The organism is Arthrobacter alpinus, assembly GCF_001445575.1.
Taxonomy (GTDB): Bacteria; Actinomycetota; Actinomycetes; order Actinomycetales; family Micrococcaceae; genus Specibacter; species Specibacter alpinus_C.
The window spans coordinates 2,938,042-2,992,939 of sequence record NZ_CP013200.1 but is presented as its reverse complement, the minus strand read 5'-3'; the positions used below and the strand labels follow the sequence as shown (position 1 = coordinate 2,992,939).

Here is a 54,898-nt window from a genome sequence, read left to right as displayed (position 1 = left end):
CACCGGGCACCTTGAGCATCTTCGGCATGGCCGCCCGAAAGCAACAAATCTTCGAGGGACTCATCAAGGCGCCAGGGGCAGTCGTCTTCCCCGATGCGCTGGCGCTGTTGCGTCGGCTCCTCGGTGCCATGGTGCCAACTGCCCTGGTCACGGCCAGCCGGAACTGCCGGGCGATATTGGCTGCAGCGGGCATCACTGAACTGTTCACTGTTCTCGTGGATGGAACCGATGCGGCAAACCTTGAACTGCCAGGGAAACCGGACCCGGCAATGTTCCTTGAGGCAGCCCGGCGTCTCCATGTCCGGCCGGCGGACGCCGTCGTCCTGGAAGACGCCTCGGCGGGTGTCCAAGCAGGGGTTTCCGGCGGCTTTGCGTTGGTCGTTGGTGTTGACAGGGGCACGGGGAACGGAAGCCTGCTGGAGTCAGGGGCGAACGTCGTCGTCAAAGACCTCAGCGCCCTGTCACTGGTGCGGCCGCCGGCAAGTGCCACCAATTGGGCACCGCCAGTCCAAACCGAAGATGAACCATGGACCAAAGATGGGGTCGTTGACGAATGGCTGCTGGTCTTCGATGGCTTCGATCCAGCCCACGAAGGCCAGCGAGAAACGCTGTGCGCACTCGGAAACGGGTACTGGGCCACCCGGGGATCCGTTCCCGGCACGCAGGCCGACGAAACCCACTATCCGGGAACGTACTTCGCAGGTGTCTACAACCGCGCAGTGACACAGCTGGCCGGACGGATTGACGAAGCCGAGCACATGGTCAATGCCCCTGATTGGACGTTTCTTTCCATCCAGCCTGTTGCAGGACCGCTGCTGCAACCGGGGCAGCCGGAGATGATCAGCCACCACCAGGCCCTTGACCTACGGCACGGGATATTGACGCGGACCAACCGCTATCGCGACTCGGCCGGCAGGACCACGCGTGTGGTGTCCCGGCAGTTCCAGTCAATGGCTGACCCGCATCTGGCTGTCATTGAAACAACCGTCGAAGCCGAAAACTGGGCGGGGGACATGGAGGTTGTTTCTGCCATCAACGCAGCTGTGGGCAACCGGAACTCCGAGGCCGACAGCCACCTTTCCGGAGACCACCTCATGGCCATTGGCGGCAGCCGGCTCGATGAGGAAACCGTCCTGTGGGAATCCCGAACCAGGCAGTCGGGCATCGCCATCGCCATGGCCCTTCGCACGAGCCTGAGAAATGCTGTGGGGGAGCCGGTCACCGTCAGGCGCCAGCCGCTCCTGGAAGCTGTCAGGGCCGGGCTCTCCATCCACTTCGCAGTGGAGCCGGGACGGCCAGTAACCATAGAAAGGACTGTGGCTGCGGCGACCTCGCGCGACCGGGCGTTGTCAACTGCCCCGTTGTCCGCGAGCGCGCGGATTGCGCGGGCGCCGGGGCCGGAGATTCTCCTGCAGGCCCACATGAGCGCCTGGGACGATCTCTGGGGCATTTTTGGGGTGGCGATGGGAACCGGACCAGGCCACTGCCAGGCACTGAACCTCAACACCTTTCATGTGCTGCAAACCGTCGCCTCGGCCGGACCCGATCTGGACGCCGGTGTCTCTGCGAGGGGATTGCATGGTGAAGGCTACAGGGGACATATTTTTTGGGACGAGCTGTTCGTATTTCCGATGCTCACCCTCAGGCGCCCGGACCTTACCAGGTCGCTCCTGCTGTACAGGTACCGGCGCCTAGGCGAGGCCAGGGCGGCGGCCCGGGCTGCGGGTTTCGATGGGGCCATGTTCCCCTGGCAGAGCGGCAGTGACGGCCGCGAAGAGACGCCATCCGCGCTGTTCAATGTTCGGGACCAGCAGTGGATGCCAGACAACTCCCGGCTGCAACGGCATAGTGGGCTGGCCATTGCCTACAACGTCTGGATGTACTTTCAGGCCACCGGTGACGCTGCATTCCTGACCCGGTACGGTGCCGAACTTCTGGTGGAGGTTTCTCGATTCTTCGCCTCCCTGGCCACGCCTTCTTCATTGGATGACAGATACGACATCGCGGCGGTCATGGGTCCCGACGAATTCCATGATGGTTGCCCAGGCCACCCTGGCGAGGGACTGCGCAACAACTCCTACACAAACGTGCTTGCATCATGGGTTCTGGTGAAAGCCAGTGAGGCAGTGGACATTGTCTCAGCGTTCGACGGCGGATCCCTTCAGTTGCGCCTGTCCTTGGGGCCGGAGGAACTTGCCGCATGGGACAGGATCAGCCGCCGGTTGCGGGTGCCGTTTCACGCCGATGGCGTCATCAGTCAATTTGAAGGGTATGAGGTCCTGAAGGAATTTGACTGGGCCAGCTATCGTGACCGATACGGTGACATTGCCCGCCTGGATCTCATACTTCAGGCGGAAGGGGACTCGACCAACAACTACAAGCTGTCCAAACAGGCCGATGTCCTCATGCTGTTTTACTTGCTTTCTGCCGAGGAACTCAGGGAGGTGTTTGACCGGCTTGGCTACCCGTTTCCGCCCGATATGGTTCCTCGGACTATCAGCTACTATTTGGCCCGTACAAGCCATGGCTCCACCTTGAGCCGGCTGGCGCACAGCTGGGTTTTGGCACGCAGCGACCGGGAACAATCCTGGGCGCTGTTCACCCAGGCCCTCGAATGCGACAGAGGTGACACCCTGAGCGGGGCTACAAGGGAAGGCGTGCACCTTGGGGCTATGGCTGGAACTTCGGACATGGTGCTGCGCTGCTATGGTGGTGTGGAAACGCGCGCGGACACCTTGTGGCTGCACCCCCTGCTGCCGCATGAGCTCTCACGCGCTTCCTTTCAGCTTTCTTTCCATGGCCTGGCCATCGCCGTCACCCTTACACCGGAGCACGTTGCGCTGCAACTGGCCGCCGGCCACGCGGCACCCATCCGCATCAACGTTGAAGGCCAGGAGCACTCACTCGGTCCGGGGGACAGCCTGAACATGGTGCTGGAAACCCGGGAATCCACCGTCCTCCACCGTTGAGGCCGTCCTCACCCGGTCTCGCCCCGTCCCCGTCGAAGGGGCCCAGACGAAGAGACAGGTAGGCCAGCGCGCCAAGGGGGAGCGGCAGCCAGAACTGGTACAGCCTCCAGCCGATGACACCCAGGACTGCAATCTCGGCAGGTATGCCAAAGCCGACCAATGCCGGGGCCATGACGCCTTCCACGATCCCCAGACCACCCGGGGTCAGTGGCAGCGTGGCAAGAATGTTCCCCAGAGCATAGACGGTGAGCAGGGGCCAAGCCCGATCGGGTGTCCCAAGGCAGCCAACAACACCCACAATGCAGCAGCGTCCAACAACCAATTGAAGGCGGCGAACAATATGTCAACGCCCATCCTCCGAGGGCTCCTGCCCAGCATTCCAACCTGCAACGCCATCATGCGAAGAAACGCTTCGGCGGAGTCCGCGTTTAGAAAGGGAATACGGCCGGCCGCGGAACGGACAATCTGCACTGTCCAGTCCGTTCGCTGAGTCAGGAACCAGCCGGCAAACCCTGTGGCCAGTAACGCCGCAAGTGCGGCAATGGTGGCGGTTCGATAGTAGCCATTGGCCGCAACAGTCGTTATTGACAGCAAAAGGCCCAAGGCAAAAGGCCCCCAAGGACCAGATTGGACACAGTCACTTCGATGGCGGCGGCAGAAAGGGCGTTTGCAGGGCCGACACCGGCGCGCTGTAGCAGGTGGAAACGGGCTGCAGCTGCAGTGGCTCCGCCTCCCGGCACAACGTGGTTGACCGCGAGGCCCGAGAGGTCGACGCGCAGAATGGTGAAATAGTGCGGCCGTCCAGATCCCAGTATCGAGGCCGTCAGCACGGAATAGGAGGCCAAGGAAGCGAGTTCCAGTGCGCCCGCCACAAGGACCAGCGTGAAGGAGATTTGCTCCAACGACTGGAGCGTGTCCATGGCGCCGCCAAATTGGGGTAAAACGACCCACCAGAGGGCGGCCGCCAGCAGCAGGGTTGAACCGGTCCCAAGCAGCCAGCGCGGAATCCGACGGGTTCCACCGCCGGTTGGCTCGGCACTTCCCTGAAGCACCACATTCGGCGTTGCGGCAGCACGGTCGGATGCCACGGGCATGCCGCCGGTAAGTGGCGGGGAAGTCTCGGATTCACCGTCACCTCCAATATTGTCCCGGGCGTCCATCGTCCTCCTGGTCCTATTCTTGGGCAACTGGCACACTCTGGCATGGCCAAGTGTCCGCTTGCGATGCTAGCCGGGTAATCTTCGTTTCGACAGGGCAATAGGTCCTTCGCCCCAAACCTCGGGGCCGGGCATGACCTTTGGCCCTCCACGGCCGTGTCGCGCCGGAACATGATGGAAAAAGGAGGCCGGAACATGCCAGAGAGATCGGGCGTTGCAGCAGCGGCGTTGCGCCAGGCAGGGCTGCCTCCGCTATGGGGGCGGATGGCCGTTGCCGCCGCCGTCATTGCGGGCACAGGAAATCTAGTCGGGTTGTTGCTGCCCTATGAAATCTACGGACGGGAGACCCCCGCACTGGCAGATGCCGCCATGGCCCAGGACGTGGCGAATCTCATTCTCGTGGCGCCTGCCACCGTGGCTCTCGTTCTTCGCGCCTGCCGCGGCCACATGCTCGCTTGGCTTTGGCGTGTTGGCGTTCACGGCATACAGCTATTCAATCTACCTTTTCTCGGTCCATTTCGGGCCGCTGTTCCTGCTGTGGGTGGCTGTCCTCGGCCTCTCTGTGTTCACTCTTGTCGGCTCCCTTTCTGCCCTGGGCGCGGTACTCGCTGGACCTGGCCGACTGGGCCGACTGGGCCGGGCCCTGCGGCTGCCGGGATGGTTTCTGGTTGGTGCGGCGCTGTTGTTTGCCACCATGTGGCTGGGTGAAATCCTGCCGGACCTGCTTGCCGGCACCGGGTCCGCCAGCGCCGCAGCATGGCGGGTTCCGAGCAACCCGGTCCACGTCCTGGATCTGGCAATTTTTCTGCCTGCGGTTGCTGCCAGCGGTGTCTTGCTGCTGCGTCGGAGCCGTCTGGGCGCCGTGATTGCGCCGGGCGCCCTGGTCTTTCTGGCCCTGACGTGTGTGCCCATTCTTGTCACGCCCTTTGTCGCGCAGGCGCGTGGGGCTGCGCCGGGGTGGGCGGTCATTCCACCCATCGGGCTCGTCTCGTCTTTCACAAGTGCCACCGGCTCGAACCCCGGCTGAACCAAATGCCAGCCCGGCAGGGGTGACCTAGGCATTCAATCCACCGGGAACCGCAGGGGCTTTCGCCTCTAGGAGACAGCCAGCGAGTGGGTCACCATAAGAGACATGACTGAAGAAGCAGCCCGCCCGTCCCCGCCATGGCAGGGGAAGGCGCGAAGGGATGCCGCCGGACGAAGGGGAGGGTACATCTCCGCGGTTCTCGCCGCCGTCGTATTCTTCTGGCTCACAAACATCTGGCCGGGGTGGCAGTCGCTGCCGTTTCTTGATAGTGCAACACCCAAGGTCTTGGGCATTTTCAATGCGTCGCTGCTGGTCTCGGCAGTCGTGAACCTGGCCAATGCGGCCGTCGACCGGACGTGGTTCCGAGCGTTGGGTGAGATTGCCACCTCGAGCATTGGGATCGCCGTGTTTGCGCGAATCTGGACGGTCTTCCCTTTCGACTTCGGTGGTTCCAGTTTTGATTGGGAGCTCGTGGTGCGGATTGCGTTGATCCTCGCGTCCGTCGGATGCGCCATCAGCATACTGGTCAAAGTCGTCACGCTCTTTCGGTTGGCGCTGGGAACGGCGCCGGCCAACGGCCGGGGGCGTACTCGGAACCGGTCCGGCCACTACGGTGGCAGTGAACCTTGAGAAGGGAAGTGGAATGATGCATGCAATCGTGGTTTATGAGTCAATGTATGGCAATACCCGCCATGTTGCGGAGGCTGTGGCCCGTGGTTTGGGGGCTTTCGACGACGTCAAGGTTGTGCCTGTCTCCGCTGCCGCGGCAGTGGACCCGGGGGACTATGGCCTAGTGGTGGTGGGTGGCCCGACACACGTGCACGGCATGAGCCGCGAATCCACGCGGCACGGCGCAGAAGCCGCTGCGGAGTCGTCCGCAGGCCACCTGGTCATGGAGTCGGACGCCGCGAGCGAAGGCGTGCGTGAATGGCTGCAGAGGCTGTCGGGGATGCCAGGCCGCGCGGCCGCCTTCGACACCAGGTTCGACGGCGTACCACTCTTGACCGGGCGTGCATCCAAGGGCATCGACAGGCACCTGCGCCGGGCCGGCTTCACGATGATTGCACCACCGGAGAGTTTCCTTGTCACAGGCAAGGACACGATCCTGCTGCCGGGGGAAGAGAACCGGGCCCAGACCTGGGGTGAGAACCTTGCCGCACGGGCATTGATAGCCCCTCCCGAAGCCCCAGAGCCATGAAATTAGCCCGGCCAGCGCTGGTCACTCTCCTGATTTTCGGGGCAATTTCTGCGTTTGCCGGTGCCGGGATGGCGTTGGCCTTCAACGGTGCCGGAATGTCCCTGACCTTATTGGCGGGCAGTCCCTTTCATTCGTTCGTGGTTCCGGGCCTGATCCTCGGCCTGGTGGTTGGCGGCACCCAATTGTTGGCGGCAATTGCTCTGCTCGCAAACCGCCAGTGGTCCCTGCTGGCAGCTGCCATGGCAGGATTTGGCATGTTGATCTGGATTTTCGTCGAGTTGGCCGTCATCCAAGGCTACTCATTCCTGCAGGCAATCTATTTTGGGCTGGGGATTGCGGAACTAACTTTGATCCTCACCCTGCTGGGAATCGCCGCGGGTACCCTTGCCATTGGACACGCCGGGGCCGGTCACGGCTCTCGGCCCGGCCTCTCGAGATAGTCCTTCAGTCCCACCCAGTTGATCTGCTCCTGGCGCTTGCCCATGGCCCTGATGGCGGGGGCAATGCAGCGCAGGAAACCGCGGGGATGAAGCGTCCAAGACCACGCGAGCCGGGTTTGGCCGCCTTCGGTGGAAAAATCCGGCGTGCCCTCAATGTCCATTCCCCGCATCCGGCTCACCGAGGCCAGGGACAGGGGCTGTGAGAACTTGGTGGAGGTCATTGTGACCCTTGCTGGGTGGCGTGCACCGCGCATGGTGGCCTGGAATTCGGTGCCGACCCCGATCGCTCCGGGCATTGTCTTCTCTGCCCGGGCCATACGCGGATTGTAGCGAGGTTAATTGTATTCGTGGCGACAACGTCGAACACCCTACCAGGCGGGGTACTGAGCAGGACATGCCTTTTGATTGGCCTCGTCGAACGTCACCGCCGGTAGTGATGTCAATCGATGCGGCACTGTGCGTTTTTCTGGTGCTCCATGGTGAAAGTGAGTTCCCAGCCAGGAATCCGGCCGCGATCAGCACAAGGTAGGTCAGCAGAATCGCCAGGACATCAAAACGGACGTCCACGTCGGGCTGGTAAAACGCAGCGAAACCTGCAAGCAGGAGCAGGGTGATCCCGTCCCCGAGGATGAATATCCAAGCGGCAGCCCGGGTTTGCCTCATCGGGGTCTTGGTGAGCGCAATGCCGAGGGGCAAAAAGGCCAGGGCCAACAAGCCGTATCCGATGTATTGAAGGTCTATGAGGACCCCATGTGGGTTGTACTGGGAGAGCTAGAGACAACCCCTATGACTCACCCGCGAGCAGACTTGGCTGCATGACCGACAGCTGCAGACCTTAGTCGACAACGAGGATGCCTGCCGCGACCATTGCAAAGCATGTCCCGGTGAGGCTGAGTTGCCGCCACCGGGCGGGTGCCGCGCCGTGCCGGGACACGGCCAAGACTACGAATACGAGCGGGGCCAGCAGTGCCGGATACATCCAAAAGTAGTCGCGTGGGACGTAGCCGGCCACGTGCGTCTACGGGTATTGGATGCAGTCACCGGGATAGTACGCGCCTGAGCGGGGCGGAGCGGTGAAGGCCGCGGCGAGGACCAAGACAGCCAGAAGGGCGGTCATCAAGCCGCCCCAGAAGCCAACATGTGTCCCTGACACATGCCCGCCCGAGCCGCTGCTTCCGCCGGGCCCAGCCACAGGCTTAGCTGAGCCCGGGGCCAGGCTGTCGGTGCTTTCCGTTGAAGACTTCATTTTCTCCGCCCTCCTGGATCAGTGACTTGTACTGGGCCCCTTCACGGCCATGCGGTCGCGGGCGCCTCTGGGAGAAGGCCAATTTCAGGTGCCGGGCATATGCGGCGAGGCTGGTTGCTTCCATCAGCAGGTGTGCGGTGATCACCGGGACATCAGTTTGGAACTTCAACGAGCGGTTCCCGAAGGTATATGTGGTACGGAGAACCCATGCCCGGCGCCGGGAGCAGCCGTGAAGCGAGTGCGACGGCGTGGCCCAAGGGGAACCGCGCCCGGAGCAGATATCCGCCAACAAGCAGGACGGGGCCCACTCCAGCCAATTGGATCCAGAGTGGCACAAACTCTCGTCAGGTACCTCGCGTGAGGTCCACCGATTCACGTTGGGCGCTTTGGCGGCACAGCGTCCGCAGCAATCATTGCGTAACCACTCCTTCCGCCGTGTTCGTATCGACCAGGGGCTCACGGAGTCCCCCTTCCGGACAGGCAAAGAAGGATTCCCGTGGGGCTGCAGAGGCTGCCTACTCGAGGCCCGCCCGAACTGCATCATTCAGGGGGAGGTTCCACGTCATGGAAGCATCCAAGGTGAAGCGCCTCCCGGTGACGGTAACCGGCACAATGCGAATAAGGTGGCTCTTTCCCACCCCTTGCCATGGAAACAAGCCATGAATTGCCGTGTTAAGCTCATGGCTTTCCGCCGGAATGCGTTCGGCGCTGCCTTTGACGACCACGCTCCACGCAAGCCCAAATTCCACACTGACAGCATCTGCTTCCAATGCGACGCTGGCGTCGTCATTGATGGCGTTAAGCTTGGTGCCGGGACCCGTGCGGAACAGGAGTGATTCGCCGTCGATCTTGTAGTTAACGGGGAACACGTCAGGTTTCCCGTCAACGGTCACTGCAAGCCTTCCGACTGAAGTGTCGGAAAGGAGCTTCCAGCATTGCTGGGTCGTCAGGGTTTCTGCTTTGGGTGCCACTTTGTCATCTCTCATGTGATGATGCTACGGAACGCAGGCACCGTCAGGCTAGGGCCCAAAGTCCCAGTCTTTAGAACCCCTTTGACGGCGCATCGTCGCATTCTGCAGCAGGAGACGACCACTTTTTCTGCCGCCTCTTTCTGGGCATTCATAGGCGCTGGACTGCGCGATTTTCAATGCACACGAGGCACAGCAAAGTGGGCACAAAGCCCCTTGGACGCGCACTTCATTGCTGAAACGATGAACGTGGGCAGCAGAATGGAGCCCCGAAATGACAGCGTGTGCGTGCCGGGAAGGAAGTTGTAGCGAATGCCCTGAAGATCCAGAACGGAGCCTGTGGGCCACCATCGCCAGCGTGGTGCCGGAGCTGCAGCACGGATTAGTTTTTGATGGTTGAGTCATTGGGACCCTGCTACTGTGGTTCTCCTGGGACGGTGGCAGCAATTGGCTACAGTTGCATGGAATGTGGGGCGTTCAGTGCCCATTGCGTGAGACTCTGCGACCCTCCGGCGGGACTGGGCAGGATGGTTGCAGTGACGGATGGCCGAGAGATGCGGCGAGGCCGATAGGAACCAGAGTCATGCGCCAGGTTAATTGCTGCACCCTATACTTCACATCATGGCGGAAAAATGCGTGCTTGTGGTGGAGGACGATGCAGCACTGTCCCTCATGCTTCAGGAACTCCCGGAAGGCGAGGGCTATCCCGTGGTGACCGCCCAGGATGGCCGGCACGCACTCCATGACGGCCTGAGTCGAGGTTTCGACGTCATCGTGACGGTGGTGTATTTGGTGCTGGTGGAGTTCGCCAAGCAATGGTTCTTTTCGCGTCCGGAGCCGCAGCCAACACCCGGGCGCCAGCGCGGCCACAGTCACAGAATCCACCGGCGCGCATCTCGATTTAGCGTCCCGTTGGCGCTTGGCAGGCACAGTTGACTGTGGCAGGAAGCCAACCATTGGTTGGCCCTTTATCTCTGGGAGAGGAACTCGGATGGGCAGCACGATAGCCGTAGGCGTGGACAATTCCCGGCAGCAAGGACTGCTGCCGACTGGGCAGCATTGCGAGCCCAGCGACTGGGCGTTGACGTGTTGCTGGTGCGCGTGCAGCCGGACGCCGGTGAGCGACGGGGACAACACTCGTCATCTGCAGCTTTTGATATGGCTGCCCGCGCCTTGGAAGACGAACGGGAACGAATCTCCACCGTGGTTCCCCGTTCAACCATTCACACGACGATCAGGCGAGGTGAAATAGCCCAGGTGCTTGCTGAGCTTTCATCGGAGACAAGCATGGTCGTTGTGGGCATGGACAAGACGGGCAGTGGTCATGGTGAGGGATTTGGTGTGGCCGCACTGGAGCTTGCGGCACAAAGCGCCTGCACTGTGGCCATAATCCCCGGTACCTTGCCCAAGGGTGCAGGGGTGGTTGTGGGGGTGGACGGTACACCGGAAGCTGAGTGGGCCCTGCGAGTGGCTGCCGGTGAAGCAGTAATGGCAGGGGAGCCCCTGACTATTGTTCACGCGGCGCAGGTGGCCAATGACGGTGAGCAGGTGATCGGGCGAGCAGAGGACTCCGTGCGTGCCCGCCACCCCAGACTGGAAATACTCACGGTCCTGGACATTCGGCACGGAGCCGCCCTTGCCCTGGCCGAAGCCTCCGGCAACGCCCGGCTGCTTGTAGTGGGCAGCAGGGGCCGTGGCCACGCTAAAGCCATGCGCCCCGACGCCATTTCCGCGGTCGTGCTGGCCCGCATTCCCGTTCCGATGATGGTGACCAAGGGGAAGCCGGGAACCCGTTTGGTGTCGGGTGCAGGACGTTGAGGTTGGTGCGTGCTAATTGTCATTGACAATCAGCACCGGGCAGCGGGCACGTGCAACACAGCTTGCAGTAACTGAACCGATCCGCAGCCCGAGAAGCCCCCGCTGCCTCGCCGGCCCACGGCCAGCAGCCGGCCGTGGCACTCTCTCCTTCCAGGATTCGGGCCGGATGGCCATATCTAGTGTGGAAAGTCATCCCGGCGGGCGCTTCTGTGCCAAAGGCCAGATCGATGACGTGTTCCGCCATGTTGGCGGTCTCGGTTTGAAACGGGTCGCCCTCCGGCAATCCTGGATTGGGAATTTGTGAGGCGGCGTAGATGTCGGTGTGGTGCCAGCAGGCAACAACGTCCATTCTAAGCTTCAGCACGTCGGCCAGGGCAGCGGCAAGCATGAGAATTGGCGGGGAATGCACTGAGCCATCAATGCCCACGACTATGCGTTCCGCACGAACAGGTGGCAGGGCCGTCCTGATGCTTCCAGAGGTTTGGGGCCCGGAAGAGGCATGTATTCCGTTCATTCGGGCGAAGCCTGCGGCATGTTTGCCTGCGCCGTCCACCATTCGGCTGGCTGTGTAACACGGAATCGGCGCCCGGTGACAGAAGTTGGCACGATGCGGACAAAATTGTCCTTGTGGCTGCATGCCAAGGGAATAGCCGCAGGGCGAAGCTGTCGAGGATGTCGTCTGTGGAAGTTAACAGCTTGCCGTTCCCCTTGGCAACCACGCTCCATGCAAAACCTGTATCGGGATTGACACCATCGACTTCCAAGGCGACGGGCTCGTCGCGCTGCAGGGCTTTGAGCTTGGTCCCTTGGCCTGTACGAAAGACCAAACTCCCATGGTCAACCGTGTAGTTGATGGGGAAAATATCGGGATGGTCCACATCCCACACGGCGAGTCGCCCAACGGAGACACTTCGGAGCTGGGACCAACATGAGTGGACCGGCAGGACTTCTGTTCGTGTTGCGGCTGGGTTGTGGTTCATGCCCTGAGCATAGATTCCGTATGAGGGCGCCGCTAGGGGATAAGGTCCCGTTGCGCCGGCCCATGGCTGTGGGGCGGGTGCCGGCGTAGCATGGGGATCGGGTGCCAGCCACAGGCCGGCCGGGCTTGGGACATGTGGAGGAGACGCACTATGAATCACCCGCAGCACGGCGACGGGTCGTCATCGGCTTCGTCGACAGAGCAGCCGAGGCCGCCCTCCGGTGACAGGATGCAAGGTTTGCTCGCCGCAGTCGCGGTCATTGCTGAAGACCCTAGCCTGGAGGCAGTCCTCCGCCATGTTGTTCAGGCCGCCTGCACATTGGTTGATGCCGGGTATGGGGCGTTGGGTGTCATCGGCGAGAACGGCGGACTCAGCCATTTCATCACCGAAGGCCTTGAACCGGATGCTGCAAAGCTGATCGGCCACCTGCCCACTGGACATGGCGTGCTGGGGCTTCTGATCAGCGATCCGCGGCCACTGCGTCTGCCCAACATTCGCGACCATCCGGCGTCGTATGGGTTCCCCAAAAACCACCCGGCCATGCGCACTTTTCTGGGGTGCCCATTCGCATCCGTGATTCGGTCTTCGGGAACCTGTACCTAACCGAAAGACATGGCGGCGGCTTGTTCACGCTCGACGACGAGGAGCTCGCCATTGCGTTGGCGGTTGCGGCAGGGTTTGCGATAGAAAACGCCAAGCTATTTGATGATGCCCAACTGCGAAGTCGCTGGCTGGAGGCGGGAAGAACTATTGCCGTCCGCATGATGGGCCCCAAATCTGATGACGAGGAGGACAACCGAAACTGGGTTGCCCAAACCGCTCTCAAGGCCTCCGAATCAGCTGTGGCCCTGATCGTCGGCCAGCCAAATGAAGCGGGCCAGGTTGAAGTGTTGGCTGCCGCCGGGACGGACGCGTCGACGTGGGTGAGGCAGCTCCTGGATTTGAACGGAGAGGGCATCAGCGGTGTCCTCAAGTCAGGCAGGCCCTTGGCTTATGAGGAGGCGTCCCTGCTGCTGGGGCCGGCAACCCGGGGACTGTCAGGACCAGCCCTGCTGGCCCGGCTTGGCACTCATGCGGCCGGACAAGGCATGATCGTGCTGATCAGGGCGAATGGGGAGCCGGTATTTTCCGCATTGGCAACTGACATGGTGGCGGTTTACTGCACCCAGTCGGCACTGGCGCTGGAGCTGGCCAAGACCCATCGCATCCGTGAACAACTCGTGTTGTTTGCAGACCGTGACCGGATTGCCCAGGATCTTCACGATGTGGTCATACAGAGGCTTTTTGCCGCAGGATTGAACATTCAGGGGCTGGCCCGGTTCGTTGACGAATCGGCGGGCCTCGCGCGGATCCGTGCAATTACTGATGAACTCGACACAACCATCAAGGAACTTCGTGACACTATCTACTCCCTGAGGGCCTCTGCCACCGATGCCGATCTTTTGAGCAGCCGGATACTGAACACCATCAGCAAGATCTCCAGATCCCTGCCCTATGCACCACGGATCATCCTGTCAGGCCCCATTGACTCCAAGGTGACGGTAGAACTGGGGGAGCAGGTGTTGGCGGTTGTGACGGAGGGTGTCAGCAATGCCGTCAGGCACGCGCAGGCGGATGAAATTGATGTTGCGGTCTCCGTTGATGGGCAATCGGTCAACGTTTCCGTCAGCGACGACGGGTGCGGAGTTGGTGTTCTTCAGGGCACCAGCGGATTGGCCAACATGGAAGTCCGGGCGCTGACTTTCAACGGCACTTTTCAGCTGGACAGTAATGGGGCTCGGGGGACCAGGTTCCTGTGGTCGGTGCCGATGGACGGCAAACAGCCCGCCGACGGGCAGGACGGCAAATTGGCACCGATGCCAGCCAATGCCACAGTTGACCCTACTTCCGGGTGATGTACACGGCGGCTTGAGTGCGCCTTTCAAAACCCAATTTGGCGAGCAATGAGGACACATAGTTCTTGACCGTCTTCTCGGCCAGGAACAGTTCCTGGCCGATCTGCCGGTTGGTCATGCCCTGTCCAATGAGAGCAAGAACCTTGCGTTCCTGTGCAGTCAGGATCGCCACGCGAGGATCCAGAGGGGCCGGTTCACTCAGGCCATCAATGATCCTCTGTTTGAGGGCCGCGTCAAAAGCGACTCGCCTGCCGCGGTGCGTTTGATGGTGTTGAGGAGGTCGGTGCCGCCGACCTGCTTCAAGACGTACGCTGCAGCACCGGCCAGCACTGCCCCGCGGAGGGCCTGCTCGTCGTCGTAGCTTGTCAGGATCAGGCATTTCAAGGATGGGTCCACAGCCCGGACATCCCGGCAAACTTCAATTCCGGTCCCGTCAGGAAGGCGCCCGTCAAGTATGGAAACATCCGGATGAAGCGCCGGTATCAGACGCACGGCTTCCGCTGCGGAACCGGAGGTGCCAACCACGGCTAATCCTTGACCCTCCAGTAACTCCTTCAGGCCCAACCTGACCAGCTCGTGGTCGTCCAAATGAAGACGCGGATGGCAGGTTCTGGGCCGGGCCTTGCAGTTGTTTGCGTTCCATTCATTTCTTGTGCCACCTTGTTATCAATTGTCCGTGACTTGCGTCCGTGGGCCCCACTGCCGAGTATGACCTTGCCAGGCCTTTGTTCGGCTCATTGCCCAGCATCCTGTGGAAGGCGCACAAGCCTCGCGCCGCCCTGCTATTCATCCGGAATGTTATGGGAATCAAGTTGTCTGGCTCTGTACAGTCGAATCGTCCTGAACAGTCGTGGCCGTGGCAAGGCCAGATGGGCCCCTCCGTCATGGCCATGAACGCAGCTGCACCAATCAGTGCCGAATGGACCGCAATGGCATACACAAGTGCGCCGATGCCAACCGCCAGGACTGCGGTGCCCCACAGCAAATGGCGAATAGCTGGTCCACTGCTTGCCAAGATGTCAAACGTCTTCGATAAATGAGGGTCACTGGCAGCCAGTTCCTTCTCAACGGCCAGCAGAATCCGGGATTCACGTTCTGAAAGAGCCATGATGTCGTCCTTTGATGATTCGACACTAGAGAGCAGCAGGGTCGCTGTGGTACTTCCAATGGTTGCCCCTGAGAGGGCCTGTGACCATGGTCTAAAGTCCTGAAGCGTTGACACTTGCGATGAAATATTTGTGCAATCGTCGACTATTCCACACGTGTGGGGCAGCGCCGGTCATGCCGGTGGGCGCCGATGGCCTGATTTGAGTAATCGGGACAGCCAAGGCCTTGGAGCTGCAACGTTGGGCCGGGATGTCCAGACGAGGTAACTGCCCATGGCTCCAGTCCCGCCAGCCAGCAGCTTGTTTTGCCAGGACTGCAGCCATTTCTGGTCGGATGAGGTCAGGTCCCCGATTCCGCGGATGAATGCTGCGAGAATCAGCCCGGCCACTATGCGGTTGCCGATGCGCTCCGCCCGGGCCACGAGAGGCAGCAGGTCTTCGACCTGGACGCGCATCTCCAGACCGTCATCGATCTGCTCAATAACACGTTCCAACCTCTCGGGCAGTGCGCTGCCGAAGTCCGCCGCATCGAGGCCCTACCAATTGATCCTGGAGGCAAGTTTGCCCGGGTTCAACCGCCGCAATGCGAGCTTTTTCGCCTGGGTTTCATCACGACGCCCAGATTGAACTCTGGGTTGAGGCGCATGCCCAAGCTTTCCATCATGACCATCATTTTAGCGATTATGGAAACTTCGTTGGGCAATTGCAGGTGGTGGGTGCGCAGGATTGCAAGCAATTCGCCGACGAGCGGGTGAGGCGGAGTTCACCCAGGCTCGGTCCCTGATAACGGGCCATAAAGCGTGAGGCATCCTGCCTGAGCGTCTCACGGTTGGTGGTGGGCTGGTTCACGGTGAGCTCCAGAAGTGCCCGGACGGTCCGGTACGGGTCAACGCGAGGAGAAACCTGCTCAACTGGTCCGGGAGTTCCTCGCGGACCTCACCGACCATGCCGAAGTCAATCAGCGCGATGCGCCCTGAAGGTTCAACAAACAGGTTCCCTAGGTGTGGGTCGGCATGAAAGAACCCGTCTTCCATGATCATTTTGGCCGTGGCAGGGCTGACTGGTGGGCGAGCCTTTCAGCGTTTCTGCCCTCACAGAGGTCGTCCAGTTCGGCACGAAGGGTTGTGGCGAACGTGTCCACGACGGCGCACCTTCACCACCACATCAGTGCCGTCCCACAGGGTTGGGGCATGGGCCTCGCCGAGGGAAGTGCTGACCAACGGTGCGCCGTCGAACACTATGAACACAGCGTTGGGGGAGGCGCCCAGTTCTTGCTCCACGAGGGCAAAGATGACATCGGTGGGGACCGGCTCCACCCCATCCTGAAGCTGCGAAAGAGCAACTAGGAAGTCGGGGGGAAGGATATCTGGCCGGGTGGAGAGCTTCTGCAGTAGTCTCTCCCCAGGCGGGGACGCGGCGGGCAAACACGGTCCTTGGGCCCTACCCAAACGGCATGGAACGGGATGATGATCGGATCATGAACAGTGACGAAGAGCCCGGGGTTGTGTTGTCAGGGAACGAATCATGGGGGTTGCTGCAGGGCAGCCGGTTTGGCAGGTTGGCCGTCTGCGTCGCCAACCAGCCAGACATTTTCCCGCTGAATTTCGTCGCTACCGCAGACAAGATTTGGATTAGGACAAATCCAGGCACCAAGCTCGCCGAGATGGCAATCAATGCCTTGGTGGCGTTGGAAAGCGACGAGGTCGGTGACGGGGAAGCGTGGAGCGTGGTAGTCAAGGGAACTGTCAGGGTGGTGGAGTCCCAGACGGAGATTGACGCCGCCGATCTGCTCCACCTTGAATCCTGGACCAAGACACGGAAATGGACCTACATCGAGATCACTCCAGCTAGTGTGGCCGGCCGAAGGTTTGTGCTTGGCGGCGAGCCGGACAGATATTAGCGGCGGATGCGTAGCCCGGGACGGGACGTCCAGGCCAAGTACCCGCCCATGGCGCCCAAGGCCCCGACACCGGTGGCCAACAGGTTGTTCTGCCAGGTTTGCAGATGCCGACGGTCCGCGGCCGTCAGTTCGCCGATGCCCAGAATGAAGGCCGCGAAAATCAGGCCGGCCACCAGCCGGTTGCCAATGCGTTCGGCCCTGGCAACAAGTGGAGCGAGTTCCTCGGCACGAAGATGCACTTCGACGCCGTCGTCGAGTTACTGCAACATGCGATCCAGCCTTTCCGGAATGTCTGTACCAAAGGCGGCAGCGTCCAGGCCCAGTTGCTTGAGCAGTCCAGCAGCTTTTGTGGGCTGCTTTGTTCAAGAGCCAGCCGGCCGGGCGTAGGGTTTGAGCACTTCGCCGAGGTTGAAGCCAGGGTGGAGGCCCACCCCGTTGCCTTCGGTCATGGTGACCATTTTCGTCAGCAGGGCAATTCCGCTGAGTAGTTGGATGTGGTGGGTGCGCAGGATGGTCACCATTTCGACGATCAGCGGCGCAAGCCGGATCTCGCCCAGTCGCCGACCCCGGTATTGCTGCATAAAATCCGCCATGTCCTGCCGGAGGCCCCCACAGTCGGAGGCACACCAGTTGACCGAGAGTCCCAGCAGTGCGTGACTGATTCGTTCGGGGTTGTTGCGGCTGAAGGCAAGTAGGAGTTTGCCGAGCCGCTTTTGAAGTTGTTCATCCAGTTCTCCCACCATGCCAAAGTCGATCAGCCCAATCCGGCCAGTGGCCTCCACAAATAGGTTCCCGGGATGCGGGTCGGCATGAAAGAAGCCGTCCTCGAAGATCTTCTGGGCTGCTGCCTTGGCCGCCGTGGTGGTCAGCCGGTCCCTGTCAACCACGGGCAGGCCGGTCACCTGCGCGTCATCAATCCTCTGGCCGTAGATGCTTTCCATCGTCAAGGCCCTGGACGTGGTGGTTGACCAGTAAATTTTTGGAATGTGAACGCCGGTGTCATGGGCAAAATTCTGGGCGAACCGCTTCGCATTCCGTCCCTCCACAAGGTAGTCCCGTTCGGCACGCAGCGTTGCCGCAAACGTGGACACTATGGCCTCCACGTTGTAGTCGGCCTGGGCAGCCCAGTTGCGGCTGGCCTGGTGGGCCAAGTTCTGCAGTATTTCCAGATCCTCCTGCACCGGGGCAACGACGCCGGGACTGCGTACCTTCACGACGACCGAGGTGCCGTCGTCCAAGGTTGCCGCGTGGGCTTGGCCGATGGAGGCGCTGGCGAGAGGGGCGTCCATAAAGGTGGCGAAAGCAACGTCGGGGAAGCCCCCAAATTCCTGTTCGATGATGGTTCGGACCTGTTCCGGCACCAGGGGAGGAACATCGTCCTGAAGTCGTGCCAGTGCGGCAATGTGCTGCCGGGGGAAGAACGTCCGGGCGTGTTGAGAGTAGCTGGCCGAGCTTGATGAATGTGGGGCCAAGTTCCTCCAACGTCACAACCAGCTGCTCTTGAGTGGCCCGTGTGCCAACCCTGAGCAGCGGAGGGCCCAGATGCACCTGCCCAAGCCCGAGCAACGGGGCGATCGAGCCGAATCCGTGCCGGATCAGAATTTCCGCGACTTCCGCGTATCGTTCAAAGTGCTTGGCCACTCCCTGCTACAGGTTCTACTTTGTGGGCCTGGTTGTGTGCCAAACAACCAGGACGGTTGCAATACCAAGCGTGACGTTATGCCAGCCAGAGTATTCCCGGACTGGGGCGGGCCACAGAGCCAAAGGCCCCGAATGCTTGGCCCGGCTACGGGCCCGGAAAAGGAATGGTGCCGTTGGACCCTATACATAGGAGCCATGGCACAGCAGCATGGACGACAGATGGCCATGGCGTCGAAGAAAGGCACATACAGTGAGCGCAAATCAGGAAATGGGTAAAATTGTTGTCGGAGTTGATGGGTCCTCCGGGTCTATTGCGGCGCTCAAGGAAGCTGCACGCATGGCCAATGCAACTGGATGGTGGCTTGATGTGGTTGCATGTTGGAACGCTCCCACGTCCTTGGTGGTTCCCTATGCCTTGGGCTCAGTGGAACTCGAAGAAGGTACCAGGCAACTTCTGCAGGACACCGTCACCAGCACTTTCGGCATGCCACTGCCGGCAAATATGTCGACGACCTTGGTCCATGGACAGCCGCGACAGAAACTCATAGAAATGAGCGCCGGCTCGGACATGCTTGTTGTCGGACGCAGGGGATACGGGGGCTTCGCCGGGCTCCTGCTCGGTTCTGTCAGCCAGGCCTGCGTGGCCCATGCACACTGTCCCGTGTTGGTTGTGAACACAGGAAAGGAAGCCGACGGACCAGCGCATGACCAATGAGGAACAGGTGCCGGGCGGGCTGGACATGCCCGTGGACGGCGCGGCGGTCAGAATCACCAACCCGGACAAGGTGCTGTACCCGGACACCGGCAACACGAAGGCGGCTGTGGCGCGCTACTGCAAGCAGGTGGCACCATTCCTGATTCCGTGGGTCAGGAACCGACCAGCAATGTGGAAGCGCGGGGTGGACGGGGTGGGGACGGAATCCAAACCGGGTAAGAGCCTCTTCCAGAAGAATCTCTTGCAGCGACTCCTTCATGGGTTCTGCGCCGCACAATGCATCACAAGGACTATGGCAACATGTATCCGCTCGTCACCTATGAACGGACGTTGGCGTGGTTGGCACAGATTGCCGCCCTGGAGATTCACGTCCCGCAATGGATATTTGTTGCAAACGACGGTGAGCCGTGGCATCCGGACCGTGTGTTGCTTGACCTGGACCTTGGCGAGGGTGCGGGCCTGACTGAATGTGCCGCCGTCTCACTCATTGCACGGGACTTCCTGGCCCAGCATGGACTCGACTGCGTGCCGGATACGATCGGAAGCAAGGGCATGCACCTCTATGCTCCGCTTGACGGGCGAAGGACCTCGGACGAGGCTGCCACCCTTGCGCAGGAGCTGGCCTAGGCCATCGAACATCGGCATCCGGATCTGGCGGTCAGTCGCATGGACAGGTCCCTGCGCTGCGGAAAGGTGTTCATCGACTGGAGTCAAAACTGGCCCGGGAAAACCACCGTGGTTCCCTATTTCCTGCGTGGGCGGCCACAGCCAATGGTGGCTGCACCTCGGTACTGGTGCGAGGTCATTCCAGACATGCTGGTCCAATTGGACTGCAGCCAGGTCTTGGCAAGAATCAAGGACGGGGTTGTGCTGGATCTTAACAGGCAGAAGTCCGGTTGACCTGCTGGCCGGGATTCTCGTTGGCCGCTCCGGATTGAAGCTGGTCGACCCGTCTGAACCGGCGTTTGCGTTTCTTGCCGACGTTGGTTTTGCCCTGGTTATGTTCGTTGCCAGTAGCTACGTGCCACTGCGCGAGGCCTCGCTACGGGCCTCCCTGACCAAGGCAGCATGCCGGCAAGCGGCCGTTGCAGGAATAGGTGTTGCTGCACTATTTGGTACAGGACAGGCGCCTCTCTGCTCTGTCTTGATGGCCTCGTCCTCGGCGGTAATTGTGCTGCCCATGGTCACGTCCCTGGACCTCCGCGGCCCGGGCATGTTGACCACAACGGCCTAGGTGGCCATGGCCGAGACCCTGGCCGAGACCCTGGCCATAGTCGCGCTGCCGTTGGCCATGGACCCGTCTGCGGAAGGTCCGGCTGCGTTCGGTGCGGCGGCCGTGTTGACGGGTGCCGCCGCCGTCTACGCAGTTTTGAGGGAGGGCGATCGCCGGGGCGCCCAGCAGCGACTCCACAGGGTGTCTGAGAAGCGGAAGTTCGCCGTGAAGCTGCGGCTGCAGCTGGCGGTCCTGTTTGCCCTTGCCGGGTTGGCTGTTTGGGGTCATGTGTCCAGCATGCTGGCCGGTTTCTCCTTGGGTCTGGCCGTTGCCGACGTGGGGGAGCCCCGCTGGCTGGCCCGGCAGCTGTTCGCCATTACCGAGGGCTTCCTGGGGCCCTGTTCTTTGTCTGGCTCGGTGCCACCTTGCAGTTGCAGGCATTGGGTGAACATCCGGGGAAGATCGTTCTTGGACTTGTTTTGGGTTTGGACGCTTTGGCCGTGCGTGCCTCCATACGGCTGCTGGGGCAGGAACTCTCTCTGGGGCTGTTGGCGGCCTTGCCGCTGGGGGTCCCGGTGCACGCGGCCACCATCGGCCTACAGCAGGGTTTGCTGGAACCTGGAGAAGCGGCGGCCCTCGTCCTCGGCGCCCTGGTAACGACTGCCGTGTCCACGGCAGCCGCCGGCCGGTATGGCATCCATGGCCACCCGCCGGTTGTAAGGCCATGAGCTTCGCCAAGGATCAGAGGCCATTGTTTCAAGTTGAGCCAACGGTCTGTCTGTGCCGCAGGTTTGGGATCCAATTGAGGGGATGCCGACACAAAACCGAGGGGGATAGCCGACCATGCTGAACCTTTTGGTTCCGCCTTCCCGTCCGATGGTGGCTATGGCCGTTTTCAGGATATTCGACGGAATTTAAGTGAAATCGATGTGCGATGTTCTGAACGTCTCGGTGATTGACGATGGATGAGTACCTGCCAAGGTGTCGTTGAACCGTGTAAACCGGCGGCCCCGAGGTAAATCTCCTCGCAGATCATGGTGGCAAGTGCAGGGCAAGCGAAGACTGAATTCGGTGTGCCGTTGAACCTGTTGAAAGTGTCAACACTTTTCCTGTCGGGCTGGCCCGGACTGCGTCGTACTGGGCCATTCCGTCAAGGTGGCTTGCGAGTTCCCTTTGTATACACGGATCTAAATCACTTTCGAATCCCACCTTGGGCACGCTTAACCCCCTGTTTACAGGGGGTTTTCGTGTTTAAGTGTTGACACGACGTTGGCAAGTGCTGACCGGCGTGGATCCTTTGCCGAGGTCTTGTTAAGCGGCATGATTTCCCACGCTGATTTAGCGGTTTGTTATTGACGGCTCTTTTCTGGTTGGCTCGGGGCCATATTCCCTGTAGTACCTTCTTCATCGTCATTTGGAGCCTATTCCTCATGGCCGGAACTAGGTTGTTTGATCAGTTGCCGGAAATAGTATCTAATGTCAGTCATTGCCTGCGGTGGCGCTGTTGTTCGTGGCGGCTGTCTTAGACATCCATAAGGAATGCGTCCAGGAAAAAGTGCTCTAATCTGGTCGTTCGCTGCAGAGTGTTTTCACGACAGTCGGGTGGATTGACTACATCATCTACTACTCAGGAGACCGGTTTGATATCAGGCTACTGCGTGCTGCAAATACTTCTTGCCGCCGACAGTGCTGGGGACCTTTTCGAGAGGGAGTAGAGCGGGTGGAGTAGCAATTGTGCCAGCTGCCGGAATGACTTGTTTTCGCCAGGCTGTTAGAGACGTTGTGTCAGGATCGTGTTGGCCCCGCTCTCGCGACGCCTTTCTGAGAGTCTCGGGTGAGAGCTTCCCCCTTCACACAGTGGCCGTTATTGTTCGGGTATTCCGCTCGGCTGATTACAGCGGTGATCCTTTAGGGACACGTGAGGCCCGTCCAACTATCCCGGAGGGGGTAGTTGAACGGGCCCGTGTTGTGAAGTGGTGCGTGTTAGGCGGCTTTGTTTGCTGCGGCGAGGGTGACGGCGACGTCGACGATCATGTCTTCTTGTCCGCCGACGTATCCTGCCTTGCCGATTTCTTCCAGGATCCGGTAGGCCGGGACGCCGTAGCGTTCAGCGGCGCGTTCGGCGTGGATGAGGAAGGAGGAGTAGACGCCTGCGTAGCCTTGCATGATGGAGGCGCGGTCCATGATGGGCATGCGGGTGATGATGGGTTTGACGATGTCTTCGGCGGCTGCCATGACTGCCTGAACGTCGACGCCGGTGTGGATGCCGAGGCGGTCGAAGGACGCTGCGAGGACTTCGGTGGGGGAGTTTCCGGCTCCGGCGCCGAGGGCCATCAAGGTTCCGTCGATTTGCTTTGCGCCAGCTCGGGCGGCGAACACGGAGTTTGCGACGCCGAAGCTCATGTTTTGGTGGCCGTGGAAGCCGACCTGTGCGTCGGTGCCGAGCTCGCTGACCAACGCTTCGACCCGGTCGGAGACGTCCTCGAGGATCAGTGCGCCAGCGGAGTCAACGACGTACACGCACTGGCAGCCAGCGTCGGCCATGATGCGGGCCTGTTTGGCGAGGTTTTCCGGGGTGGTGCGGTGGGAGAGCATGAGGAAGCCAACGGTTTCCATGCCGAGCTTACGGGCGTGCTGGAAGTGCTGAATGGAGACGTCGGCCTCGGTGCAGTGGGTTGCGATGCGGGCCATGGAGGCGCCGGCCTCATGGGCCTGGTTCAGGTCGTGAATGGTGCCAAGCCCCGGGAGCATGAGCACAGCGATCTTAGCGTTTTTGGCTTCGTCGACGGCGGCCTTGACCAGGTCCAGTTCCGGGGTGAGGGAGAATCCGTAGTTAAAGGAGGAGCCGCCGAGCCCGTCACCGTGGGTGACCTCGATGACCTCAACCTTCGCATCATCCAGGGCGCGGACGATGGAACGCACGTGGGCTTCGGTGAATTTGTGGCTCATGGCGTGGGAGCCGTCGCGCAAGGTGGTGTCAGTCAGGCGGACACTGAATTCTGGGGTGGTGTTCATGCGTGTGCTCCTTCAGCGGTGGCAGTGGCGTTCATGCGTTCGGCCAGCAGATCGGCGGTGCGGGTGGCGGCGGCCGTGATGATGTCGAGGTTGCCGGCGTATTCGGGCAGGTAGTCGGCAGCTCCTCGGACTTGGATCCAGATGCCGACGCGGCCGTTGCCGTCCCAGTCTTCACGGGCGCTGTCGAATTGTGGTTCAACACGCAGAGCGTAGCCGGGGACGTAGTCCTGAATGCTGGCCACGGCCTGATCGATAGAGGCACGGATCTTATCCTGCAGCTCACCGGGTTCGGCGGCGTCGGCCGGGATCGCGCAGTAAACAGTGTTGCGCATGATCATGGGCGGCTCGACCGGGTTGATGATGATGATAGCTTTGCCGCGCTTGGCCCCACCGACCACTTCAAGGGCTTTGGCTGTGGTTTCGGTGAACTCGTCCACGTTGGCACGGGTGCCCGGGCCTGCGGATTTGGAGGCGATGGAGGCGACGATTTCCGCGTAGTCCACCGGGACCACGGAGGATACCGCGGCCACGATGGGGGTGGTTGCCTGTCCGGCGCAGGTGATCATGTTGACGTTCAGTACGTCCTCGAGGGAGTCGAGGTTGACCACGGGGCAGAGGTACGGGCCGACGGCGGCCGGGGTCAGGTCGATCGCGTGGATGCCAGCGGCCTTGTACCGGGGAGCGTTGATGGCGTGGGCTTTCGCGGAGGTGCACTCAAAGACGAAGTCGGGCAGTTCGTCTTGGGCCAGGAGCCAGTCCACGCCACCGGCGGACGTGGTGATGCCTAGTCGTGCGGCTCGGGCGAGTCCGTCGGAAGCAGGGTCAACACCGATCATGTATTTGACTTCAAGGTGTTCGCTGCGGCGCATGATCTTGAACATCAGATCGGTGCCGATGTTGCCCGAGCCGACGATGGCGGCTGTCCGTTTTGGTGCTTTTGTCTCTGACATGAGGGTTCCTTACTTGGTGAAGTTGATGGTCAGGCTGCCCAGGGAGCCGAAGTCGGCTGTTGCACGGCTGCCTGCGGTGACGGGTTCGGCCTTGGTAAAGGAGCCGGGAAGGATGAGCTGGCCAGCTACCAGGGCGACGCCCTGCTCGCCGAGGACGTTGGCGAGCCAGGCCAGGGGTGCCACGGGGTTGCCCATGACGTCAGCTCCGGTGCCTGTGCCAAGGGTGGTCCCGTCGATGGTCAACGCACAGGACACCTCATTAAGTGCTGCCGGGTCTACGGCGAGCGGGGTGGTTCCGATGACGATGGCACCACAGGAGGCATTGTCCGCCACGGTGTCCACGAGTTTGATGTCCCAGTCGCTGATGCGTGAGTCGATGATCTCGATGGCTGCGTAGACCTCGCCGATGGCGGCGGTGGCCTGCTCCAGGGTGACACCCGGGCCCTGCAGAGTTTCCTTGAGCACGAAGCCGAACTCCGGCTCCACCTTGGGGGAGATAAAGGACGATGCCGGGATGGAATCGCCGTCGTGATGAACCATGTCGGTGAAGAAGAAACCGAAGTCAGGGGAGTCCACACCGAGCTGTTGCTGCATGGCTAGCGAGGTCAAGCCGACCTTACGTCCGGCCAGCACGCGCCCATCGGCCACGTGTTTGTCCAACTGGAGAGTCTGGATGACATAAGCGTCCTCGAGGGACATGTCCTCAAGGCGATCCCGCAAAGGCGCCACCGGGACGAGTGACTCAGTGGCGCTCAGGAGTTCCTGCGCCAGCTGGTGTAGCTGCTCGTTGCGCGTGGATTCGACGGGGCTGCCCACGGTCATGGTGGTTGTTTCGCTTTCTGTTGCGGCGTTCATGGGAGCAACACCGCGGTGGTGACGCCGAAGCCGGCAATGTATTCCTTGATGGGCTTGTAGAACTCGTAGGTGACCTTGTATTCGCCACCGGCGCGAAGGGCCGAGTAGGCTGCCACCCAAGTGCGGACCTCGTGAGAGGAGTTTCCGGCTTCGGCGGCCATTTCTGCCGGGATGTAGGCATCGAACTGTGCCACGTCACCGGATTTGCATACCTCAAGGAACTTGCGGTCCCATTCCGGGTTGAGGTCCATGATGTTCGCCTCGCCGCGGGCAAAGGCCTTGGCGGTGTCGATGGTGCGCTGTTGACGTGCGGCACGCGCCTCGGGGGTGGGGTGGCGGCCATCCGTGAGGAACTTGCGCTGCTCCTCGGTGGCTGTGGCGATCTGCGGTACGGGCGGATCGTGGGAGAGCCCACCGGAACCGATGAACAAGATCTTCTTGTCGCTGTCTTTGAAGAAGTTCCCCACGGCGGTGCCGAACTCGCGGATCCGGCTCATCTTGGAGAAGGGTGGGGCCACCGAGTTGATGAAGATGGGGATGACAGGAACCTGGCTCAGATCACCGTAGATGATCTCCATCGGCTGGACGGCGCCGTGGTCGACTTCCATTTTGCGTGAGATGGCGGTTTCAATGTCATTGGCGATGACGTATTCAGCCAGTTCCATGGCGATGTCGGTTGGCACGTTCAGGGGGCCGCCCCAGGAATCATAGTCGCCGGTGCCGTGCGCCTCATAGCCGATGCAAAACGGTGGCATGAGGTCGTAGAAGAAGCCGTTGAAGTGGTCCGGGCCGAAGTTCACGATCAAGTCCGGCTTGAAGTCCGCGGCAAACGCACGAACCTGCTCGAATGCTTCTTCCACGGCGGCCTTGACGTCGGCCGGAGGATCGGTGTGTTCCAGTAACGGACTATGCGACATGCAAATGAGTGCGAGAGGCATCGTTGGCTCCTTCGTTGAATGAGAGTGCTTTGAGCAGGGCCTTCAGGGCACGGGGTGCGTCCTGGGCCAAAACGGCGGCGGCCACAAAGCGGTCCGGGCGCAGGAAGAGGACAGGAGTGGGCCGGTCATCGAACCATTTCTTGAGCCCACCGGTGATATCGCCAACCACGACGACGTTGGCCGGGTATTCCTTTTCGGCCCAGGCGCGCTGGGACTCGGGGACGACGGCGACGAAGGTGGCACCGAGAGTTTCGAGCCTGGCGAGCTCGGCGGCGTCGAACATGCCTTGGGGATTGTTTCCCCAAGCCAGGACGGTCCACCAGTTGCCCACGGCCTCATCCAAACGGATGCTGGCGTGATTCTTGGTGGCGACTAGCGGCTGGATAAACTGCACGCCGACAGGGGAGGTGCGGTTGTTGGCCGTCAGTGTCGGAATCATTTTGCTGGAGAGTTTCGCTTTCGCCTTCCCGGCCGTGAACGACGTCGGATCCACCACCACACCAGAGGTGTAGCGCGGCATGGGCTTAAAGCGCATCTCGGAGAAGTAAGACTTCACCGACGGGACAAGGTTCAAGGCAGCTGCCAGTCCGTCACGGGCACCCACCACGAAGGGGTTGGTCGGCTTGATGACGGCGCCCAAGGTCAGGGATAGGTCGATCATGGCTTTCGCATGGTCGCGGCGCTCGGCGTCGTACGTGTCCAGCAGGGTCTCGTCGGCGTGTCCGCGGAGCACAGTGGCGAGTTTCCAGGCCAGGTTGGTGGCATCGCGAACAGCAGAGTTCCAGCCCTGACCCATCCAGACGGGCATCAGGTGTGCAGCGTCACCGGCGATGATTTGGCGGCGCTGGCGGAAGGATCCTGCGATGCGCCCGTGGTGCGTGAAGACGCGTTCGCGGATGATTTCGAGGGAGGAAGGATCCGGCACGTGATCCTTGAGGAGGTTGTGGATGAACGCTTTATCCGTGACCTGCTCGTCGGTTTCGTGGTCAAAGATCATGAATTCCCAGCGGCGAATGGCGTGCGCCAGCCCGATGGAAACATAAGGGCGCTTAGGATCGGCGCCCAGGAACACATTGGGGGTGCCCAAGGGATCATTCTCAGCATCGACCACAAGCCAGCGGGTCGCGGGGGACTTGCCCTCGAAACTGACTCCCATGCGCTTACGGGTTCCGGACTTCCCACCTTCACAGCCCACAATGTACTGAGCCCTCACCCGCTTGGTCACGGGGGTGTCGGTGCCGTCGTCGAACTCAACTGTTGCGACGACGTCGTCGAGGGTCTGCACCACGTCGATGACGCGATGGTTGAACTTGATGGAGACGTTGTGGAAACGCTCCAGACCATCGTGGAGGGCTTTATCGACCAGAGGCTGCACAAAGCCGCTCTTGCGCGGCCAGCCGAACTCGTCGGCCTTGGGCTCGTTGGTCATGATGACCTTGCCGCGACCATTGACCAAACGCATGATGTGCTGGGCTGTGGTGTGGGGCAAGACGGTCTCTGAAAGTCCGGCAGTCTGGACGGTGCGCAGTGACTCATCGTCAATACCCACTCCGCGCGGGTAGTCAATGAGCTCGGGCAGCTGCTCCAGGACAGTCACGTCGTGGCCATAGAGGCCCAGCAGGTTAGCGAGCATCAACCCGGCCGGCCCTGCCCCGACAACGAGAACCTCGGTGTCGATATCAATTGCTGGTTTCGTCATAATCTTCTTCTTTGAAGTGATTGAAGGTTGCTGGGATTACTTAGCGGTCCAGCAAGAAATCAAGGATGATCTTGTTGAACGTCGCCGGGTCCTCGTACTGGGGCCAGTGGCCGCAGTTCTCCATGATGGCCAACTCACCATTGGGGATCAGGGAAGCGATCCTGCGTCCTTCATCGACTGGCCCGGAGGGGTCCTTGGTTGTCCACAACACCAATGCCGGAGCCTTGATTTGGCCCAAGGCCTCGTCGGTGAGCATATTACGCCGGCGGATAGTGGGGTCCTGGAGAGCCATGTTGGAGATGCAGGCCTTGAGCCAGTCAGGCTGGGAAAAGATAGCCTGGCGGGTTTTGATGAGGTCGTCGGTGACCATGGCCGGATCGGCCATGAGCCACTCCAGGCGTGCCTTGACGCGGTCCCATGAAGGGTCCTTCGCCGCCTCCATCGACAAGGTGTACAGGCGCTCCATGACAACCGGGTTCGCCATGGTGCCGCCCATGGTGTTCAGCAGGATGCGCTCCACCTTTTCGGGATAGTCAATGGCGAATTGCGCACCAACCCACCCGCCGAGTGATTCTCCCGTGAAGTAGGCCTTGTCAACACCGATGGCCGCCATGAACTCCAGCAACTGTTCGATGTAGTCCTTGATCTCTAGAGGCTGATCCGGCTTGGAGCTGTAGCCGTGGCCGATGAAGTCAATGGCCCAGACAGAGAAGTGTTCCGACAGGGCTTCAAAGTTACGCACGTAGGCTTCGGCATGGCCGGTGATCCCATGCATGGCAATCAGGGTCGGCTTGGACACGTCCCCGGTATGCAGGTAGCGGGTGGTGTACTTCTCGGCCCGGATATACCCCTGGCTGAACTCAAGCGGCGCCAGATCGGACCAAACGCTGGTGAATGTACTCTCTGTCATGATTCTCCTTTGAATTGTGCATATATCGCACCATTAGATGCTATAAATGCACCCCATGACAGACATCACACCACGGCCGTGTGATCTATGTCAAGGGAGAAGTTGGTTTTGCCGGGCAGCGAACCGGGCCAAATGGTTAGGCGAGTTGAGCTGCGATAAGCGCGGCTGCGGCAACGACGGCGGGAATGGCTGATTCAATCAATTCCGGGCGATTTGTAATGACGTTAATGCAGGCCGGCATGTTCCAGCTGTCGCCAATGACCGGTGCGGCGAGTCCGTACATATTTGGTTCCACCTCGCCGTACGTTGAGGAGTATCCCTTGGCGCGAGCCGCTTTTACCGGTTCGGGATCGCTAGCCAGGGGAGGGTGGCAGGAGCTGATGGCGTGGCCCGCAGCACCGAGGTTGAGCGACTGGCGACTGCCTTCGGTGAAAGAAATCCGGTAATGCTGATTCTGCGCTTCAACGACGGCCAGGGCTACGGCATCTGTTCCTTCTTGGACTATCAGGGACACCGTTTGCTGAAGTTCACTGGCCAATTTCGTCAGGATCGGCATGGCAGCTGCCCGCAACGCGGAGTGCGCCGAATTTGCCAGCAGTAACAATCCCGATGAGCCGCGGTACTTGTTATCACTGCCGCGCCTGATGAGCTCGGCATCGCTGAGCGTGTTCAAGATCCGGTAGGCAATAGTGCGGTGCACGCCAAGCTGGTCGGCAACCTCCTGAATGGCCAGCCCTTCTCTGGACGAGGCTATGGTCTTGAGCGCGAGGATGCCACGGGCCAATGTTTGGGAGCCGGCGGTTCGGGAGCTGGGTGAGGCTGATTCTATTGTCACTTTGCCATCCTAGTGAAGTCTTGGGCAGTTCGCGCTTGACAGGACTTCGTGAAGTGCGTCACGCTTGTACTAATATCGTACGCTGACGTGCGATAAATACACACTTTGGAGTTCTAGTGACCTACCCCATTGACGAGATCGATGTCCCACAGCCGCCAACACAGCAAACAAAGCGGCCCGGAGCAAAGCTGGCCATGGCCTCTAGCTACATCGGATCTTCGCTAGAGATGTACGATTTCCTGCTTTATGGCACGGCCGCAGCTCTCGTCTTTCCGCAATTGTTCTTCAGCGGCGTGGATCATGGGGTTGGCATTGCGCTGTCCTTTGTCACTCTGGCCGCTGGTTATGTGGCACGGCCGATTGGTGGAGTCATCTTCGGTCATTTCGGCGACCGTTTGGGGCGCAAGAAGATGCTCATCATCACGATGGTCATCATGGGTTTTGTGTCAATTGCCGTTGGATTGTTGCCAACGGCGGCGCAGATTGGTATCTGGGCGCCCATAGCGTTGGTAACTCTGCGCGTCATTCAGGGAATCGCCATGGGCGGGGAGTGGGCAGGGGCGACCCTCATGTCCATGGAACACTCCAGTCCCAAGCGGAAGGGATTCGGCGCATCAATTGCTGTTTCCGGAGGTCCCTCGGGAGCCGTGTTGGCAACCTTGGTGCTTGGTGCCTTCGCAGCCCTGCCGGAAGAGGACTTCCTGGCGTGGGGCTGGCGGGTGCCTTTCCTGCTCTCCATTGTCTTGCTCGTTGTGGGGCTGTTCCTACGCGCCAAGGTAACGGAATCACCGGACTTTGAGAAGGCCCAGGCAGCGGCAGCGGCTAACAAAAACGAGGGGCGAACTGCAGCTCCACTGCTTCAGGTTCTTCGGCGCTACCCGAAGGAAGTGGGACTGTCCGTGGTTGGTGGGCTCGCGCCCTTGTTCATGCAGTCACTCTTGGCAACCTTCGCACTGAGCCTGGCAGTTGCCTCCGGTCACACGCGCTCAGATGCGCTCCTCATGCTCACCATTGCCAACGCTATCCACATCTTCACCATCCCGGCCACGGCACTGCTCTCCGATAAGATCGGCCGCCGACCCGTCATGATTACCGGCGCCATCCTTGGCGTCATCGGCATCTGGCCCATGTTTGCTTTGATTCAAAACGGTTCCACGGGCCTGATGCTGCTTGGTTTTATTATTGGCAACCCGCTCATCCAGGCACTCATGTATGGCCCGATGGGTGCATGGATGGGTGAAATGTTTAGCACAAAAACCCGTTACACCGGGCTGTCCCTGTCGTACCAGATGGCCACGACGCTGGGTGCCGGATTCGCGCCGTTGATTGCGACGGGTCTGATGGCAGCAGGGAGCGGCTCAACGACCTTGTTGGCGGTATTCTTCTGTGGCCTGTGCGTTGTGAGTGCCATTGCCTTCATCATCGCCAAGGACCGCAAAGCCGTCGAGAGCTAGTTACTCTAGGACCATTTATGGGGATTCCCCTGGTGCAAGCCAAATGCTGAGGCCCCTGCTGACAGGGGCCTCAGCATTTGGTTTTCCGGCAAGATCCGCCAAAACCCCTCGTTTCCCACAGCGTAGGATTTGGGGCGCGGCTAGCGTTGGTAAGCGCTGATTGAAGTCTGAGCTGATCGACTTCACTTGCGGTGGTGCGATCTTGGAGTGGGTCAATCGTCTAGTGTCACGTTCTCCTCAGACACGGACGCTAGATTGCGGCTCGATCCGTTGTCGGCGCTGTCTTCTTGAAGGTCAGACCTCGACGCCACTATTTTTGAGGTGGAAGACTTGTGTGTCCATCTGTGGGACATGGTCGGGGCAGTCGTTATCAACGGCAGCTTAAGTTGAAAGCTAGAACGCTCCGTTTGTCGAGCACGTTTGACCTGTTGCCTCATCTAAAATGCTAGCGACAGCTTGAATTCTCGGGGTGGTTGCAACACTGAGGGTTAGTTCGGTAGTAGTAAATCACGTAGGCGCTTGGCTGGTGTACTCCAGCCGAGGCTTTTGCGTGGGCGGTCGTTGAGTTCGTTCGCGACGTACTCGAGGACCTCGGCGCTGTAGCTGGTCAGGCCGGTGCTATTGGGAAAGTATGAACGTAGGAGGCCCACTGGTATTCTCGTTGGTTCCGTGTTGCCAGGGGCTGGCGGGGTCGCAGAAGTAGACCTCCATCTCCGTGGCGAGGCTGAAGGCTTTGTGTTTGGCCATTTCGGCGCCTTGGTCCCAGGTTAGGGAACCTCGTAGGGGTGCTGGCAGGGTGGACATGGTTTTGATGAGTCTGTCACGAATGGATTCGGCGGTGTGGTCGCTGGGTAGGTGTACGAGCATGACGTAGCGGGCGGTGCGTGCCCGACAGCTGCTGACCGGTGGTGGTCGTGAACCGTGTTTACAGGGGGTTTTCGTGTTTAAGTGTTGACACGCTGTTGGGGTTAGCGGCCAGAATGTGTGTATGGCCCGGGCATGTCAGTGGCTTCTCCCGCCCCATCCTTGTTGGATTCCGTTGCTGTCTTCGGGGCTGAAGGCTGTGTCGTAGAAGGCTGGTCCTATGGACTCCTCGATTTCCATCCTTTGCTTTGTTTCGGGTTGCCCATGCTGAGGGTTCACGGACTTCCAGGGGTCTTGTGGAGAGTTGTTTTTGGTCAAGTTAAAGTAGGCCATTTCAGCGCCACGAATTAGGCCACTGTGGCTCGTTTTTGGTCCGTTTCAGCTGTTGCCTATTTCATGAGGGCGTTGTTGACTCTGTAGGACTCGCCGCGGAACTGTAAGAGCCGCCCGTGGTGCATTAGTCGGTCGATGATGGCCGCGGCCATGTTGTCGTCGCCTAACACGGTTCCCCAGCAGGAAAACTCGAGGTTGATGGTGACGATGAGGCTGCGTTTTTCATACCCGTTCGCGATGACCTGGAACAGCAGCCGGGCGCCCTCGGTAGCGATCGGCAGGTATCCCAGTTCGTCGATCGCCAGAAGCTGGTTTTGGCCAGAGAGGCTAGTTCCTTATCTAGGCGGTCTTCGTCCTTGGCGCGGAGCCGCATCATCACCAGGGCAGAGGTCGTGAAGAACCTGGCCGGGATGCCCTGGCGGCAGACGGCAGCCACCAAGGCGGATGCCATGTGGGTCTTGCCCGTTCCAGCATCACCGTAAAGGACGAGGTCTTGGCCCGGTTGATGAAGTCTAGGGATTCGAGTGATTCTCGGCCGTAGTCTTCGACGAATCTGACACTGCTGTAGTCGAATCCCGTGAGTGTCTTCATGGCCGGGAGCCGGGCAAATAGTTCCCACTGCGCATCGGAGAGCAGGGCATAACGAGAGTTCACTTGAGAATCATCTAAAAAAGCCGAAACCGCCATTAGGAGACGCACCCTAGCTCCCTCATACCCCAGATCTTGGATGCACCTCAGGCATGGTGTCCAGCCTGCAAACCGCGGATCTGGGAAAAATACAAAGGGGCCTCATCAGCGTCACTATGGACTTCTGTCGGAGTGAGAACGAAGCCGACATGGTCGCCGAGATCGACCCGGTCAAGCACGTCAGCGAGCATTCGTCGCCGACAGTCGGCGAGCACTGGCACCCCACCGGACTCGGCAAACCAATTGCACGCCGCGAACTTGTCGATGTCGTCCCCGGTTTCCCCTCCGAACAACTCCGCGAGCCCACGCTGGCCCGAACCCACCACATGCACGCCCATAGTCTGGGCGCCGGACGCCAGCAGGTAAGTGTGGTTTTTTTTGGAGATTAGCACTAGGAGTCGTGGCGGATCGATGCTGCACTGCGTGACGAACCCGACCAGGCACCCTGAGCGCGACGACGGACCAGAATCCGTTTCCGATCCCACGGTGACGATGAACATCGGATAGTCGAGACCCTCAACGAATCCATCCAAGTCAGTATCCGGAGCCATCGTTTCTCCTGTCAGTACTGCAATTTCCACGCCCCACCCTGTGGCCGAAAATTAGTTCTTTTCTTAGCTATGAGGGGGGGTTACTCTAATTCGGTCTCCGCCTCATGGTCTCTAGCTACTGGCCCGGCTGCAGAATAGTCACCTTCGGTGTATTGATCTGTTTCTGAGTTGGTGGTTTCGGGACTGTTCGCGCTGCCTGCCCGCTCCGCTGACTCTTTGGGCTCGCTGTTTCCAGTCACTTCCTTGCATTTCTCGCGACGAGTGCGTCAGCGTAGGCCCGTTCCAAGTCTATCGACGGGCGTCCACTGACACAACAGAAAACCCCGCGGGCATCTTGACATGATTCCGCGGGCAGATACCCCGTGCATTAATTACGAGTCAACGCGAGGGATGGTAATCCGGTGGTGCACTCGTTACGGTGGAAAACAGGCGGTCGATGAAGATTGACCGCTTCGAGAGGAGTTCCAATGGTTTCCAAGAAAACTTCCACTGCAAGATTTACGGTTCCTGGCTTGACACTGAAGGACGGGCACCGGGTTGCAACTATCCTGCAGGCTAGGTTGCACGCCTTGAACGATCTGCAACTCACGCTGAAGCACGCTCACTGGAATGTGGTGGGACGCGACTTTATCGGGGTCCATGAAATGCTGGATCCTCAAATTGAATTGGTTCGGGCCATGATTGATGAAACGGCCGAACGCATTGCCACCCTCGGTATCTCCCCGAACGGGCTACCCGGAGCTTTGGTCGAAGAACGCTCCTGGAACGACTACTCCATAGGACGTGCCTCGACCATTGAGCATTTGGCGGCCTTGGACATTGTGTACGACGGAGTCGTCTCCAGCCACAGGGAAGCCATCACCTCCACCGGTGAGCTTGATCCCATCACTGAAGATATGTTGATCGGCCAAACTGCGAAGCTGGAACTTTTTCAGTGGTTCATGCGGGCACATTTAGAAAACAGTGAGGGCAACTTGAGTCACGACTCTGCCTCGAGTGAAAAGACGTCGGCTTCAACCGCGAAGAAGAAGAAGAAGAAGTAGACGCAACAAAAATCATCCACAGTAGACAAGCAACGTTTCCCAAGGAGGAATCATCGGCTGGATCGGTGACTTGCTTCTCGGCAACGAAGACATGAGATTCTGGAACCTCGGTTCTTGGATTCTGGCTATCGTGGGTGGCTTGGTAGTGGCTGGTTTTTATGGCGCTATTGCGGGCCGCTCCAACAGCAATGCTTGATTGTTCTGACCGGGATGGCAGAAACCCGGCACGTCACTATAGAAGGGGAGCCTTTCGATGAAGGGAAAACTTGGATTCGTTGCCGGTGTAGCCGTTGGCTACGTGCTCGGTACACGGGCCGGAAGAAAAAGTTACGAGTCGCTGAAATCACGAGTGAGTTCTTTGTGGCACACCGACCCGGTGCAGGAGGCTGTGGCCAATGTGGAGAATGAACTGAAGGATGTTGCCGGTGGCATGGTCGAAAAAGCCAAGGCCACCGTCGGCAGCCATCTCCCTGCAAGTTTTAGTAATCGCCCGGAACCCGTTTCGGGCTCTGAGGCCGGAGACGTCGTCACAGATCCGGCCCTTAACGACAACTTGGGTCAAGACTGGACCGACGAAGGGGGCGCCACCCCCAGCGGACCGGCTACTTCTTCCAACTGACAGCTGCTGACACGCAACCCCGAGAGCGCTAAGCTCCAACCCGTCATTTGCTTGAAGCGGCTTTCCTGACTGCTGGAGCTGCAGGCAGGATGCCGCGGGCTGAGACGTTCGGTAGGACCAGAGATTGCTTCGAGGGAAGTAGCGATCCCGCGAAGCATATCGATCGACAGGTGAACCTCCCGAAAAGGGCTCTGACGCCCCACTGTGGTGCGGTCTTCACTGGGGGCATCCACTCTCCGTAAAGCGGTTAACAGCAGCAGGAGGACTCAGGAATATTCCTAGTCATCCCAACCCCAAGTGCGCCTTCCTCGGAACCGCCGACGTTCGAAGAGCCGACGGAGCCACGCAAGCCGCTGCCGTCCAAACATGACCAGCATGGACCCGAAATGGTGTCGCCAACAGGTAGCCCCACCGGTGAACCTGCTAGATCCAGAAGCCAGGGAGGGGACTACCTCACCACGGCCCAGGTAGCCAGACTTACGGATACCGACCATTCTCACAAAGCCGGTCGGCGCGGTCCTACGCTGTTGCAGGATCACCATCTGCGTGAAACGATCACCCACTTTGATCATGAGCGAATCCCGGAACGGGTAGTCCATGCCCTGGGGCCGGTGCCCACGGGTTCTTTCAGTCGTATGGGACCGGTAGGATTTACCCGCGCCGGATTCCTTGCCACGGATGTTGAAACGCCGGTGTTTGTGCGCTTTTCCACTGTGGTGGGCTCGCGCGGATCGGCAGACGCCGTCCGGGACACCCGCGGTTTTACCGTGTAGTTCTACACCGATGAGGGAACCTTCGATCTGATGGGAAACAACATCCCGGTCTTCTTTATTCAGGATGCCAGCAAGTTCCCCGACATGGTCCACGCGGCCAAGCCCCACCCGGGCCGGGAAATTCCGCAGGCGCAAAGCGTGCACGACACCTTTTGGGACTTCGTCTCCTTGCACACTGAGGCCCAGACACACACCCTGTGGTTCATGGCGGACCGCGGCATACCTCGTTCTTTCCGCATGATGGAGGGCTTCGGGGTTCACACTTTCCGACTCATCAACCATCAGGGGAAGTCTCTGACCAAATTTCGCTGGAAGCCTGCCCAGGGTGCGCATTCCCCCGTGTGGGAGGAGCCCCAAATTCTCAACGGCATGGATCCTGACTGCCACCGCCGTGATCGTGCAGATGCCATCGAATCTGGCAAATGCTATGAACAATCCATCCGCGAACGGCAACTGGCTGCCCTGTCCAATATCGACGGGGAGCTGTGCCAGCTGGTCGCGGCGGAACTGGGCTTGGCCGTCCCGGCCGCCACCGAGCCACCAACCGAGCGGGCCCCCAGCCCCGCTGTATCCCAACTAGGACGAAGTTGGCCGGTCGCCGGGAGGGTCATTGGCATCGTCGCCGGTGCTGGCAGGGATCCCGAGCAGGTTTTGCAGGCCCGTGACGCAATCACAGCTGCTGGCATGCTGGCCCTGATCGTGGCCCCGGTCGGTGGGAAACTTGCCGGCACCGATCAGCCGGTCCAAAGGACGTACGCAACTGCCCGCTCGGTCGAGTTCGACGCCGTCGTGCTCGCCACCTCCGATGACGGAGGAGTAGGCCCGGATCCGCGGGTGGTGGTACTGGCCGAAGAGGCTTTCCGCCATGCCAAGGCCATCGGCGGTTGGGGCGGTGCAGGCACCGTGCTTGAGGCTGCGGGCGTGGATGCTCCAGCGCCAGGAGTATGCACGGATAGCCGGCGGAAGTGGTAGAGGGCCTCGGCCAGCTGCTAGCAAACCACCGGGTGTGGGACAGGTTCGCGCCTAAGCAGTAGGTGCCGGACCACTAAGGTCGTGGCGGTGAGCCATAGACCGCCGCGGTGGGCAAGGAAGGTTAATTATCACCAAAGCAATTGTTTTCAAGGACGATGACAAGTTGGCAGTTGAAGAGGTCCAAGACCCAACAATCCAGGGGCCGCTTGATGCCATCATCCGTGTCACCACAGCCAATATCTGTGGATCGGACCTCCACCCCTCCGCGGGCCGGACATCTGTGGACGCCGGAATGGTGTTGGGGCAGTAGAACATGGGGATCGTGGAAGCCGTGGGGAATGGGGTTGAGAGGATCTCGATGGGGGACAGGGTGTCAGTCCACTTCAACCTTGCGTGCGGCACGTGCAGGAACTGTAATAACGGTTTCACCTCGGCCTATTAGCGGGCGAACCCCTCAGCCAACCAGGTGCCGGGTACGGTTACCCGGCGATGGGCCCGTACTGGGGCGGGCCCGGTGGGACTGATGCCCGCCCAAATAGGGGCGACCCCATCGACTTCGCCGAGACCGGCGCCGTCGAAGCTGTCATGGCGGCCACCAACCGGTTCGGCGCCGACTGCGGTGTTGAGGCCGTCGGCTACCAAGCCCACGACAGCACTGGGAAGGAGCATCCGGAGATGGTGCTTGACAATCTGGTGGCGTCAGTTCGCTCCACCGGACACATCGGGGTGGTCGGCGTTTACATGCCCGAAGACCCCGGCTCGGCGACTAATGGGGCAAAGGAAGGAAGAATCGGATTCAACACCGGGCTGGCCTTCACCAAAGGCATTAGCCTCATGGGTGGGCAGTGCCCGGTCAAGAAGTACAACAGGGAACTACGTGATTTGATCATTCGCTGTCACGCGCCGGCCCCAAACATACACGCCGGCAGCTAGAGGGTGGGCGTTCCGCTTCCGTCCTGCGGGCTGATGCGGGTGTAAGGCGTCACGGGGTTTTGGAAGGTGCACTGATCGTGACTCAGGCCCCATTCCATTCTCTGAAGTATGTTCGGTGCCATCGGGTCCTTGACGCGGCGCATTTGGCTGGCAATATTCGAGGGGGAGGAATTTCTAAGGGGGGACCATGGCGCAGCAGTTGCATCGGGTGGAACCTGGCTCAGCCGGGATCACACGGAAGAGAGCCGGGCGCGGGTTCAGCTACGTGGGACCGAGCGGACGGCGAATCCGTTCCCATACTCGGTTAGAGCAGATTGCGGCATTGGCTATTCCTCCGGCGTGGACCAGCGTGTGGATTGCCGCTGGCCCACAGGCACACATTCAGGCGACAGGTATTGATGCTGCCGGGCGCACTCAGTACATCTATCATTCGCGATGGCGTGAACTGCGTGAAAACGAGAAATTCATTCGGTCTTTGGCCTTTGCCCAGAGTCTTCCCACCGTGCGCCGGGCCGTCACGAGGGATCTAAAGCAACGTCAAGATCTGCGACGCAGCGCGCTTGCTGCTGCCGTTCGCATTATCGACAGGGGAGGGCTGCGGGTTGGCGGTGCCGCCTATGCCGAGGATAACGGGTCCTTCGGCGCCACAACTTTGCAGCGGCGGCACCTGAGCGTCGAAGGAACCACCATCCACCTGGTCTTCCGTGGAAAGTCCGCCGGGCACTGGGATGTTCACTTCACCGATGGCCTGTTGGTCGACTTCCTGACTACTGTGCCGACGACGCCGCGCAAAGCCCCGGCACTGTGCCACCCCAGGATGTCAGGGAGGCGAAAAACATGGCAGGCAATTTCGGACTCAGAGGTCAATGCGTATCTGGGCGAGATCGCCGGAGGCGCCTTCACTGCCAAGGACTTCCGCACATGGCAGGGAAACGTGGCGGCTGCGCTTTCCCTCGCCCGGTCCGCGCGCGCCGGGGAAACATCCCCGACGGCGGTCACCACAGCCATTCTCGACGCTTCACAGTGGCTCCACAACACCCCCACCATTGCCAAAGACTCTTACGTCAATCCGCGCGTCTTAGCCATGTTTGAACAGGGGAGGGTTGCTGTGCTCAATCGCCAGCCTGACAGTGCGGTCTTGGCACTGTTGACAAAGGGCGAATAAAAGCACCAAATGTAGCTGCCAACCACTATCAAGAATGGCCGGAAAGCTCAGCCGGCATCAAACGATTGGCCGCTATCCTCCTTGCCTTGCTCGCTGCCGGCGGGGCGGGTACTTCCCGACCCGTCAGGAATATCGTTGGGATCCTTCGCACCAGGGTGCCCGGCGGAGCTGTGTTCTTGCTCCCCGAGTTCTTGCTCATGGGGATGATCCTGTGTTGGTTTCAACGATGCGGGGTTCTTGGCACTGTCCTGATCATGGTGTGTTGGCATGTTCTACTCCTAGTGAGGGGCCGGCACTGCCAGCAGGGTTGTGTGTGTATCAGGCAGCGTTAGCTGCCGACGGCGGCGGGCAGGGATTTCGCTACCGACCGCGGCTTTGGTGACGAGGCCTGGTTAGAGGGCGTCGTCGGATGCGTCCGCGTCGGCATCGACCGTGGCAAGTTCGTCGCGGAACTGTTCGTCGGTTCCGCCTAGACGCCCCGCCCGGGCTCACCATCGCTACTTGCATCTTCGTTGTCAAAGAAGTTCTTCTCAGGGACCCCTAAACTTTTATCGTTAGTGGGGGATTGCGCGTCACTGTCCTGCCCTTGCAAGGTGGGATCCGGGGAGCCGGGGTTAGTATCGGCTCCTTCAGGCATTTCGTCTTCCGGGGTGGGGGATCCATAGCCGCCTTCGGCCGGAGTGCGTGCGTTTTCGGAGCTGGTGGCGTCGTTGCTGTTCATGGGGGTTCTCCTTCGATCACTGATGCGACGGATTTGTTTCCAAGGTGGCTTTGAAGTTGCGGGCCAGCTGGGGCCAAACGGCCGGGCCAGAGCTGGCAGGCTCGGAGGTGAGCCACGAAAGCCCCACTGCCTGGGGCCGTTTCTCTCACTCTAACCACAAGCGGTGGCTTGCGAAAGCCTGTGTTGTTCGGAACAGTACGTGGTGTAGGGAACCTGATCCAGTCGAGAAAATGGAGATCGTGCCATGAAATTCGTAATTAGGCTTTTGAGTATTGGTGCAAGCCTCGCCGCTGGTGCGGCAGCTCGCAAGGCATTGGAAGTGGGGTGGCGCAAGGGTACCGGGAACGCAGCTCCCAAGGAGGCCACCGATCTTCGGAACCCACTACCGGGTGTGTTGGTCTTTGCCCTGGTAACTGCCGTATCAGGTGCGCTCATCCGGGTGCTCACCCAACGCCTTGCTCAGAAAGCCACCTTGAAGCTGGAGCGCAGGGAGGGCTCTTCCCTCAGAAAGTGAGCGAGACCTGTTCGGTCGTGGACAGTGTCAGGATTGCCGCTTCGATGCCAAAGACGGTGGCCACAAGGTAAAGCTTGCGCGGACGCGGTCTTGGCCACGGACACCAAAATATTCATGCAGAAAGTAAGCACCAAAGTTGGGGAACCTCGCTGGTGCGGGCTCTCTGATGCTGGCAGATCCTCAATTTGGACACGTCGTTCTCCTTGACCGTTGACGCGCAGGGGGTTCGGCAACAGGCCCGTAGCGACAGCACTGCGGGAGGGGCGTACAAGGCTTTTCTAGAAAGAATGTTTAGAACTTCATGTTCCGGGTACAGAAAAGGTGTAAGTAAAAGCACGGTAAGGACACCCCTAGGAGGCCCTCATGACCCCGCAACTTCAGTACAAGGAGCACGCCGTGGATGCCACGTTGAAGAACCGCCAGCGGATTTTTACACCCTCGACCCGCACTGAAGGCCCCGGGTAAACACCCCGTGGCCCTCGTTCACAACATTGCCTTGTCACAGTTTGAGGCCTCCCTTTTGGGACAATTGGATGGCGACCTGCGATACAGCAAGCGTGGGGCCGAAATATGGGTACTCTACCTGCACTAATCCAAGATTCTCGAAGCTAAATTTGTGCCTCAGGACTTGATCAGGTTGGTCCTCGACGATGCAGGCAGGCACCATATCGCGTTCCATCCCTACTGTTTGGACGTACGGACCTTCGTGCGCGATCACCCTACCTATCTGCAGCTGGTGCCCCAGGAGTGGCGGGCCAGATTCCGGCTTCCGCTGGCCCAGCAGCCAAGCCAGGAAAACCGAGCCAGCCTATGAGCGATGGCTGGCTAAAGCGAACGTATCGAGACCAGACACGCCCCTCCCGGAGGCATAGCTTTTCCCGCCAGCCCTCGCTACAGTCGAAAGTGACAGATGAAGCAGACATCGGTCAGCGGAGCTCACGGAACAAGATTCCATGGAAACGCTCGAGAACCTTAGAAGTTGCCATTCGACGTCGTTCTTGCAGGTACTCGGCCAACCCTTCCATGGCCTGAAAACTAGCTCCCAAGCTTTGGGGACCAAGCCACAGCACTAAGCCAAGGCGGTTGGGCTCAGGGATTAATGACGGCAACACCCAGCGAATCAGGAGAATACGATGAATGAGAGTAACAGCGAGCCGGTGGAAATCTCGACGCGGATTCGTCCGGGCGAGTGGACCACGGAATCGCTCACAGAATTGGTGGGTTCCTATGAGCACAAGCTGGCGGAAATGGGTGCACCCGAGGCCGAGATAGAAACGTCGGTAGAAACCCCGGAGGACGGTTCGGCGAAAGTCAACGTTAGCTGGCGGCGTTCAGGAGTTCATACCTTCGCCATCACCGGTCAGGACCCTGTGGCGGAGGCGGAGAACTCGCGTGGCCACGGTGAGTCCATTCCACCCGGTGAGGCAACCAAGGACTCCCAAGGATTGGGCGCGGTATTTGGTGATGCTGAACGCTCGCCTATTGATGCCCCTCCCACCAGTCGGGCCCGGGCAGCGGAAGAACAGCAACCGGCGTCGGCCTTTGTTGCCTACACCGATGCCGATGGAAAGAGCTACCTGGAGGATGCAGGGCCCGCCAAGGAATGACAGCCGCGCCCAGCCCGCTGGGCTGTGGCGATGACGAACGGGCAGAGAAGCAGCTCTAGAACAGGCCACGACACAAGGAGAAATGAAATGGGTATCGCCGACAAGTTTGATGCAGCAAAGGACAAGGTTACCGGCAAGGTGAAGGAGGCCCTCGGCAAGGCCACACATGACCACTCCCAGGTGGCCGAAGGCAAGGTGGACCAAGCCAAGGGTGAAGCGAAGGATAAGATCGCAGACGCCAAGGCGCATCTGAAGGAGGACAGGGCAAACCTGCACACCGACGACACAGAGGGCGGCTCACGCGGTCTCTAAAGGCGCACTTCAGAGCGCCGAGGGAGTGTCGGTCCGGTGAGGGCCGACGCTCTCTCCGTGCGGTGCGTCGTAGGTTCATGCAAAGGTGAAAGATCCTTGGCGTATTGGTGGGTCCGACCTCTTTGTTCTGTGTCCGACAGCTTTGTAGGCTGAAACGGTTGAGCAGGCGACATCAGCAACTGACGGGGCCGTGATGGGATTCTCTAATGGGCTGGCGGCGTCTGCTGTCCCAACCTTCCAAGGCGGCCCACTGTGGGATCAGAGCGTCAGCGGGACCCGCGGGCGCACCCAAACTGATCAGCAGCTAGTGGCGGACCGGCAACAAGCTTCCACCGGACGCCCCGGACGCCCCGGACGCTGAATTAAACGCTCGTGAGTTCCAGACTGCTGGACATCGCGCCACAGCCCAGAATCAGCAGGAGGAATCGTTGCAGGGACCCCAGCACGCCGATGAGATCGACCCGGACGCCGACGGCCCGCGCCGCCGCGCTTCGTGGTCCAGACTGGAGGACGACAATGCCTAGCCAAGCTGACATCAGCGTACTCATGCGGAAAGCAAGTAGGGCTGCAGGGGCCACCAACGTAGCAGGGGCTCCTAATTCCCGGAAACAAAGTGCTCGGTGGCTTGAAAATTTAGATCAAGTCGACGGTCACCGGCCAGCGACTCCTCCTTGCCGCCAAGGCTGCCTTGGCGGTGGGCGTGGCTTGGTTTCTGGGACTTCATATGCCCGGAACCGCCGACGACTATCCTTATTACGCCCCGCTGGGGGCACTCGTGAGCATGTCTGCGACCTTTATGGGATCAGTCCGGGTCGGATTTCAGACGCTCATTGGATTGACGCTGGGCATCCTGCTCGCTGTCGGGGTTTGATGTTGGGTACCCCGAACATCGTGACAATCTCCCTTGCCGTGGGGGTGGGTGTATTGCTGGCCGGCCAGCCTCGTTTGGGAGCAGGCAAGGAATACGTGCCCGTGGCGACGCTCCTGGTGCTGATCATTGGCGGCAGCAACGCCGATGCCTTTTCATCAGGATATGCGCTCCAAATGGGGCTCGGCGTCGTGGTGGGTTTGGTCATCAATGTCACCATTTTCCCGCCATTGACGCTAGATGATGCCCGACTTCATATTTCACGCGGGCGCCAGGTTCTTATTAGCCAACTCGAAGACATGGCCAAGGCACTCAACGAACAATGGCCGCCAAAACATGAGGACTGGGCCGGCCGTCATGATGTGATGGCTTCTTCCGTCAACGAGATCCGCAGTGCCGTCCATGAAGCCCGCGAGAGCCACAAGGCCAATCCTCGAGCCTTTCGCCGTTCCCGTCACCGTCAAGTGCGGGAGAGTCGGGGCGACTTGGAGGTATTGGAGAACGTCACAATTTACATTCGTGACATCACCGAGGTTCTCTCAGGATCTATCTGGCACGGGCCCCTGGAGCTCCATCTCACGGCAGATCTGAGCGAACCCGTCAGCAATTGCCTTCAAAGTCTTGCCGAGCTAGTGAGGGCGTGGGAGGAGGGAAGAATTGATGTCGAGTCGTTCGACGGCGCTAGCGATGCCCTGGGCCGACTCACCACTGTGCTCGCTAGCGCCAATGGTAAGGGCTCCTTCGCGCTGAATCCAGGAGCCGCCGTCGCACTGGATGTGCAGCGGATCCTCATGGTGATGAGGCACAGAATACTTGACGATGACTAAAGCTGACCTCTCTGGCTCCTCTAGTGCCGACGGTGGCCAGGGGCACCGGAAATTATCGGGCGTAAGAGGCGAACTTTTCGATCGCCGCGGGGGTGACTGGTGTGAAGAGATTGACGAGGTTGCCATCGGGGGCGCGGAACAGCAAAGAGCTGTGGCCGCAGCGCGGGTAGAAGCAGCTCAGGCCGAAGAAGAAGGGCCGTGGTCATGAGCCACATCTCCCCAGAACTGCAAGCATTTTTCACCAGTTACCTCGTCGGGCAAAGGGACGCCAGCCCCCACACCATCAGCTCATACCGTGACACGTGGAAGCTGCGCTTGACCTACGTTCAGGAGCAAGCCGGAATCACGCCCACGGCCGTGGATTTCACGAACCTGCCTTCCAAAACCATCACAGCAATCCTTCAGCACCTCGAACAGGACCGAGGCAATTCCCCAGCAACTAGGAACTCCCGCCTTGCCTGAATTCACGCGTTCTTCCGCTACAGCGCCTAGCGGCACCCTGAACATGCTGACTTGATCGCGCACGTGTTGGCCATCGCGCCCAAGAACACCAGCACCCCAGACATCAACTACCTCAACTAGATTGAGCTCAAGGCTCTGCTTGCCGCACCCAACACAACCACATGGAGCGGGCGACGCGACCAGCTGATCATGCTGACGATGGTCACAACCGGGCTAAGAGTCTCTGAACTGGTGGCGCCGAGGTGGGCAGACATCCCACTGCATCCTCCGTCGTATTTGAACTGCCATGGCAAAGGACGCAAGGATCGCAGCACCCCATGAGCACAGATGCCATCAATCAACGATTGGTAGTTCACAGTAGAGCGGCTGCACGCACCTGGCCGTCATTGGGCAACTAGACAGTCACAACCCGCGTCTACCTTCATGCCGACATGGCGATCAAACAACGAGCACTCGACCGCACCGCGCCACTACAAACAACACCCGGACGCTACAAGCCCACCGACCAGCTCCTGGCGTTCCTGCGAAACCTCTAAAATTATGCCGAACTTTTCGGGGCCAACCCGGTCCTGACCAGCACCGTTAGGAAAACATCGGCCTAATCCGAACATCGGGATAACCTGCCGGATTCGCCCGGGCTGCTTCATAGTTGCCCGGACTGGCGCGGCGCCTCGCTAATTCCCTTTATTTATTCCATTTATTTACAGGGGCTTAAGACACTTTCCCTTTCTGCTGTCCTGTCGTCAACGCCGTGGCCGCAGGGCTGGGCGCTTAGGCGCTAACGGACAGCTAACGTTATCCAGAAAATTCGAAACCGCCTGGAATCGTTTCCCCGAAGAGCGCAGTTGGGCAGCAATACAATCCGTCATTGGGGAAACTCCCGTGCTTCCATCAGATATGGGAAAGCGTGTGCCAGTTCCAAGGCAACTAGCGTGGGCACTTGGTTCTCATTAATGGGCCGGTCAAGGAGCTCCACAGCACGTTTGACCCGGTAGGCCACGGTGTTGGTGGCCAGGTGCAGGGCCTGGGCTGCCGCGAGGCGGCTGCTGCCAGCCGACAGGAAATGCCGTAAGGTGTCGCGGATGTCAGCCAGCTTTTGGTCCGGGCCTAGCAGTCCGGCGAGTTGAACCTGGACGAACCTGGCAGCTCCCTGTGGATCGGCAATAAGCAATGCCAACATGCCGGCCTCGTTGTAGTCCCAGAACTCTAGTCGTGGCGAAAGCTGGGCGACCCGGGCAGCCTGCTGAGCCTCAAAGTGGCTTTCGCGTAAGCCTGCCAGTCCGGAGCCGGGACGCCCGGCCGCGAGCTGGATCCAGTCGGGGAGGGGCACCGCACGCAGTACGTTGATCGACGAAGGGTCCGGGCGGGTGTTGAAAGTCCACCAGAAAATCGTCGTACCCTGATGCTCAATTGTCAGGACACCGGCCGCGCCCAGCGCGTGCGCAGCGTCGGCCCCGAAATGTTGGCGTAGGGCATCGCGGTCCGGGACGTGCCCGCTGCTTGTGGACCTGGCCACGGCGATTAGATGGTGCCTGCGCAGGCGTAGTCCAAGGATACGTTCGGCTTCTTCGCCGGGCTCCTCACCGTCGAGAATGGCTGTGAGAACCCGCAGCCGTTCCGCCGGGAGCCGACCGTGCCACAGTGATAGCTCATCCTCGTAACCACGCATCAGATCGCTCACATAGGAGTTCACATAGGAGAAAAGGGCGGCGTTCAGCTCGCGGACTTCAGCAACGATCCGATCGGGAGGAACATTTCGTTCAATGATCGCCAGTAGTGCATCCTGAACCCGGGTGTGGCAGGCCCAGACAGTGCGTAGAACACTGGCAATCGGGACTCCCTGCCGCACGGACAAGCGGACATTGTCTTGGGCGCCACGGGGTGCCAGAATGTCCGCCGCGGCCGTGCCACGATGCAGGCCGATCAGGGTAGTGAGCAGGCACGCTTCGCAGCCCTCCTGCTCTGTGCCGGTCATCATCCCGGGTGTTCCTGCAAGGTTGAATTCTTCATCCACCAGACGGACTATATGCGCAGCTGCCTCGGCCGCCCATGCCGTGGCTGCGACCCCGATTTCCGCCTCGGCGCTGGCGATAGTCGCCGGATCGGACGCCGGACGGGCCCCTGCACCAGTCGTCGTCGGGCGGAGACTTTCCATCCAGTTCATCACTGCTAAAAACCGCCTTTGGTCTTGTCCATCCGAAGCCAAGTATAGGGACACGCCGGAGACCTTGCTGCCGGACGCCATGAGGATCGACTTTTCTTGCCGTTCGGCACCAAGAACTATGCCTGTGTTTCAAACCACACTTGGAACAAGCGGTGTTCGGAGCTGAACACCCGTCAAGCAACGGAGCGTGACAGTACATGACAACCACCACTGACCTCAAAAACTCATCATCGGTCCTGACCCAGGCCATTGCGCGGATGACCGAAGCTCTAGGATCCGACGCCGTCCTGTTGGATGAGATCCAAGTCAAAGATTTTCACGACCCCTATGAGGGCGAGGACGCCCAAGAGTACCAGCCCTCCTTCGTGGTCCAGCCCTCCACTGTCGAAGAAATTCAAGCCGTGGTCCGGATCGCCAGCGAACTTCAAATCCAGCTCTGGACATCATCCACCGGACGCAACTACGGCTACGGTGGCTCGGCCCCCGTTGTCAACGGCTCCGTTGTCTTGAGCCTGCGCCGTATGAATAGGATCTTGGAAATCAACGAAGCCGCCGGCTATGCGCTGCTTGAGCCCGGGGTCAGCTTCTTTGACCTGTACAACGAGATCAAGGCCCGAGGACTGAAACTCTGGATTTCTGTGCCGGACCTTGGCTGGGGGAGTATCGTCGGCAACACTCTCGAGCACGGCTACGGTTACACAGTCAATGGTGACCACGCCAGTGCCGTGTGTGGCATGGAAGTGGTTTTGGCCTCCGGCGATGTGGTCCGCACCGGCCTGGGTGCGATGACCAATAGCCCCATGTGGCAACGGCACAAACGAGGTTTTGGTCCGTCCCTTGACAGCCTGTTTATGCAGTCTAATTTTGGCATCGTGTCCAAGATGGGTGTTTGGCTCATGCCCGAGCCCGAAGTGTTCGCCACCGGCTCGATCATTTGCCACAACGACGAGGACATCGCCCCGCTGATTGACGCGCTCCGCCCGCTGGTACTCGATGGCACCATTCAGGGGTTGCCGCTGATCACCAGCTCGCCGGAACCGGAGGATGGCCGTGCCAACCCCCTGCAGGACACAACCGGTATGTCGCAAAAGGCGAAGCTTTCTGCGACGTTGCCGCCGGGTCGCTGGAACGCCCGAATCTCTTTCTACGGCCACGAAGCACTCGTGGAGGCCCGTCGTGAAATCGTTCGCGCCGCCGTAGAACATCTGCCCAACGTCGCATTGGAACTGCGCTCCTACCGCGGCGACGTCCGTCCGGAGGAAGTCCACCCGCTGGACCTGGTCCCGGCCGGCATCCCCAACATGTTCCTGCTGGACATGATGAAAAAGCACATCGGCGAAAACGTGGGTCACATCGACTTCTCGCCCGCCATCCCGTTCGACGGCGAATCCGCAGCCAAACACGAGCTCATGGTGCGCACCATCCTGGAGGAGGCTGGCCTAGTGGCTGGTTTTGGCTGGATAGCCAACACTCGCAGCCTCGTGGGCGCCTGCATGGTCTTCTTCGACGTGAACGATCCTGCCGAAGCGGCCGCGGCCCACGCCGCCGTCGAACTTATGTGTGAAAAGGCGGCTCAGTGGGGCTGGAGTGAATACCGTGCGCATCCCTCGCTGATCGAGCATGTTGCGGAGAACTTCGACTTCAACGACCATGCCCTGTCAAGGCTCTACACGTCCCTCAAGGATGCGATGGATCCCACCGGAACTCTCTCCCCGGGCAACCACGGCATCTGGCACTCCGCCGGAAAAAACGCCTAAACCCCTAGAACTAGATCGAAAGGCATCACGATGTGGGCAACTGATAATAAATTTCTGAACGGTCCGTTCCAGCCATGGACGGAGGAGAGCGACGGCTTTGACCTTGAAGTCATCGGCAAGATCCCCGAGGACATCGCCGGAGCCTTGTTCCGAATTTCTGCCAACCCCAAGTTCCAGCCGCGCAACACTGACCGCTACCACTGGTGGGAAGGCGACGGCATGGTCGCCGCCGTCTACGTCCGGGAGGGTAAAGCCGCGTTCCGCACCCGCTGGGTGGAAACTGACTCGTTCAAGGTTGAGGTGGAGCAGGGAGAGGCCGTGTATTCCGGCTTCGTCAACGGAGGAACCCCTGGTGCACTGCCCGATGGTGCCCCTCGTGGGAAAAATGTTGCAAACACCAACGTGGGTATCTTCGATGACCACCTGCTGGTGTATTTCGAGGGTGGGCTGCCCAGCCAGATGAACCCGGACACACTTGAAACCTATGGCACGTGGGATTTCCACGGTGGCATTGACGTGTTGTGCACCGCACACTATAAGATCGACCCAGCGACCGGGGACATGCTCTTCTTCGCCGCCACCGGGCCCATCATCACTTGGTACCGGGCCGATGTGAAGACAGGCAAGATCATGGACTCCCACCGCTTCGAAGTCGGGGTGCCTGTGATGATGCACGACTTCGTAGTCAGCGAAAACTATGCCATCTTCTTCGTCTCGCCCAGTACATTGAGGATGGACCTCGTTGCGCAAGGCAGGCCCGGCGTCGTCTGGGACGAGAAGGCACTGCCGCACGGAACCCAGATCGTGATGATGGACCGCCGTACCCACGAGGTGAAGTGGTATGAGGCCAACGGCATGTTTGCCCCCACACACTTCTTCAACGCCTACGAAATCGGCGATGAAGTTGTCATCGATGTACACCGAATCTCCCGCCTAGGCAACCCGGCCGGCAGCAACACCCCGTTAAGCTCGCACGAGTGGTTCCCGCCCGCCATCCCCTGGCAGTGGAAGGTCAACACCCGCACTGGTAAGGTCTCGGACAAGATGGTCAGCGGCATTGCGGGGGAGTTCCCTAAAATTAACGACGCGTACGTTGGGCGAGCGCATCGTTATGGATACTTCGTCACCACTCGCGGCCTGAGCGAGGACACTATGACAGATGGTCTGGCCCGGCACGATTACCTGCTGGACTCCACCACAGTGGTGGAGGGTCCTGTCGGCCTGACCAACCCGAGCGAGCCGGTTTTCGTGGCCCGTCCGGATTCGAAAACGGAGGATGACGGCTATATCCTCTCGATCTGGTGGAACCGTGAGACGAGCCTGAGCGAGATGTTGATTCACGACGCCGCCGAGTTGCACCGAACTCCGCTGGCGCAGATCAAGCTCCCGGCCCGCATCCCCTTCGGCTTCCACGGCAGCTGGGCCGAGCAGGACGTGCTCGAAAAGAGCATCGCCACACTCGCCCTGGAACACTCCCCGCTCACTTAAACAGCAACAATTTTAGGAGTCACCACCATGACCGCATCACTCACAGACACCACGACGGCGGCTTCCGCCACCTTCGCTGGGCAGAGCACGCAACTGCAGTACATTGCCGGCGAATGGCGCGAAGGGCGCTCAGAAAAAGTCCTGACCGTCACTGATCCGTTCACAAATGAGCAGCTCACCACTATTCGCCAGGGTACCGTCCAGGACCTCGACGATGCCTACCGCGCCGCCGAGCAAACCCAGAAGGACTGGGCAGCACAAACCCCGGCAGCCCGTCAGCACGTCATGCTCCGCGCCGCCGCCATCATCGAGGAACGACGCGGGGAGATCATTGACTGGCTCGTCAAGGAATCCGGCAGTACTGTCATCAAGGCCAACGTGGAGGTATCCGCCGCAGCAGCTATCACCTTGGAGGCAGCATCCTTCCCTGGCCGCGTCTTTGGCCGCATTGTCGAATCCAACACACCAGGCAAGGAAAACCGCATCTACCGCCGCCCGCTCGGCGTCGTGGGTGTTATTAGCCCGTGGAACTTCCCGCTGCACCTCTCCCAGCGCTCGGTGGCCCCGGCACTTGCCTTGGGCAACGCCGTCGTCATCAAGCCTGCAAGTGACACTCCCGTGACCGGCGGGCTGATCCTGGCCCGCATCTTCGAGGAGGCCGGGCTGCCTGCGGGCGTCTTGAGCGTGGTGGTGGGGGCCGGATCCGAGATTGGCGACGACTTCGTCACCCACCCCGTTCCGGGCCTGATTTCCTTCACAGGTTCGACGCCGGTGGGCCAGAACGTGGGAAGGCTCGCCGTCGGTGGAGACTTCATCAAGCACGTCGCTTTGGAACTGGGCGGCAACAGCCCCCTCGTTGTCCTTGATGATGCCGATCTGGACGTTGCCGTACCAGCGGCAGTGCTGGGAAAGTTCCTGCACCAGGGACAAATCTGCATGGCCGTGAACCGGATTATTGTCCAAGCCCCGCTGTATGACGATTTTGTGCAGCGCTTCGTTGAGGCCGCCGGATCGATCCCCGTGGGCGACCCGTCCCAGCCGGATACTGTGGTTGGCCCGTTGATCAACGACAGCCAGCTCGCTGGAATTCTCAAGAAGATCGCCCTGGCCAAGAGCGAAGGGGCCAAAGTGGCTTTGGAAGGCTCCATCGACGGTCGCGTTGTTTCGCCGTTCGTGTTCACCGACGTCACTGCAGATATGGAGATCGCCCGCGAAGAAATCTTCGGGCCGCTCGTCGGCATCATTCGTGCCGAAGACGAGGCGCACGCCTTGGAGCTCGCCAACGCCAGCAACTTCGGGCTCAGCAGCGCCGTATTCACCAAAGACACCGAACGTGGTGTGCGCTTCGGTCTGGGCATCAAGGCCGGGATGACGCACATTAACGATATGCCAGTCAACGACGAAGCCCATGTACCCTTCGGCGGGGAGCGCAACTCCGGCCTCGGCCGTTTCAATGGTGACTGGGCCATCGACGAGTTCACCACCGACCACTGGATCGGCATCAAACAATAACGGGACCGGCACACGGCCTCCCCGGTTGGTGCCTGCGGCAACAGTGGGTGTGAAGCGTTCTGCGCTTCACACCCGCTTGTCTGATGTTCAACGCCTTGGTGGTGGAGTCTAGGTGATTCTTGAAGAATCCAGGTCAGGAACCATCCACAGTTCTTTTCTTTCATTCGGGTCTGTTCAGGTTTTGGTTGACAGTGTCAACACATTTCCCGCCGGACGCGCCCGGTTTGGCTTGTACTGGGCCTTACTGCCGCGGCGATCCGCTAGTTCCCTTTGCTTATGCCGGTTTGAATCAGTTTCGAATCCCACCTTGGGAAAACCCCTGTTTACAGGGGGTTTTCGTGTTTAAGTTTTGACAGCTGTTGACTGATTGTTCCCCGGAGGGTTCCTGTTGTGCGGCGTGCTGGTAGTCCAATGCCGATTTAGCTGCTTGTTCTTGGCGGCTCTTTATTGGGTGCGTCGGGGCGTTTTCCCCTTACGCCTAGTTCATGGTGCGGCAGAGGCTTGACGACGTGAGTGGGGGGCACTTCTCTTGGCGGGCGCTGTGCAAGCCCGTCGTCGGATCGAGACAATGGCCGGTAGTTTGCAGATCTGAAAATTTAGACGTCGGCCACAGCACATTGCGCCAGCAACTCACTGGTCCGCACGATTGAGGCACGCCGACGGGCGTCGTCCGGGGCCCCAGCGACGACAAGTTGGACGTTTGGTGTTGAGACCCAGGCGTGGCACAGGGTGACTATTGTCAAGAGGAGTTCTTCAGCCTCGCACCGTGACATTGTGGGTAGTGCCAGCTGAATTTCGGCCACTTTTTCCGATGCGCGGAGGGTTCGCTCTTCGGCGCCGATGGGGTAGCCCCATTCAAGACCTTCCCAAAAGGTGAGTCGAGACAGGCCGGGATGGCTTGTGGAGAAATCGAAGTAGCGCCCAGCGAAGTCTCCGATGGCCTCGGGTCCGGTGCCGATGACTGGCAAGTCATCTAGTGCTGTTGACAGCTGGCGAGTGAGGGCGCTCTCGAAGAGCTGGGCCTTGTTGACGAAGTAGAAGTAGATTCGTTCGCGATTGCAGCCGGAATTTTTCGAGATCTGCTGAATGCGCGCCCCGGAAAAACCTCTTTCGGAAAACTCCGTAATTGCTGCATCAAGGAGCTTAGCCTTGGTCGCCTCCGTATCCCATGCCATAGCTCAAGCATATCTCCAAACGTTCGTTTGGAACGAATGCGCCATACTCATGTAAAGTAATCTCCAACAGAACGGTTGGAGAATGCATGGAGCACGAAGGTAAGGCGCTGGCAGCGGATGAACTGGGCGCACAGGATCGAGAACAAGCGACTCTGGCATCCGTGCACGTCAGAGTCGTAATCACTTGGCTGGCTATCTTTCCATTGGCTGCCATCGGAATGACAACGCTTGCGGCGGTCGCACCAAATTGGCCGTCCGTGATGCGCGCCTTGGCATTGACTCTTGTTGTGGTTCCTATTTCTGTGTACTTCGTTGTACCCGCCCTCTTGCAGCTGCATGCCCGCTTGCGTACGTCTGTGGCTCGCGTCCAGGAGTTCCGCAGAGATAGTCGCATTCCAACCATTAGAAAACCGCGCCGAGGCGGACAGTTGTCCTGGCGATCAAAATAGGGAGAATTCAATGAAGGTAACGGCCGCTGTTGCGCGAGGGAACGCAGCACCATTTACGATTGAACAGCTTGAACTTGATGCGCTGAGGCCCAACGAAGTTCGGGTTCGACTCGTTGCAACTGGGATCTGCCATACGGATGTACTGGTCCGTGATGGTGTCTACCCGACACCGCTTCCTGCAGTTCTGGGGCATGAAGGGGCAGGTGTTGTCGAAGAAGTCGGTATCTCAGTAGTTTCGGTGGTGCCGGGGGATCACGTGGTGCTGGCCGCAGCATACTGTGGTTACTGCAAGAGCTGTCGCAGTGGGCACATGGCATATTGTGAAAACTTGATGGCAGCGGACTTTGCTGGACGGCGAGCAGACGGCGGAACGTCGCTTAGTAACGATGGGGAGGTCATCTCCTCCCACTTCTTTGGTCAGTCATCCTTTGCAACCTACGCAAACGTCGTTGAGGAATCAGTTGTCCGTGTTGCCAAAGATGTGCCGCTCGAGCACCTGGGCCCTTTGGGTTGTGGCATCAATACTGGAGCTGGCACGGTCCTCAATGAGCTCAAACCGGAAATAGGTTCCTCGCTGGTCGTGTTTGGTGCGGGCGCCGTCGGTTGCTCATCCATCATGGCGGCGAAAATTGCTGACTGTTCAATTATTGTTGCAGTCGATATCCACGATTCCCGCTTGGAACTCGCCCTTGAGCTGGGTGCAACCCACGTCATCAATTCCACAACGGACGACGTCGCTGCAAGGCTCCGTGAGATCACGGACAATGCTGGCGTCAATTACGTGGTGGATACCACCGGGTTACCCTCGCTCCTTCGTCAGGCAGCTGATGCTTTGGGCGTTCGAGGAACCCTCGCCCTTGTCGGCGCAGCCAAACCCGGCACCGAAGTTGCCTTCGAAATTGGCGCATCGCTTGTCAAAGGATGGACTTTCAAGACAGTGGTCCAGGGCAGCTCCGTACCGCAGGTCTTCATTCCTCGGCTGATCCAGCTCTGGCGAGAGGGACGATTCCCCTTCGAGAAGCTTATTGGCGACTACAAACTTGAGGACATTAACCAGGGGTTCGAAGACTCCAAGAGTGGCAAGACGATCAAGCCGGTCATAGTCTTCTGACGCAGTCTGGGTGGTGGGCTGCAGCGTACCCACCACCCAGTTTGCGCAGGGGTCCGCGTTGTTCAAATGAAGGTGTTAGAGGAGCCAAGTTCCCGCCCTTCTTTGAGCGCTCCAGTGACCAGCCAGGCACCAAATTCTCTCTAGATGTTTTCAGGAATCGTCAATAGTGCGCCCTTGGATCCATTGAAAGACCCCGGCATGGTGACTCGTCCGCGGCGCCGGAGTTAGTGACCTTTCTCCGGGAGGAGCGTTGCTTCCGCATCTAGGGCATCATCGACGACGATGAGGTAGTGGTCGCGGGTGTCTTTGTCTCGTTCGGCGACGATCTTCATCGCTAGAAGTGTTTCGCTGTCTGCCGCGTGGATGGTTAGTCCGTCAAGTTTTTCGAGGGTGACCCAGTTCATGGAAACAGGGGGCAGAACCCTAATGGACAGCGCCTGCTGACGTCACGTTACGCTCGGTCAACTCGTGAGATGACTACTTTTAGCGCCTTGGTTGTGGTGGCATTTGAAAACGTCTCGTAGGCTTCTATCATCTGGTCAAGGGTGAAAAAATGTGTAGCGAACCATTCAGCCGGGATCTTGTGTGAGGCAACCAACTTGAGCAGCATGGGTGTCGTATTTGCGTTGACTAGGCCCATGGTGATGGAGATGTTGCGAATCCATAGCTCCTCCAAGTGCAGTTCTACCGGCTTGCCATGGACTCCGATGTTGGCGACGTGACCGCCGGGCCGAACGATGTCCAGGGCCATCGCAAATGTCTCGGCCACGCCAACGGCCTCAATGGCTGCATTCACTCCGGCACCGTCTGTGAGTGCAAGAACCTGTTCCTTCCAATCAGCCGCGCCCGACACGACAATGTCTGTTGCCCCAAATTTCTTGGCTTGTTCCAACCTCCCGGGGTCAATATCAATGGCGATGACTGTCGCCGCCCCACACAGCCCGGCTGTCATCATCGCTGCAAGACCAACTGGACCCGCGCCAATAATCGCCACCACATCCCCGGGCTTGACCTGGCCCGCCAGCACACCGATTTCGAACCCTGTGGGCAAAATGTCGGAGA

At 59.9% G+C, this 54,898-nt stretch carries 62 protein-coding genes and 5 pseudogenes (2 of these 67 running past the window's edge); 34 read left to right on the top strand and 33 right to left on the bottom strand.

Features of this window, described 5'->3' with window-relative positions; translation table 11 throughout:
• Positions 1-2,969, top strand: the 3' portion of a protein-coding gene (locus AS189_RS13325; protein ID WP_062293648.1) for a beta-phosphoglucomutase family hydrolase. It extends 292 nt beyond the left edge of the window; 2,969 of the gene's 3,261 nt are visible here — the last part of the coding sequence; the start codon falls outside the window, past its left edge; its stop codon occupies positions 2,967-2,969.
• On the opposite strand, the gene AS189_RS21310 is transcribed toward AS189_RS13325, so the two are convergent.
• From AS189_RS21310 to AS189_RS13315, 3 genes are read right to left on the bottom strand one after another with little or no spacing between them, the layout of a single operon-like run.
• Positions 2,878-3,267, bottom strand: coding sequence for a lysylphosphatidylglycerol synthase transmembrane domain-containing protein (locus AS189_RS21310; protein ID WP_160320840.1), 390 nt, complete (start codon positions 3,265-3,267; stop codon positions 2,878-2,880). The genes AS189_RS13325 and AS189_RS21310 overlap by 92 nt on opposite strands.
• On the bottom strand, positions 3,174-3,563 hold the full coding sequence (locus AS189_RS20830) for a hypothetical protein (RefSeq protein WP_162491517.1): 390 nt from the start codon (positions 3,561-3,563) through the stop codon (positions 3,174-3,176). The genes AS189_RS21310 and AS189_RS20830 overlap by 94 nt, the downstream gene beginning before the upstream one ends.
• Positions 3,551-4,129 carry a lysylphosphatidylglycerol synthase domain-containing protein gene (locus tag AS189_RS13315; protein WP_062289844.1) on the bottom strand — a complete coding sequence of 193 codons (579 nt, stop codon included), beginning with the start codon at positions 4,127-4,129 and terminating at the stop codon, positions 3,551-3,553. Before AS189_RS13315 ends, AS189_RS20830 begins: the two co-directional genes overlap by 13 nt.
• Before the next feature lie 358 nt (positions 4,130-4,487).
• Here AS189_RS13315 and AS189_RS13310 point away from each other — a divergent pair, with 358 nt between their 5' ends.
• The 4 genes from AS189_RS13310 (at position 4,488) to AS189_RS13295 (ending at position 6,791) form a co-directional block, all read left to right on the top strand.
• Positions 4,488-5,153 (top strand): hypothetical protein, encoded by a 666-nt coding sequence (locus AS189_RS13310; RefSeq protein WP_062289841.1) that lies wholly within the window; start codon positions 4,488-4,490, stop codon positions 5,151-5,153.
• A 105-nt stretch (positions 5,154-5,258) separates the two neighbouring features.
• The gene (locus AS189_RS13305; protein ID WP_062289838.1) at positions 5,259-5,783 is read left to right on the top strand and encodes a hypothetical protein; all 525 of its coding nucleotides are present in this window, start codon (positions 5,259-5,261) and stop codon (positions 5,781-5,783) included.
• A 13-nt stretch (positions 5,784-5,796) separates the two neighbouring features.
• Entirely contained in the window at positions 5,797-6,351 is a 555-nt protein-coding gene (locus AS189_RS13300) for a flavodoxin family protein (RefSeq protein ID WP_202814101.1), read from the top strand.
• Complete coding sequence (locus AS189_RS13295; protein WP_062289835.1) at positions 6,348-6,791, top strand: hypothetical protein; 444 nt, start codon at positions 6,348-6,350, stop codon at positions 6,789-6,791. The genes AS189_RS13300 and AS189_RS13295 overlap by 4 nt, the downstream gene beginning before the upstream one ends.
• Here AS189_RS13295 and AS189_RS13290 read toward each other — a convergent pair.
• The 3 genes from AS189_RS13290 to AS189_RS13280 all read right to left on the bottom strand — a co-directional run bounded on the left by AS189_RS13290 (position 6,761) and on the right by AS189_RS13280 (position 9,023).
• Entirely contained in the window at positions 6,761-7,108 is a 348-nt protein-coding gene (locus AS189_RS13290) for a hypothetical protein (RefSeq protein WP_129587281.1), read from the bottom strand. The two genes, AS189_RS13295 and AS189_RS13290, sit on opposite strands and share 31 nt — an antisense overlap.
• A gap of 701 nt (positions 7,109-7,809) precedes the next feature.
• Positions 7,810-8,037, bottom strand: a complete 228-nt coding sequence (locus AS189_RS20015) for a hypothetical protein (protein ID WP_129587280.1) — start codon at positions 8,035-8,037, stop codon at positions 7,810-7,812.
• Between the two features lie 515 nt (positions 8,038-8,552).
• Positions 8,553-9,023 carry a pyridoxamine 5'-phosphate oxidase family protein gene (locus AS189_RS13280; protein ID WP_062289824.1) on the bottom strand — a complete coding sequence of 157 codons (471 nt, stop codon included), beginning with the start codon at positions 9,021-9,023 and terminating at the stop codon, positions 8,553-8,555.
• 603 nt (positions 9,024-9,626) lie between these two features.
• On the opposite strand from AS189_RS13280, the gene AS189_RS13275 reads away from it, so the two are divergent.
• Positions 9,627-9,941 (top strand): response regulator, encoded by a 315-nt coding sequence (locus AS189_RS13275; RefSeq protein WP_129587279.1) that lies wholly within the window; start codon positions 9,627-9,629, stop codon positions 9,939-9,941.
• A gap of 24 nt (positions 9,942-9,965) precedes the next feature.
• Positions 9,966-10,823, top strand: a complete 858-nt coding sequence (locus tag AS189_RS13270; RefSeq protein WP_129587278.1) for a universal stress protein — start codon at positions 9,966-9,968, stop codon at positions 10,821-10,823.
• Between the two features lie 12 nt (positions 10,824-10,835).
• Here AS189_RS13270 and AS189_RS19540 read toward each other — a convergent pair whose 3' ends face one another.
• Positions 10,836-10,997 carry a universal stress protein gene (locus AS189_RS19540; RefSeq protein WP_082634296.1) on the bottom strand — a complete coding sequence of 54 codons (162 nt, stop codon included), beginning with the start codon at positions 10,995-10,997 and terminating at the stop codon, positions 10,836-10,838.
• Between the two features lie 242 nt (positions 10,998-11,239).
• Positions 11,240-11,803 carry a pyridoxamine 5'-phosphate oxidase family protein gene (locus AS189_RS19535; protein WP_424580590.1) on the bottom strand — a complete coding sequence of 188 codons (564 nt, stop codon included), beginning with the start codon at positions 11,801-11,803 and terminating at the stop codon, positions 11,240-11,242.
• A gap of 150 nt (positions 11,804-11,953) precedes the next feature.
• On the opposite strand from AS189_RS19535, the gene AS189_RS13260 reads away from it, so the two are divergent.
• Both AS189_RS13260 and AS189_RS13255 read left to right on the top strand, forming a co-directional pair.
• On the top strand, positions 11,954-12,406 hold the full coding sequence (locus AS189_RS13260; RefSeq protein ID WP_160320839.1) for a GAF domain-containing protein: 453 nt from the start codon (positions 11,954-11,956) through the stop codon (positions 12,404-12,406).
• 20 nt (positions 12,407-12,426) lie between these two features.
• Positions 12,427-13,698 (top strand): sensor histidine kinase, encoded by a 1,272-nt coding sequence (locus AS189_RS13255; RefSeq protein WP_062289807.1) that lies wholly within the window; start codon positions 12,427-12,429, stop codon positions 13,696-13,698.
• Here AS189_RS13255 and AS189_RS13250 read toward each other — a convergent pair.
• The 5 genes and pseudogenes from AS189_RS13250 to AS189_RS19530 form a co-directional block, all read right to left on the bottom strand.
• Positions 13,685-14,286, bottom strand: a pseudogene (locus AS189_RS13250) (response regulator). The gene AS189_RS13255 and the pseudogene AS189_RS13250 sit on opposite strands and share 14 nt — an antisense overlap.
• A 55-nt stretch (positions 14,287-14,341) precedes the next feature.
• Entirely contained in the window at positions 14,342-14,806 is a 465-nt protein-coding gene (locus tag AS189_RS21305) for a DUF3040 domain-containing protein (protein WP_062289804.1), read from the bottom strand.
• Positions 14,807-14,977: 171 nt separating this feature from the next.
• The gene (locus AS189_RS13240) at positions 14,978-15,298 is read right to left on the bottom strand and encodes a hypothetical protein (RefSeq protein ID WP_129587276.1); all 321 of its coding nucleotides are present in this window, start codon (positions 15,296-15,298) and stop codon (positions 14,978-14,980) included.
• Between the two features lie 351 nt (positions 15,299-15,649).
• On the bottom strand, positions 15,650-15,844 hold the full coding sequence (locus tag AS189_RS21300; protein WP_062289798.1) for an AarF/UbiB family protein: 195 nt from the start codon (positions 15,842-15,844) through the stop codon (positions 15,650-15,652).
• Positions 15,845-15,895: 51 nt separating this feature from the next.
• Positions 15,896-16,228 (bottom strand): AarF/UbiB family protein, encoded by a 333-nt coding sequence (locus tag AS189_RS19530; protein ID WP_160320838.1) that lies wholly within the window; start codon positions 16,226-16,228, stop codon positions 15,896-15,898.
• A gap of 29 nt (positions 16,229-16,257) precedes the next feature.
• On the opposite strand from AS189_RS19530, the gene AS189_RS13225 reads away from it, so the two are divergent.
• A complete protein-coding gene (locus AS189_RS13225; RefSeq protein WP_237759849.1) occupies positions 16,258-16,704 on the top strand; it encodes a pyridoxamine 5'-phosphate oxidase family protein in 447 nt (148 codons plus the stop codon).
• Here the strand turns inward: AS189_RS13225 and AS189_RS13220 are convergent.
• Together AS189_RS13220 and AS189_RS13215 are read right to left on the bottom strand one after the other, a co-directional pair.
• Entirely contained in the window at positions 16,701-16,943 is a 243-nt protein-coding gene (locus tag AS189_RS13220; RefSeq protein WP_062289788.1) for a hypothetical protein, read from the bottom strand. The genes AS189_RS13225 and AS189_RS13220 overlap by 4 nt on opposite strands.
• A gap of 123 nt (positions 16,944-17,066) precedes the next feature.
• The gene (locus tag AS189_RS13215; protein WP_062289785.1) at positions 17,067-18,176 is read right to left on the bottom strand and encodes an ABC1 kinase family protein; all 1,110 of its coding nucleotides are present in this window, start codon (positions 18,174-18,176) and stop codon (positions 17,067-17,069) included.
• Positions 18,177-18,595: 419 nt separating this feature from the next.
• Between AS189_RS13215 and AS189_RS13210 the strand changes: the two genes are divergently transcribed.
• The 4 genes and pseudogenes from AS189_RS13210 (at position 18,596) to AS189_RS20005 (ending at position 21,001) form a co-directional block, all read left to right on the top strand.
• Entirely contained in the window at positions 18,596-19,060 is a 465-nt protein-coding gene (locus tag AS189_RS13210) for a universal stress protein (protein WP_237759848.1), read from the top strand.
• Positions 19,050-19,960, top strand: a pseudogene (locus tag AS189_RS21145) (hypothetical protein). Before AS189_RS13210 ends, AS189_RS21145 begins: the two are co-directional and overlap by 11 nt.
• Positions 19,926-20,294, top strand: coding sequence for a cation:proton antiporter (locus AS189_RS20010; protein WP_062289778.1), 369 nt, complete (start codon positions 19,926-19,928; stop codon positions 20,292-20,294). Before AS189_RS21145 ends, AS189_RS20010 begins: the two are co-directional and overlap by 35 nt.
• A gap of 404 nt (positions 20,295-20,698) precedes the next feature.
• Positions 20,699-21,001: a hypothetical protein gene (locus tag AS189_RS20005; RefSeq protein WP_129587275.1), complete on the top strand. Its 303-nt coding sequence runs from the start codon at positions 20,699-20,701 to the stop codon at positions 20,999-21,001.
• A 1,255-nt stretch (positions 21,002-22,256) separates the two neighbouring features.
• Here AS189_RS20005 and dmpG read toward each other — a convergent pair.
• From dmpG to AS189_RS13160, 7 genes are all read right to left on the bottom strand, one after another.
• Positions 22,257-23,288 carry a 4-hydroxy-2-oxovalerate aldolase gene (gene dmpG / locus AS189_RS13190; protein ID WP_062289773.1) on the bottom strand — a complete coding sequence of 344 codons (1,032 nt, stop codon included), beginning with the start codon at positions 23,286-23,288 and terminating at the stop codon, positions 22,257-22,259.
• The gene (locus tag AS189_RS13185) at positions 23,285-24,238 is read right to left on the bottom strand and encodes an acetaldehyde dehydrogenase (acetylating) (protein ID WP_062289768.1); all 954 of its coding nucleotides are present in this window, start codon (positions 24,236-24,238) and stop codon (positions 23,285-23,287) included. The genes dmpG and AS189_RS13185 overlap by 4 nt, the downstream gene beginning before the upstream one ends.
• A 9-nt stretch (positions 24,239-24,247) precedes the next feature.
• A complete protein-coding gene (locus AS189_RS13180; protein ID WP_237759847.1) occupies positions 24,248-25,093 on the bottom strand; it encodes a 2-keto-4-pentenoate hydratase in 846 nt (281 codons plus the stop codon).
• The gene (locus AS189_RS13175) at positions 25,090-26,031 is read right to left on the bottom strand and encodes a 3-carboxyethylcatechol 2,3-dioxygenase (protein WP_062289765.1); all 942 of its coding nucleotides are present in this window, start codon (positions 26,029-26,031) and stop codon (positions 25,090-25,092) included. Before AS189_RS13175 ends, AS189_RS13180 begins: the two co-directional genes overlap by 4 nt.
• On the bottom strand, positions 26,000-27,730 hold the full coding sequence (locus AS189_RS13170) for a bifunctional 3-(3-hydroxy-phenyl)propionate/3-hydroxycinnamic acid hydroxylase (protein WP_062289762.1): 1,731 nt from the start codon (positions 27,728-27,730) through the stop codon (positions 26,000-26,002). The genes AS189_RS13175 and AS189_RS13170 overlap by 32 nt, the downstream gene beginning before the upstream one ends.
• A gap of 40 nt (positions 27,731-27,770) precedes the next feature.
• The gene (locus tag AS189_RS13165; RefSeq protein WP_062289759.1) at positions 27,771-28,640 is read right to left on the bottom strand and encodes an alpha/beta fold hydrolase; all 870 of its coding nucleotides are present in this window, start codon (positions 28,638-28,640) and stop codon (positions 27,771-27,773) included.
• 136 nt (positions 28,641-28,776) lie between these two features.
• The gene (locus AS189_RS13160) at positions 28,777-29,475 is read right to left on the bottom strand and encodes an IclR family transcriptional regulator (RefSeq protein WP_202814100.1); all 699 of its coding nucleotides are present in this window, start codon (positions 29,473-29,475) and stop codon (positions 28,777-28,779) included.
• 116 nt (positions 29,476-29,591) lie between these two features.
• Between AS189_RS13160 and AS189_RS13155 the strand changes: the two genes are divergently transcribed.
• Positions 29,592-30,929: an MFS transporter gene (locus tag AS189_RS13155; RefSeq protein ID WP_062289757.1), complete on the top strand. Its 1,338-nt coding sequence runs from the start codon at positions 29,592-29,594 to the stop codon at positions 30,927-30,929.
• A 488-nt stretch (positions 30,930-31,417) separates the two neighbouring features.
• On the opposite strand, the pseudogene AS189_RS20825 reads toward AS189_RS13155, so the two are convergent.
• The 4 genes and pseudogenes from AS189_RS20825 to AS189_RS13150 all read right to left on the bottom strand — a co-directional run.
• Positions 31,418-31,814 (bottom strand): annotated as a pseudogene (locus AS189_RS20825) (IS30 family transposase); the annotation flags it as partial.
• A gap of 368 nt (positions 31,815-32,182) precedes the next feature.
• Positions 32,183-32,577 (bottom strand): annotated as a pseudogene (locus AS189_RS21295) (ATP-binding protein).
• A complete protein-coding gene (locus AS189_RS21025; protein ID WP_272946727.1) occupies positions 32,502-32,780 on the bottom strand; it encodes a hypothetical protein in 279 nt (92 codons plus the stop codon). The pseudogene AS189_RS21295 and the gene AS189_RS21025 overlap by 76 nt, the downstream one beginning before the upstream one ends.
• A gap of 80 nt (positions 32,781-32,860) precedes the next feature.
• Positions 32,861-33,394 carry a flavin reductase family protein gene (locus AS189_RS13150; protein ID WP_129587274.1) on the bottom strand — a complete coding sequence of 178 codons (534 nt, stop codon included), beginning with the start codon at positions 33,392-33,394 and terminating at the stop codon, positions 32,861-32,863.
• A gap of 437 nt (positions 33,395-33,831) precedes the next feature.
• On the opposite strand from AS189_RS13150, the gene AS189_RS13145 reads away from it, so the two are divergent.
• From AS189_RS13145 to AS189_RS13120, 8 genes and pseudogenes are all read left to right on the top strand, one after another.
• Complete coding sequence (locus tag AS189_RS13145) at positions 33,832-34,407, top strand: Dps family protein (protein WP_062289752.1); 576 nt, start codon at positions 33,832-33,834, stop codon at positions 34,405-34,407.
• A gap of 253 nt (positions 34,408-34,660) precedes the next feature.
• A complete protein-coding gene (locus AS189_RS13140) occupies positions 34,661-35,026 on the top strand; it encodes a YtxH domain-containing protein (protein ID WP_062289750.1) in 366 nt (121 codons plus the stop codon).
• 386 nt (positions 35,027-35,412) lie between these two features.
• Positions 35,413-36,165: pseudogene (locus AS189_RS21140) on the top strand (catalase); the annotation flags it as partial.
• A gap of 3 nt (positions 36,166-36,168) precedes the next feature.
• Positions 36,169-36,771 carry a hypothetical protein gene (locus AS189_RS21135; protein WP_337589227.1) on the top strand — a complete coding sequence of 201 codons (603 nt, stop codon included), beginning with the start codon at positions 36,169-36,171 and terminating at the stop codon, positions 36,769-36,771.
• 163 nt (positions 36,772-36,934) lie between these two features.
• Positions 36,935-37,081: an alcohol dehydrogenase catalytic domain-containing protein gene (locus AS189_RS20530; protein ID WP_202814098.1), complete on the top strand. Its 147-nt coding sequence runs from the start codon at positions 36,935-36,937 to the stop codon at positions 37,079-37,081.
• A 3-nt stretch (positions 37,082-37,084) separates the two neighbouring features.
• Positions 37,085-37,213 (top strand): alcohol dehydrogenase catalytic domain-containing protein, encoded by a 129-nt coding sequence (locus AS189_RS21290; RefSeq protein WP_202814097.1) that lies wholly within the window; start codon positions 37,085-37,087, stop codon positions 37,211-37,213.
• 47 nt (positions 37,214-37,260) lie between these two features.
• Positions 37,261-37,704 carry a hypothetical protein gene (locus AS189_RS20520; protein ID WP_062289742.1) on the top strand — a complete coding sequence of 148 codons (444 nt, stop codon included), beginning with the start codon at positions 37,261-37,263 and terminating at the stop codon, positions 37,702-37,704.
• A gap of 187 nt (positions 37,705-37,891) precedes the next feature.
• Positions 37,892-38,869 carry a DNA topoisomerase IB gene (locus AS189_RS13120; RefSeq protein WP_062289739.1) on the top strand — a complete coding sequence of 326 codons (978 nt, stop codon included), beginning with the start codon at positions 37,892-37,894 and terminating at the stop codon, positions 38,867-38,869.
• A 47-nt stretch (positions 38,870-38,916) separates the two neighbouring features.
• Here AS189_RS13120 and AS189_RS13115 read toward each other — a convergent pair whose 3' ends face one another.
• Both AS189_RS13115 and AS189_RS13110 read right to left on the bottom strand, forming a co-directional pair.
• Positions 38,917-39,138: a hypothetical protein gene (locus AS189_RS13115; protein WP_062289736.1), complete on the bottom strand. Its 222-nt coding sequence runs from the start codon at positions 39,136-39,138 to the stop codon at positions 38,917-38,919.
• 200 nt (positions 39,139-39,338) lie between these two features.
• Positions 39,339-39,590, bottom strand: a complete 252-nt coding sequence (locus AS189_RS13110; protein WP_062289733.1) for a hypothetical protein — start codon at positions 39,588-39,590, stop codon at positions 39,339-39,341.
• A 244-nt stretch (positions 39,591-39,834) separates the two neighbouring features.
• Between AS189_RS13110 and AS189_RS13105 the strand changes: the two genes are divergently transcribed.
• From AS189_RS13105 to AS189_RS13095, 3 genes are all read left to right on the top strand, one after another.
• Positions 39,835-40,104, top strand: coding sequence for a DUF4235 domain-containing protein (locus tag AS189_RS13105; protein ID WP_062289730.1), 270 nt, complete (start codon positions 39,835-39,837; stop codon positions 40,102-40,104).
• Positions 40,105-41,237: 1,133 nt separating this feature from the next.
• Complete coding sequence (locus AS189_RS20820; protein ID WP_237759845.1) at positions 41,238-41,711, top strand: hypothetical protein; 474 nt, start codon at positions 41,238-41,240, stop codon at positions 41,709-41,711.
• Between the two features lie 87 nt (positions 41,712-41,798).
• Positions 41,799-42,023, top strand: coding sequence for a CsbD family protein (locus tag AS189_RS13095; RefSeq protein WP_062289727.1), 225 nt, complete (start codon positions 41,799-41,801; stop codon positions 42,021-42,023).
• A 362-nt stretch (positions 42,024-42,385) separates the two neighbouring features.
• On the opposite strand, the gene AS189_RS19995 is transcribed toward AS189_RS13095, so the two are convergent.
• Positions 42,386-42,559: a hypothetical protein gene (locus AS189_RS19995; RefSeq protein ID WP_160320837.1), complete on the bottom strand. Its 174-nt coding sequence runs from the start codon at positions 42,557-42,559 to the stop codon at positions 42,386-42,388.
• 188 nt (positions 42,560-42,747) lie between these two features.
• Between AS189_RS19995 and AS189_RS20275 the strand changes: the two genes are divergently transcribed.
• From AS189_RS20275 to AS189_RS21285, 4 genes are all read left to right on the top strand, one after another.
• Positions 42,748-42,894 (top strand): hypothetical protein, encoded by a 147-nt coding sequence (locus tag AS189_RS20275; protein ID WP_160320836.1) that lies wholly within the window; start codon positions 42,748-42,750, stop codon positions 42,892-42,894.
• Between the two features lie 20 nt (positions 42,895-42,914).
• Complete coding sequence (locus AS189_RS13090) at positions 42,915-43,718, top strand: FUSC family protein (protein WP_129587272.1); 804 nt, start codon at positions 42,915-42,917, stop codon at positions 43,716-43,718.
• Between the two features lie 204 nt (positions 43,719-43,922).
• Positions 43,923-44,180, top strand: coding sequence for a site-specific integrase (locus tag AS189_RS13085; RefSeq protein WP_129587271.1), 258 nt, complete (start codon positions 43,923-43,925; stop codon positions 44,178-44,180).
• 120 nt (positions 44,181-44,300) lie between these two features.
• Positions 44,301-44,501 (top strand): tyrosine-type recombinase/integrase, encoded by a 201-nt coding sequence (locus AS189_RS21285; RefSeq protein ID WP_082634292.1) that lies wholly within the window; start codon positions 44,301-44,303, stop codon positions 44,499-44,501.
• 544 nt (positions 44,502-45,045) lie between these two features.
• Here the strand turns inward: AS189_RS21285 and AS189_RS13080 are convergent.
• The gene (locus AS189_RS13080) at positions 45,046-46,335 is read right to left on the bottom strand and encodes a helix-turn-helix domain-containing protein (protein ID WP_160320835.1); all 1,290 of its coding nucleotides are present in this window, start codon (positions 46,333-46,335) and stop codon (positions 45,046-45,048) included.
• A gap of 206 nt (positions 46,336-46,541) precedes the next feature.
• On the opposite strand from AS189_RS13080, the gene AS189_RS13075 reads away from it, so the two are divergent.
• The 3 genes from AS189_RS13075 to AS189_RS13065 are packed head-to-tail and all read left to right on the top strand — an operon-like array spanning position 46,542 to position 51,101.
• Positions 46,542-48,101, top strand: coding sequence for an FAD-binding oxidoreductase (locus tag AS189_RS13075; RefSeq protein WP_062289715.1), 1,560 nt, complete (start codon positions 46,542-46,544; stop codon positions 48,099-48,101).
• Positions 48,102-48,131: 30 nt separating this feature from the next.
• On the top strand, positions 48,132-49,589 hold the full coding sequence (locus tag AS189_RS13070) for a carotenoid oxygenase family protein (protein WP_062289712.1): 1,458 nt from the start codon (positions 48,132-48,134) through the stop codon (positions 49,587-49,589).
• Between the two features lie 27 nt (positions 49,590-49,616).
• On the top strand, positions 49,617-51,101 hold the full coding sequence (locus AS189_RS13065) for an aldehyde dehydrogenase family protein (protein WP_082634291.1): 1,485 nt from the start codon (positions 49,617-49,619) through the stop codon (positions 51,099-51,101).
• A gap of 596 nt (positions 51,102-51,697) precedes the next feature.
• Here AS189_RS13065 and AS189_RS13060 read toward each other — a convergent pair.
• Positions 51,698-52,276 (bottom strand): TetR/AcrR family transcriptional regulator, encoded by a 579-nt coding sequence (locus AS189_RS13060; protein WP_062289709.1) that lies wholly within the window; start codon positions 52,274-52,276, stop codon positions 51,698-51,700.
• A gap of 459 nt (positions 52,277-52,735) precedes the next feature.
• Between AS189_RS13060 and AS189_RS13050 the strand changes: the two genes are divergently transcribed.
• Positions 52,736-53,836 (top strand): NAD(P)-dependent alcohol dehydrogenase, encoded by a 1,101-nt coding sequence (locus tag AS189_RS13050; protein WP_062289706.1) that lies wholly within the window; start codon positions 52,736-52,738, stop codon positions 53,834-53,836.
• 224 nt (positions 53,837-54,060) lie between these two features.
• Here the strand turns inward: AS189_RS13050 and AS189_RS13045 are convergent, their stop codons facing one another.
• Positions 54,061-54,240, bottom strand: coding sequence for a hypothetical protein (locus AS189_RS13045; protein WP_062289703.1), 180 nt, complete (start codon positions 54,238-54,240; stop codon positions 54,061-54,063).
• A 47-nt stretch (positions 54,241-54,287) separates the two neighbouring features.
• Positions 54,288-54,898: the 3' portion of a zinc-dependent alcohol dehydrogenase family protein gene (locus AS189_RS13040; RefSeq protein WP_062289699.1), read on the bottom strand. The gene runs 457 nt beyond the window's last position; the window shows 611 of its 1,068 coding nt (coding positions 458-1,068); its start codon lies off the right edge, out of view; the stop codon is at positions 54,288-54,290.

Bases quoted from the DNA above. Each gene is read 5' to 3' on its own strand.
- AS189_RS13225 (WP_237759849.1), top strand. From the start codon at position 16,258: ATGGAACGGGATGATGATCGGATCATGAACAGTGACGAAGAGCCCGGG.
- AS189_RS13115 (WP_062289736.1), bottom strand. From the start codon at position 39,138: ATGCCAACACACCATGATCAGGACAGTGCCAAGAACCCCGCATCGTTG.
- AS189_RS19535 (WP_424580590.1), bottom strand. From the start codon at position 11,803: ATGAACCACAACCCAGCCGCAACACGAACAGAAGTCCTGCCGGTCCAC.
- AS189_RS13295 (WP_062289835.1), top strand. From the start codon at position 6,348: ATGAAATTAGCCCGGCCAGCGCTGGTCACTCTCCTGATTTTCGGGGCA.
- AS189_RS13280 (WP_062289824.1), bottom strand. From the start codon at position 9,023: ATGAGAGATGACAAAGTGGCACCCAAAGCAGAAACCCTGACGACCCAG.
- AS189_RS13185 (WP_062289768.1), bottom strand. From the start codon at position 24,238: ATGTCAGAGACAAAAGCACCAAAACGGACAGCCGCCATCGTCGGCTCG.
- AS189_RS19540 (WP_082634296.1), bottom strand. From the start codon at position 10,997: ATGGCCATCCGGCCCGAATCCTGGAAGGAGAGAGTGCCACGGCCGGCT.
- AS189_RS13050 (WP_062289706.1), top strand. From the start codon at position 52,736: ATGAAGGTAACGGCCGCTGTTGCGCGAGGGAACGCAGCACCATTTACG.
- AS189_RS13165 (WP_062289759.1), bottom strand. From the start codon at position 28,640: ATGACAGAGAGTACATTCACCAGCGTTTGGTCCGATCTGGCGCCGCTT.
- AS189_RS21300 (WP_062289798.1), bottom strand. From the start codon at position 15,844: ATGATCATGGAAGACGGGTTCTTTCATGCCGACCCACACCTAGGGAAC.
- AS189_RS20820 (WP_237759845.1), top strand. From the start codon at position 41,238: ATGAATGAGAGTAACAGCGAGCCGGTGGAAATCTCGACGCGGATTCGT.
- AS189_RS20275 (WP_160320836.1), top strand. From the start codon at position 42,748: ATGCCCGGAACCGCCGACGACTATCCTTATTACGCCCCGCTGGGGGCA.
- AS189_RS13145 (WP_062289752.1), top strand. From the start codon at position 33,832: ATGGTTTCCAAGAAAACTTCCACTGCAAGATTTACGGTTCCTGGCTTG.
- AS189_RS20015 (WP_129587280.1), bottom strand. From the start codon at position 8,037: ATGAAGTCTTCAACGGAAAGCACCGACAGCCTGGCCCCGGGCTCAGCT.
- AS189_RS13095 (WP_062289727.1), top strand. From the start codon at position 41,799: ATGGGTATCGCCGACAAGTTTGATGCAGCAAAGGACAAGGTTACCGGC.
- AS189_RS13060 (WP_062289709.1), bottom strand. From the start codon at position 52,276: ATGGCATGGGATACGGAGGCGACCAAGGCTAAGCTCCTTGATGCAGCA.
- AS189_RS13070 (WP_062289712.1), top strand. From the start codon at position 48,132: ATGTGGGCAACTGATAATAAATTTCTGAACGGTCCGTTCCAGCCATGG.
- AS189_RS13180 (WP_237759847.1), bottom strand. From the start codon at position 25,093: ATGAACGCCGCAACAGAAAGCGAAACAACCACCATGACCGTGGGCAGC.
- AS189_RS13110 (WP_062289733.1), bottom strand. From the start codon at position 39,590: ATGAACAGCAACGACGCCACCAGCTCCGAAAACGCACGCACTCCGGCC.
- AS189_RS13080 (WP_160320835.1), bottom strand. From the start codon at position 46,335: ATGGAAAGTCTCCGCCCGACGACGACTGGTGCAGGGGCCCGTCCGGCG.
- AS189_RS13290 (WP_129587281.1), bottom strand. From the start codon at position 7,108: ATGGCCCGGGCAGAGAAGACAATGCCCGGAGCGATCGGGGTCGGCACC.
- AS189_RS21290 (WP_202814097.1), top strand. From the start codon at position 37,085: ATGGGGATCGTGGAAGCCGTGGGGAATGGGGTTGAGAGGATCTCGATG.
- AS189_RS13075 (WP_062289715.1), top strand. From the start codon at position 46,542: ATGACAACCACCACTGACCTCAAAAACTCATCATCGGTCCTGACCCAG.
- AS189_RS20520 (WP_062289742.1), top strand. From the start codon at position 37,261: ATGGGCCCGTACTGGGGCGGGCCCGGTGGGACTGATGCCCGCCCAAAT.
- AS189_RS13310 (WP_062289841.1), top strand. From the start codon at position 4,488: ATGCCGCCATGGCCCAGGACGTGGCGAATCTCATTCTCGTGGCGCCTG.
- AS189_RS21135 (WP_337589227.1), top strand. From the start codon at position 36,169: ATGGATCCTGACTGCCACCGCCGTGATCGTGCAGATGCCATCGAATCT.
- AS189_RS13170 (WP_062289762.1), bottom strand. From the start codon at position 27,730: ATGACGAAACCAGCAATTGATATCGACACCGAGGTTCTCGTTGTCGGG.
- AS189_RS13105 (WP_062289730.1), top strand. From the start codon at position 39,835: ATGAAATTCGTAATTAGGCTTTTGAGTATTGGTGCAAGCCTCGCCGCT.
- AS189_RS13120 (WP_062289739.1), top strand. From the start codon at position 37,892: ATGGCGCAGCAGTTGCATCGGGTGGAACCTGGCTCAGCCGGGATCACA.
- AS189_RS13260 (WP_160320839.1), top strand. From the start codon at position 11,954: ATGAATCACCCGCAGCACGGCGACGGGTCGTCATCGGCTTCGTCGACA.
- AS189_RS13085 (WP_129587271.1), top strand. From the start codon at position 43,923: ATGAGCCACATCTCCCCAGAACTGCAAGCATTTTTCACCAGTTACCTC.
- AS189_RS13175 (WP_062289765.1), bottom strand. From the start codon at position 26,031: ATGCCTCTCGCACTCATTTGCATGTCGCATAGTCCGTTACTGGAACAC.
- AS189_RS13305 (WP_062289838.1), top strand. From the start codon at position 5,259: ATGACTGAAGAAGCAGCCCGCCCGTCCCCGCCATGGCAGGGGAAGGCG.
- AS189_RS13045 (WP_062289703.1), bottom strand. From the start codon at position 54,240: ATGAACTGGGTCACCCTCGAAAAACTTGACGGACTAACCATCCACGCG.
- AS189_RS13300 (WP_202814101.1), top strand. From the start codon at position 5,797: ATGATGCATGCAATCGTGGTTTATGAGTCAATGTATGGCAATACCCGC.
- dmpG (WP_062289773.1), bottom strand. From the start codon at position 23,288: ATGAACACCACCCCAGAATTCAGTGTCCGCCTGACTGACACCACCTTG.
- AS189_RS13140 (WP_062289750.1), top strand. From the start codon at position 34,661: ATGAAGGGAAAACTTGGATTCGTTGCCGGTGTAGCCGTTGGCTACGTG.
- AS189_RS13275 (WP_129587279.1), top strand. From the start codon at position 9,627: ATGGCGGAAAAATGCGTGCTTGTGGTGGAGGACGATGCAGCACTGTCC.
- AS189_RS19995 (WP_160320837.1), bottom strand. From the start codon at position 42,559: ATGTCAGCTTGGCTAGGCATTGTCGTCCTCCAGTCTGGACCACGAAGC.
- AS189_RS13315 (WP_062289844.1), bottom strand. From the start codon at position 4,129: ATGGACGCCCGGGACAATATTGGAGGTGACGGTGAATCCGAGACTTCC.
- AS189_RS13065 (WP_082634291.1), top strand. From the start codon at position 49,617: ATGACCGCATCACTCACAGACACCACGACGGCGGCTTCCGCCACCTTC.
- AS189_RS21305 (WP_062289804.1), bottom strand. From the start codon at position 14,806: ATGGCTCTTTCAGAACGTGAATCCCGGATTCTGCTGGCCGTTGAGAAG.